Source organism: Psychrobacter sp. UBA3962, assembly GCF_002385225.1.
In the GTDB taxonomy this organism is placed as follows: Bacteria; Pseudomonadota; Gammaproteobacteria; order Pseudomonadales; family Moraxellaceae; genus Psychrobacter.
The window spans coordinates 57,672-107,895 of the sequence record NZ_DGDC01000022.1 but is presented as its reverse complement, the minus strand read 5'-3'; the positions used below and the strand labels follow the sequence as shown (position 1 = coordinate 107,895).

The 50,224-nt window shown below is 42.2% G+C and carries 36 protein-coding genes, 1 tRNA gene and 1 pseudogene (1 of these 38 running past the window's edge); 17 read left to right on the top strand and 21 right to left on the bottom strand.

Features of this window, described 5'->3' with window-relative positions; genetic code table 11:
- Positions 1 to 348: 348 nt before the first annotated feature.
- From B3S92_RS06095 to B3S92_RS06080, 4 genes and pseudogenes are all read right to left on the bottom strand, one after another.
- Complete coding sequence (locus B3S92_RS06095) at positions 349 to 1,248, bottom strand: SMP-30/gluconolactonase/LRE family protein (protein WP_296203850.1); 900 nt, start codon at positions 1,246 to 1,248, stop codon at positions 349 to 351.
- 72 nt (positions 1,249 to 1,320) lie between these two features.
- Positions 1,321 to 2,379 carry a TRAP transporter substrate-binding protein gene (locus B3S92_RS06090; RefSeq protein WP_296203848.1) on the bottom strand — a complete coding sequence of 353 codons (1,059 nt, stop codon included), beginning with the start codon at positions 2,377 to 2,379 and terminating at the stop codon, positions 1,321 to 1,323.
- 184 nt (positions 2,380 to 2,563) lie between these two features.
- Positions 2,564 to 3,739 carry an iron-containing alcohol dehydrogenase gene (locus B3S92_RS06085; RefSeq protein WP_296203846.1) on the bottom strand — a complete coding sequence of 392 codons (1,176 nt, stop codon included), beginning with the start codon at positions 3,737 to 3,739 and terminating at the stop codon, positions 2,564 to 2,566.
- A 557-nt stretch (positions 3,740 to 4,296) separates the two neighbouring features.
- A pseudogene (locus tag B3S92_RS06080) lies at positions 4,297 to 4,447 on the bottom strand (IS3 family transposase); the annotation flags it as partial.
- A 77-nt stretch (positions 4,448 to 4,524) separates the two neighbouring features.
- Here B3S92_RS06080 and B3S92_RS06075 point away from each other — a divergent pair.
- The gene (locus B3S92_RS06075) at positions 4,525 to 4,995 is read left to right on the top strand and encodes a hypothetical protein (RefSeq protein ID WP_296203844.1); all 471 of its coding nucleotides are present in this window, start codon (positions 4,525 to 4,527) and stop codon (positions 4,993 to 4,995) included.
- Positions 4,995 to 5,504, top strand: coding sequence for a hypothetical protein (locus B3S92_RS06070; protein ID WP_296203840.1), 510 nt, complete (start codon positions 4,995 to 4,997; stop codon positions 5,502 to 5,504). Before B3S92_RS06075 ends, B3S92_RS06070 begins: the two co-directional genes overlap by 1 nt.
- Positions 5,505 to 5,648: 144 nt before the next feature.
- Here B3S92_RS06070 and B3S92_RS12145 read toward each other — a convergent pair whose 3' ends face one another.
- From B3S92_RS12145 to B3S92_RS06060, 3 genes are all read right to left on the bottom strand, one after another.
- Complete coding sequence (locus B3S92_RS12145; RefSeq protein ID WP_414706998.1) at positions 5,649 to 5,846, bottom strand: hypothetical protein; 198 nt, start codon at positions 5,844 to 5,846, stop codon at positions 5,649 to 5,651.
- A gap of 12 nt (positions 5,847 to 5,858) precedes the next feature.
- Complete coding sequence (locus B3S92_RS06065; protein WP_296203838.1) at positions 5,859 to 5,990, bottom strand: hypothetical protein; 132 nt, start codon at positions 5,988 to 5,990, stop codon at positions 5,859 to 5,861.
- A 153-nt stretch (positions 5,991 to 6,143) separates the two neighbouring features.
- A tRNA-Arg gene (locus B3S92_RS06060) sits at positions 6,144 to 6,219 on the bottom strand.
- A 224-nt stretch (positions 6,220 to 6,443) separates the two neighbouring features.
- On the opposite strand from B3S92_RS06060, the gene truC reads away from it, so the two are divergent.
- The 4 genes from truC (at position 6,444) to recD (ending at position 19,059) form a co-directional block, all read left to right on the top strand.
- Complete coding sequence (truC, locus tag B3S92_RS06055; RefSeq protein ID WP_296203835.1) at positions 6,444 to 7,214, top strand: tRNA pseudouridine(65) synthase TruC; 771 nt, start codon at positions 6,444 to 6,446, stop codon at positions 7,212 to 7,214.
- A gap of 355 nt (positions 7,215 to 7,569) precedes the next feature.
- The gene (locus B3S92_RS06050; RefSeq protein WP_296203833.1) at positions 7,570 to 12,033 is read left to right on the top strand and encodes an exodeoxyribonuclease V subunit gamma; all 4,464 of its coding nucleotides are present in this window, start codon (positions 7,570 to 7,572) and stop codon (positions 12,031 to 12,033) included.
- A gap of 99 nt (positions 12,034 to 12,132) precedes the next feature.
- Positions 12,133 to 16,629: a UvrD-helicase domain-containing protein gene (locus tag B3S92_RS06045; protein WP_296203831.1), complete on the top strand. Its 4,497-nt coding sequence runs from the start codon at positions 12,133 to 12,135 to the stop codon at positions 16,627 to 16,629.
- A gap of 84 nt (positions 16,630 to 16,713) precedes the next feature.
- A complete protein-coding gene (gene recD / locus B3S92_RS06040; protein ID WP_296203828.1) occupies positions 16,714 to 19,059 on the top strand; it encodes an exodeoxyribonuclease V subunit alpha in 2,346 nt (781 codons plus the stop codon).
- A gap of 93 nt (positions 19,060 to 19,152) precedes the next feature.
- Here the strand turns inward: recD and B3S92_RS06035 are convergent, their stop codons facing one another.
- Both B3S92_RS06035 and B3S92_RS06030 read right to left on the bottom strand, forming a co-directional pair.
- Entirely contained in the window at positions 19,153 to 19,719 is a 567-nt protein-coding gene (locus B3S92_RS06035; protein WP_296203826.1) for a hypoxanthine-guanine phosphoribosyltransferase, read from the bottom strand.
- A 109-nt stretch (positions 19,720 to 19,828) separates the two neighbouring features.
- Complete coding sequence (locus B3S92_RS06030) at positions 19,829 to 20,491, bottom strand: hypothetical protein (RefSeq protein ID WP_296203824.1); 663 nt, start codon at positions 20,489 to 20,491, stop codon at positions 19,829 to 19,831.
- Positions 20,492 to 20,786: 295 nt separating this feature from the next.
- On the opposite strand from B3S92_RS06030, the gene B3S92_RS06025 reads away from it, so the two are divergent.
- From B3S92_RS06025 to B3S92_RS06005, 5 genes are all read left to right on the top strand, one after another.
- Positions 20,787 to 22,553 (top strand): hypothetical protein, encoded by a 1,767-nt coding sequence (locus B3S92_RS06025; protein WP_296203821.1) that lies wholly within the window; start codon positions 20,787 to 20,789, stop codon positions 22,551 to 22,553.
- A 52-nt stretch (positions 22,554 to 22,605) separates the two neighbouring features.
- A complete protein-coding gene (locus tag B3S92_RS06020; RefSeq protein WP_296203818.1) occupies positions 22,606 to 24,447 on the top strand; it encodes a hypothetical protein in 1,842 nt (613 codons plus the stop codon).
- Positions 24,448 to 24,703: 256 nt separating this feature from the next.
- A complete protein-coding gene (locus tag B3S92_RS06015) occupies positions 24,704 to 26,371 on the top strand; it encodes a carbon starvation CstA family protein (protein WP_296203814.1) in 1,668 nt (555 codons plus the stop codon).
- 149 nt (positions 26,372 to 26,520) lie between these two features.
- Entirely contained in the window at positions 26,521 to 26,787 is a 267-nt protein-coding gene (locus B3S92_RS06010; protein ID WP_077450315.1) for a cory-CC-star protein, read from the top strand.
- Positions 26,788 to 26,837: 50 nt separating this feature from the next.
- Complete coding sequence (locus B3S92_RS06005; RefSeq protein WP_296203808.1) at positions 26,838 to 27,848, top strand: ArsA family ATPase; 1,011 nt, start codon at positions 26,838 to 26,840, stop codon at positions 27,846 to 27,848.
- Here the strand turns inward: B3S92_RS06005 and B3S92_RS06000 are convergent.
- The 12 genes from B3S92_RS06000 to B3S92_RS05945 all read right to left on the bottom strand — a co-directional run bounded on the left by B3S92_RS06000 (position 27,845) and on the right by B3S92_RS05945 (position 45,147).
- Positions 27,845 to 29,290: a DUF3482 domain-containing protein gene (locus B3S92_RS06000; protein ID WP_414707000.1), complete on the bottom strand. Its 1,446-nt coding sequence runs from the start codon at positions 29,288 to 29,290 to the stop codon at positions 27,845 to 27,847. The two genes, B3S92_RS06005 and B3S92_RS06000, sit on opposite strands and share 4 nt — an antisense overlap.
- Before the next feature lie 265 nt (positions 29,291 to 29,555).
- Entirely contained in the window at positions 29,556 to 30,896 is a 1,341-nt protein-coding gene (locus tag B3S92_RS05995; RefSeq protein WP_296203804.1) for a DUF2868 domain-containing protein, read from the bottom strand.
- A gap of 247 nt (positions 30,897 to 31,143) precedes the next feature.
- Positions 31,144 to 31,728, bottom strand: coding sequence for a GNAT family N-acetyltransferase (locus tag B3S92_RS05990; protein ID WP_296203801.1), 585 nt, complete (start codon positions 31,726 to 31,728; stop codon positions 31,144 to 31,146).
- Between the two features lie 74 nt (positions 31,729 to 31,802).
- Positions 31,803 to 33,668, bottom strand: coding sequence for an ABC transporter ATP-binding protein (locus B3S92_RS05985; RefSeq protein WP_296203799.1), 1,866 nt, complete (start codon positions 33,666 to 33,668; stop codon positions 31,803 to 31,805).
- A gap of 181 nt (positions 33,669 to 33,849) precedes the next feature.
- Positions 33,850 to 35,082 (bottom strand): 2-methylaconitate cis-trans isomerase PrpF, encoded by a 1,233-nt coding sequence (gene prpF, locus B3S92_RS05980; RefSeq protein ID WP_296203796.1) that lies wholly within the window; start codon positions 35,080 to 35,082, stop codon positions 33,850 to 33,852.
- 150 nt (positions 35,083 to 35,232) lie between these two features.
- Complete coding sequence (acnD, locus tag B3S92_RS05975; protein WP_296203856.1) at positions 35,233 to 37,872, bottom strand: Fe/S-dependent 2-methylisocitrate dehydratase AcnD; 2,640 nt, start codon at positions 37,870 to 37,872, stop codon at positions 35,233 to 35,235.
- Positions 37,873 to 38,057: 185 nt separating this feature from the next.
- Positions 38,058 to 39,188 carry a bifunctional 2-methylcitrate synthase/citrate synthase gene (prpC, locus tag B3S92_RS05970; protein ID WP_296203794.1) on the bottom strand — a complete coding sequence of 377 codons (1,131 nt, stop codon included), beginning with the start codon at positions 39,186 to 39,188 and terminating at the stop codon, positions 38,058 to 38,060.
- A gap of 123 nt (positions 39,189 to 39,311) precedes the next feature.
- Positions 39,312 to 40,205 (bottom strand): methylisocitrate lyase, encoded by an 894-nt coding sequence (gene prpB / locus B3S92_RS05965; protein ID WP_296203790.1) that lies wholly within the window; start codon positions 40,203 to 40,205, stop codon positions 39,312 to 39,314.
- Between the two features lie 315 nt (positions 40,206 to 40,520).
- Complete coding sequence (locus B3S92_RS05960) at positions 40,521 to 41,483, bottom strand: LysR family transcriptional regulator (RefSeq protein ID WP_296203788.1); 963 nt, start codon at positions 41,481 to 41,483, stop codon at positions 40,521 to 40,523.
- Between the two features lie 20 nt (positions 41,484 to 41,503).
- Positions 41,504 to 42,256 (bottom strand): hypothetical protein, encoded by a 753-nt coding sequence (locus B3S92_RS05955; protein WP_296203785.1) that lies wholly within the window; start codon positions 42,254 to 42,256, stop codon positions 41,504 to 41,506.
- A gap of 290 nt (positions 42,257 to 42,546) precedes the next feature.
- Positions 42,547 to 43,809 carry an NRAMP family divalent metal transporter gene (locus tag B3S92_RS05950; protein WP_296203782.1) on the bottom strand — a complete coding sequence of 421 codons (1,263 nt, stop codon included), beginning with the start codon at positions 43,807 to 43,809 and terminating at the stop codon, positions 42,547 to 42,549.
- 78 nt (positions 43,810 to 43,887) lie between these two features.
- On the bottom strand, positions 43,888 to 45,147 hold the full coding sequence (locus B3S92_RS05945) for an NRAMP family divalent metal transporter (RefSeq protein WP_296203781.1): 1,260 nt from the start codon (positions 45,145 to 45,147) through the stop codon (positions 43,888 to 43,890).
- Positions 45,148 to 45,608: 461 nt separating this feature from the next.
- On the opposite strand from B3S92_RS05945, the gene adh reads away from it, so the two are divergent.
- The 6 genes from adh to B3S92_RS05915 all read left to right on the top strand — a co-directional run.
- The gene (gene adh, locus B3S92_RS05940; protein WP_296203779.1) at positions 45,609 to 47,135 is read left to right on the top strand and encodes an aldehyde dehydrogenase; all 1,527 of its coding nucleotides are present in this window, start codon (positions 45,609 to 45,611) and stop codon (positions 47,133 to 47,135) included.
- A gap of 45 nt (positions 47,136 to 47,180) precedes the next feature.
- Positions 47,181 to 48,209, top strand: coding sequence for an alcohol dehydrogenase AdhP (gene adhP / locus B3S92_RS05935; RefSeq protein WP_296203776.1), 1,029 nt, complete (start codon positions 47,181 to 47,183; stop codon positions 48,207 to 48,209).
- 225 nt (positions 48,210 to 48,434) lie between these two features.
- A complete protein-coding gene (locus tag B3S92_RS05930; RefSeq protein ID WP_296203775.1) occupies positions 48,435 to 48,761 on the top strand; it encodes a DUF779 domain-containing protein in 327 nt (108 codons plus the stop codon).
- Positions 48,762 to 48,935: 174 nt separating this feature from the next.
- The gene (locus B3S92_RS05925) at positions 48,936 to 49,337 is read left to right on the top strand and encodes a hypothetical protein (RefSeq protein ID WP_296203774.1); all 402 of its coding nucleotides are present in this window, start codon (positions 48,936 to 48,938) and stop codon (positions 49,335 to 49,337) included.
- A gap of 133 nt (positions 49,338 to 49,470) precedes the next feature.
- Positions 49,471 to 49,863 (top strand): DUF962 domain-containing protein, encoded by a 393-nt coding sequence (locus B3S92_RS05920; RefSeq protein WP_296203772.1) that lies wholly within the window; start codon positions 49,471 to 49,473, stop codon positions 49,861 to 49,863.
- A gap of 215 nt (positions 49,864 to 50,078) precedes the next feature.
- On the top strand, positions 50,079 to 50,224 hold the 5' end (the start) of the coding sequence (locus B3S92_RS05915; RefSeq protein WP_296203769.1) for a DarT1-associated NADAR antitoxin family protein. It continues 565 nt past the right edge of the window; 146 of the gene's 711 nt are visible here — the first part of the coding sequence; the start codon lies at positions 50,079 to 50,081; its stop codon lies beyond the right edge, outside the window.

The window sequence follows — 50,224 nt, the reverse complement described above, 5'->3', positions numbered from 1 at the left end:
TGGGATGGTCGGATGCTTACTTTCTTCAAGTCACCTAGATAAAATTACAACAGACATAAAAAAGCGTAACTCACTAATACTAATGTGTTACGCGTTTTTTTTGCATAATATAAAGCTGTGATTAACATAAGTATTATTTAAGCGTACAACTCTAGTAGCTGTAGAAATAGTGGTTTTGGACCTAGATATATTCTAACGCCGGTAAAAAAAGTCCTACCAATATTGAATTGCCCCCATAAATTAGATATATATTATGGAGGCATTTTCAATGCAGTATTTTACTAAACTCTATTTAAAAAATAGATGTTTAGCTACAAAACGGATGTTGTAGCTGAAAGTTAATACCAGTTATGGAGTTCCAGCATGCCCAACTTTGACTTGCGTTGATAACATTCGACCTTTAGTTTCAGCTTTACGCGAGGCTTCATCCCAATCAGGTGCAGCACACATAAATAATGTTTTACCGTCTTTACCACCTAGAGCAACAGCGAAAATACCATCAGGAGTAGTATCGATAGTCTCTAAAATTTCTCCACCTTCCGCGATTCGAACTGCACGATGATTTAATGTATCAGCAATCCAGACAGCACCTTCAGCGTCTAGTGCAAGTCCATCAGGTAAAATTGTTGCACTCTCTATCCGTTTAGTAAGGTCTGGCTCATCTCCTAACTCGCCAAAACTTGCAAAATCACGTCGTTCACCTAATGTACCATCTTCATTAATAGTAAACTGAGAGATTCTGTTGCCAAACAGTTCATTGACTATTAGTGTTCTTTCATCGGGAGATATGACCATTCCGTTTGGAAAGGATAGGCCTTCTGCCACTACTTGGGAGCTTCCATCTGGCTTAACCAAAACTAACCCTGCATTGCTGTGATCAGCACCACCCATCAAGTCAAAGCCAAAGTTACCAACATAAGCATTGCCATTTGGAGCAACCACCATATCATTAGCATGTCCTCCGCAGTGCTCCCAAATATCTGCATGTACTTTTAAATCACCATTTTCCTCTAACCTTAATACTTTACGGTCTTTCATAGATACTACTAGCATACGACCATCAGGTAGCCAACCTAAACCAGAAGGTTGTTGTTCGATATGAACAATTTTTTCAGCTACACCTTGTTCGTTAACTCGATAGACTCCCTGAGTATAAAAATCAACGAACCATAAAGATTGGTCATACCAACGAGGCCCTTCTAGGTAATGGAAATTATCTACTATTACATCTAATTTATTGTTTGACATTGTCTCTCTCCTTGAGTAGTCACTACTTTAGTTAATAAATATAATATTTATATTTACTTAACTTATTTTTAATTAGGTTCGACAAGCTATGCTAGCAGCCTTTGCTTTTTCGTATACACCATCAGCATCTAATCCGAGAGCTTTGACCTCATCAAGGTATTTTCTCGTTCCTTTTTCTAAGGCTCCTTTCCAATTCGGATCATTTAATGGATCTAAGATATCTATGACTACATCTCCATTATCTCTAGCCGCTTGTAGCCCTTCCTTATCAGTTTTATCCCACATCTCACCAACTTTTTTAGACCAGGCCATTCCTGAGTTATCGTCTATAACCTTTTGTAAGTCACTAGGTAAACTTTCATATTTTTCTTTATTCATAGTTACCATTAGAGCAGAACTATAAAATGGTACATTAGTATGGTATTTAGTTAACTCATCAAGCTTAAATGTTTGCATAGCCTCCCATGGGAAGCTTAAGCCGTCTACCACACCTCTTTGAAGAGATGTATATATATCGTTTGCCGGAAGGCCGACTGGTGATGCACCCATACTCTCAATTAAATCACCAGCAACGGTTGATGGGCGACGAATTCGTAAGCCTTTCATATCTTCAGGTGTTCTTATAGGCCTATCAGTAGTATGTAATGAGCCAGGACCAGTAGCAAACATAAACAGTAAGTGTGAATCTTCATATTCACTAGAGATAGCACCATTATCATAAAGGGTTTGCAGCATACAACCTGTTTGAGTAGATGAGTTAGACAACCCAGGTAGCTCAGCAATCTGTGTTAATGGAAAACGGCCACTTGTATAGCCTTGAACTTGAGAACCTATATCTATAGTTCCTTTTACAGCTGATTCATAGGCTGAGTCTGCTTTACTAAGAGTAGCAGATGGATAGACCTCAACTTTGAGACGACCCTTAGAATCAGCTTCTATTTTTTTAGCCCAAGGCTCGAAAATTTGTTGGTTAATATCAGAGGTAGAAGGGTAGAAATGAGAAAAACGTAGTACAGTAGTTTCTGAGTTAGAGTTTGTAGCATTACTACCTTGTTGAGAGGAGTTTGAACAGCCTAAAGATCCAAATAGAGTGAATGTACCTATTAGACATAGAGGGAGAAGTTTTTTCATTATCAAATCCTTTTGATATATATTGAAATATAAGGGTGTGAGTTATAAAAAAGTTAAAAGTGAATAATTTTTCATAAATAAAGTACGCATAAGAAAACTAACAATCAAAAGTAAAAGATTCAGAGTTAATTAAATTGGATCGACTTATTTATGGGCAGTACTAGATGCACTATCCGAATACACCTTAAAGAACACTACGATAAATTTGTTCTACATCCTTGGTAGTCATATCACGTGGGTTGGTATCTATAAGGCGTGATATTTTTTGTGTAACTTCAGTAGCCATTGGCAAGATATCTATATCGGTTACTCCTAGATCGCTAAGTCGCGTGGCTAGGCCGCTTTGATCCAAAAAGTTCTCTAAGGTATCAACAAAAGTATGTGCCGCAGAAAAATTATCAACAAATTCATCATTTGGTAAAATAGCTCTAGCTAGTTCGGCATAATAGTCACTAGCTGCTTCAATGTTAAATCGGAAGACAGGCCCCATTACTAGTGCATTAGAATGACCATGGGGAATATGAAATTTACTGCCTAAAGGATAAGAAAGAGCGTGAACTGCAGCTACTGATGCATTAACAAAAGCCATACCTGCCAAAGAAGATCCTAGTAGCATGTTTTCGCGAGCAGCTAGGTTAGAACCATCCTCTAATACAGTCATATAGTTCTGAGTTAGTAATTGCAGGCCTTTTATGGCTAGAGCATCAGATATAGGGTTTTTCTTAGTGCGGCTAGTATAGGCTTCAACACAATGTACCATTGCGTCCAATGCAGGGGCGGCTGTAACATGTCGAGGCATACCAAGTGTTAAAGAAGCGTCAAGAAGAGCAATATCCGGCATTAGTTTAGGCGAGTAAATTGCTTTTTTTTCACCAATCTCATTAGTTAATACTGATACAAGAGTAACCTCAGAGCCAGTTCCTGCGGTGGTAGGTATGGCGATCAAAGGTAGAGGCTGGCCAGTAGCTTGATTCATGCCGACCATTTCATCTAAGGATTGAGTAGAGTTAATAGCTAAAGAAACGACTTTGGCAGTATCAATTGAGCTACCACCTCCTAATCCAATAACAATATTTGCACTTATAGATCTGCCTAACTCTATAGCATCTTCAACTATGCTATAGGGAGGGTCAGCTTGTACTCTATCAAAAGTGGCAACAGTAAACCCTGAAGTTCTTAGAGAGTTAGCTGCTCTCTCAGTGTAACCACATTTAGTGATACCGGGATCCGTTATAATTAAAGCGACTGGCTTATCAATTGGTAATGGAAGTAAGCTCATAGCAAGCTTTCCAAGCTGGTTACGAAGCCCATCAGACTGGCATATAATTTTTGGTGCAGTCAAAAACTCTATGTTTAACATTGAACACTCCTTGTTCATTAAAACTAGTTATGGATTTAAAGTATTTAACCTCGTCTAAATGTTGATTGAAGTTAGCGCCTCGTATGGCAGTATTTTTTTCAAAGTCATTACGAATAAACTCTAATTGCTATTCCATGAAAAGAGGTAGTACTCTCAATATCAGTAAAATTTATGCTTATGACTATCTTGATTATCTAGAAGAACCCTAAACAAAGAAGTAGAAGCCGTACTAGATTAAATTAGATCGTTCAGTATACTGAATTTGTATTCAGTATATGCTGTGAAAATTATTATAGAGTGGCTTTCATAGTTATTGCAATAGAAATTTATAATCACGATTTAAGCTAATTATTCAAACGCAGAGTTTTATCATGATACCTAGATAAAATGGTAATAAATGTAAAAGCGCGTACTCATTGAAATAAATGGGCTACGCGTTTTTTTTGCATGCTATAAATTTGAGAGATACATAAATAGTTTTTAATTGTGCAAGTCTAGCAACTACAAAAATAGTGGTATGAACCGCCCTGACTATACCGGAAAGTGGATTACTCGAGTCAGGCAGCTTTGTCTGGCTCAGTAAGACTATCATAGTATCGCCTCTCAAACTCAAAAGGCGATACATAACCAGTCGTACTATGAATGCGATTTTTTAAAACAATCGACCCATTCTAGGGTTTTTAATTCAACGTCACTCACACCTAGCCATTACTTCTCGGGAACAATTAGCCGCCATTTAAAGAATTCCTGATAATATTGCAGCTGTACATACTTACTATAATGATATGACAATCATTAGTTTTAGTGCTGGTATGGCTGGTTATACATTCGTAATTAATAACAAAAATGGCAACATGTGGGCTACAGGTGTAGAGATAAAAAGTAAAGACGGTTCACCTAAATACTCGCTTATTCCAGAAGTTGGTATAAACTTAAATTTAAAATCATTAGCAAACGCTGTAACTTTAACAAATGGAAAGATAATGAAGCCTGTAGGTGTATCTACTTCTATAAACTTCGGTAGTATTGTTGGAGGAGAAATGAATGCAGATGAAATTGACCGTATTATTGGAGGTGGTTCTGTAGGTATCCAGGCTTGCCATTATGGATGTATCGGAGGTATATATACTAAATCGAAAGATAAAGTAGTTACCTATGGCTTAGGAACAAGTCAAATTGGCATGAGTGGTGGTAATATGGTTAAAGTTTCCGAAGAAAATAAGCAAAAGGTATTGAGCCTACTAGGAACTAAATAATGAACAATATTGTTTCTATTATAAGATCTGTCTTTATTACAATGGTTGTATCATTATTTATATTCATTTGGTGGGATGTTTATAAAGAAGGCTCATTAGGGTTCGGAGGCACAACACCACCAAGAGAAGATAGACCATCAATGGAGGAGGTCACGTCATTATTAAATGATGTGACTAAAGGACTTCCTGCTGTTGAACGCAATACTGAAAGATCAAAACCAGAGGTTCGATCCGCTGTAAAAGTATATAGAAACCCAACACAAGAAATGGTTGATCAATTAATTAAAAATATTAACAACCAGCAAATTTGGCAAAAGGTAGATTTTGAAGACTATAGAGAATATGAATATTGCTATAATCAATATCACCTTATTATTAATCAAGAAAACAATGATTATACTGCAATAGGTAAAGGTATAAGTAACTTAATGTTCGTGAGCGTTTCTTGGACAGATTATAGTCCTTGCCGTAAAGTTTATCTTAAACGTTCAAACTCCAAAATGTCTTGAGCGTTTATTATAAACCTGAAGGTTATGAATAGACAGATGGGGTCATAACAGGGTAAGAAATTAATCAGAATTTAATAAATTTATATTGTAATTTTAATATTTTTTAAAGCTACAACATAAAACGTGTCGTAGCTTTTTTTATTTTTAGAACCGAATAAAAGATAGTAGCAAACAAAAGAACAATAGTTGTTTGGCTTTGTCGCGTTCAATCCTAGCTTGCTTCAGAGATATTTCAGGTGTGAATTTACTATCAAGAGTCTGATTGGCGGTTTTATATGAGCCAATGTGTAATGTCTTTTGTTTAGATTTTATATCTTTATCAGATTGATAGCGATAGGCCATAACCCAGTATAGTTATCCCTTAGGGTCATGAATTAGATACAGAGTATCACCATCTGAGTGCCTCATACGTTTGGCCGGTGGTGACTGCTTAGCGAGTGATTTAATGCCATTGTCTGATAACAGATAATTTTGTCGCTTGTTCATTACTACACCAATTAAAAATATAGTTTGCGGTCGTGTACAACATTTTATAGGTGTTACTAGGTAATAACAAGTTATGATAAAAGACAAAGGTCTTTGGTATCAGAGGGATTGTAGGGGTTTAGGTAATTAATAGTAATAGAGAGTTATAAAGGTTGGTGCGCTCACAGGGACTCGAACCCCGATCGGTCGCTTAGGAGGCAACTGCTCTGTCCTGTTGAGCTATAAGCGCTTAAAAACAAGAGTTATTTTATCATAACAAATCAGCCTTTTACCCAATTTTTCGGCATTGTTAGGTAAAAACTGACAGCAATTATCAATCTTTTTTGCCAGTTTAAAAATCTCACATAGTCTTGTAAATAAGATAACAACAGCCTAGCAGTGAGGTTAGCAGCCATAGTCACTAGTGCTATAATGCCGCGATAATCGACATATACTGAGGGTTTACATAAAAAGATGGATATAGAAAGTGGCACTAATAATCAAACTGACAAACAGATAGATATTATCTATGAAGATGAGCATCTAGTAGCAATTAATAAAGAAGCAGGTCTATTGGTGCATCGCAGTTGGCTTGATAAAGGTGAAACACGATTTGCAATGCAACTAACCCGTGATGCCGTAGGTTGTCATGTGTTTCCAGTACATCGATTAGACAGGCCAACATCAGGTGTATTGTTGTTTGCTAAGAGCTCTGCTGTGGCACGTAGCCTTACTGAAGCTTTCACTGAACGCAAGGTTGCTAAGCAGTATTTAGCTGTGGTGCGTGGTTTTATGTCAGAAGAAGGCACTGTTGATTATGCCTTAAGCTTTAAGCCTGATGCCATCGCTGATAAGTTTGCTAACTTAGACAAACCCGCTCAAGAAGCTGTCACTCACTGGCAGAGCTTAGCCCAAATTGAGCTGCCATTTGCAGTATCAAAAAAACATGATACGAGCCGTTATAGTCTCATGCGCTTAATACCTGAGACTGGGCGAAAACATCAGCTACGCCGTCACATGAGACATCTGTTTCATCATATAATAGGTGATACCAGCTATGGTGATGGACGGCACAATAAATTCTTTCGTACTCAATATGATTGTACGCGCATGCTGCTACATGCTCAGACTTTAGCGCTCAGTCATCCTGTTACTGGCGAACCATTGATGCTAGAAGCGGGTTTTGATGACCAATGGACTCGCATTTTGGAAGAGTTTTCTTGGACAGATAGTGTTAAGTCTTAGCCAGTATTAGGTTTGGTCTTTATTTGAGATTTAGCCTGTATTTAAAACAACAATATCATTTGAGAATTCAGTTACTCAAACCTCTCTTTTACCGACACATCGTCAGAATTAGCATTATATTTATAGCAAACCGCTCATCTACGCTGTTTTGATAGGTTTCAATGGATTCTAACTCTGACCAAATTCAAAACGAAACTCATAACCACTATAACGTCAACTCTTTGCGACAGTAGTTGACGTTATAGTGCTGTTTGATGGTTTTCTTTTTACCATAATGAGTTATGCTTATATAACCGTCGTGTCTTTGCTATGACCTTATTTATTTGAATTTCATTTAATAAAAGATTGCCTCTCTATGTTTAAGATTATCCAATCGCATCGCACCGAAAACTTAGTCGATGAACTGTTGGTCGAATATCAATCTGTGCAACAGTCTATTTTTGATCCCTTTGTGGTTATCGTACCGTCAATGGTATTAGGCGATTGGCTCGATAAAACTATTGCCAGTCGTGCGGGTATCAGTACGCTTGTAATGACTAAGTTCTGGGGTCAATATCAGTGGACACTGATGCAAGATGTACTCAGTCAGCATAATGCTTATCTATTGAAAAATGATCCTGATGCAACGGTGCTTAACGTGCCTGAGGTGGCAGTGCTGTCGCCGACTGTGATGCAATGGCGTCTGTTTGGCTATCTGACCTATTATCAGCAAACTATTGTCGAGGACGATAAGCATCCGGTATATCCGCTGCTGTCGTCATTGATTGATGAGCCTCAACAAGGCGTTGAGCCAGACAAGGCGCAGCAAGATGCGCGTATTTGGCAGCTGGCAAGTGATTTAGCGCGAGTATTTAACCGATATTTAACCCACCGTGAGGATTGGCTAAGTCTATGGTCGGATAATAAATCGCTTGATGTGAATGAGTTAATTGCAGAAAAAGATGCGTTGTCTTTGCGCTTTGATCAGTATGCGCGTGGCACACCAGAATGGTTGGTAGAGCACTATGTAGAATTGGAAGCCGCTCAGCGTTATCTGTGGTCGCATTTGTTCGCTGATGTGCATCAATATCGTGCTCAGTTAGAAAAAACCTTTTGGAAAGCATTAGAGAGCAACAAGGCGGGCGAGCAAGATCAGTTGCCTAAAGTACTGCGTATTTTTACCATTCAGCAGCTACCGCAGACTGAGCTTGATTTTTTACAGCGTCTGTCGCGTTACATGGATATTACCTTGCTGCACTATAACCCCTCCAAGTTATTCTGGGCGGATATCGTAGATAAGTCTTGGCTACAGCGCCAGCAGATTATTAACCCCGAAAGTGTGTTTTTGCGTGATTATGGGCATAGTCTATTGTCACGTCTGGGTAAGCAGTCTCGTGATACTTTCGCCATGCTTGCTAATTTATCGGGTAACGAGTTGTATGAAGATGCCGTTGTGGATTGGCAGGATAATTTCGAGGATGATTTGTCTGAGGAGTTGGATGATGAATTTGGTTTTGAGGCAAATATTGATAGCGACTATAATCAACAAGATACCGCTTCTTATCACACCCACAATAGCCCTAGCTTATTAAGACGCCTGCAAAATGACGTGTTAATGCTTGATGAGCGTTCAACTCAGCAAGCCACAGCAGTTAAAGTGTCACAGGCCATTAGCGAGCAAATTGAGCTAAGCTTTGATGAAGCTGATGAGGCCAATGCCGCTGCTTGGTATGAGGATGAGGTACTTGAGAACAAGCGCTTTGAAAAAGAGCGCCTGTGGTCAATGTCCTCACAAGACAATAGCCTAAGCATTCATTCATGCCACAGTTTGCAGCGTCAACTTGAGGTGCTGCGCATTATGATTGGACGCTGGCTGAATGAGCCGTTACCGCCTGGCACAAAAAAGCGTCATATCTCTGACATAGTGGTGCTGCTGCCCGATGTGGAGCGACATCATGCCTTAATTAGCTCAATTTTTGTCAATGGAAAAGGTCAAGATGGACTGACTCTGCCGGCTAAAGTCACCGGTGTGGTCGATGCCTCCATTCGTCAGTTATGGGAAGCAATTATTGGGTTTTATAAACTGCTAGGCAGTGACAGTGCCCGCTTTGAAGCCGCTGAGGTGTTAGATTGGCTAATGCTGCCGCCGCTATATGAAAGCTTTGGCTTGACCCATGATCAGATGAGCCGTGGCTGTGACTTATTGGTCGAGGCGGGTTTCATCCGCGGTTTTGATGAATTACATCTTAAGCAGACCTTAGATGGCAATGATTTTGATTACCGCTTTAGCTTTGCCCAAGCGTTAGATAGATTAACGTTGGGACTGATTATGCCAGAAGCTGAAATGAGCGACTGCTTATATCCGCTTGAAGCGCATCAATGGCCAAGCACTGCGATTGCTGAAATGAGCTTGCCACTGCCAGAGGTGAGTCTCAATGATGCGCCTATTATTGAAGCCTTGTGCCGCATTTATAGCGGGCTGTTGGCTAGACGTGATGATCACAAACAAAAGCTGAAAGCGGAGGATTGGCTCGATCAAATTGAGCGCCAAGTGATTCACCGTTATTTTGGTGATGTGGATCAAACCCGCAGTATGCGTGCCATTTATAATGCGATGAACGGCTTTAAATCGAGCCTGCGCGCTAATCGTCATTATCGACAATATGCCAGTAGTGATAATACGGATAACCGAGAGGTTGAGCAAAGGCTGGCAAGGGTTGAGCAGTTACCGTTGAAGCTGAGCTTCATGCTTGATAGTATCGAGGCGGAGCTTGAGAGTCAGCAGGTGAGTGCGGAGCCGACAGGGGTAATTACCTTCGGCCGTTTCGGGGCATTAAGAAACGTGCCCTTTGATTTAGTGGTCATGCTCAATATGAACTTATCTGAGTTCCCTGCACGAGACCGTGACAATCGTTATGACTTGATGAAGGCGACCCTGTCACGCCGCGGCGATAGAGTGAGTGAAGATGATGATAATGGGGCCTTTTTAGATGCTTTGTTATGTGCACGCAGTGCTTGCTGGATATTTTATAATGGTCAAAGTTTAACCGATACCCATGAGCATTTACCGGCGAACCCTGTCAGCGAACTGTTGCAATTCTTACAAGGTGAGGTGCAGTGGCAGGTCAATTCACTAGACAGCTTACCAGAAGAGGTAGATCCGACTACCGAAAGCCTAAAGCGTCATTTACCAAAGCTAGTCAAACAGTGGTTAGTAACTGAGCACCCAGCATTGCCGTTTGATAAGAGCTTATTTGAGCAAGCTGTAGAACAGGAAAGACACGAGTCTCATTTTGAGGCTGAAAACAATGAATCTGAGCCTAGTGCAATTGATTCAAGTGCTTTAAATGATCCTAAAGATAAGTCTTCTGAGTTTGACGCTTTAGAGGGCATGCTAGATAAAGCGATGCAAAAAACCAAACTGGCGCAGCAACGTCAGTTCCCGCCAGCGCCGTTATGGCAAGCGGTATTTAATACCTTGAAATCTCGTGATTCTAGTGAACATCCGCAGCTGGTCAGCTTACCCAGCAAAGCACACTATGAGGCAATCGCTCAGTTATTGGGCGCTGGCTTGGGTCAATTGGGGCATATCGACAGTCAAAACTTACCTGCTTTAAATGATTTGTTGTCGATAGATGCTAAGCTGGATTGTAATGAACAGAATAAAGCCTTGGCTCAAGTGCTGTTTGATATTAGTGAAATTGACGTTGAAGGGGTGCTTGCCTATCAAGTGCGTCATCCTGCTAAGGCCTTTTTGCGGGCTCAGGAAGTGCATATCGTACAGGGTGAGGAGGCGATGGCACACCAAGAGCCACTGTTTTTGGATAGCTTGACTACTTACCAGATCAAAGACTATTTGATTCATGAGTTGGCCAATCCTGTGCCAACGACAGGTTTAGACAAAGAAGAGAGTCTAGAGGAATCAGCGTCTCAAAGCACACCAATTTTAATGTACCAAAAAATTATGCCAGCAGGGGTAGCACGCCATACCACTTTGCCCAATCAACAACAAAAGCTGCAGCAGCAATGTCAAACCTTTCGAGAACAGTTAATTGCTAACGGCATTGAGGTGCAAGAAGCGGATGCAAGTCTGCCGATTATCACGCCCACCACGGAACATCCAATACAAGTGGACTTGGCCAGTGTGTTTCAACAAAAAGACCAAGCATCCTTGTTAGCTTTTTTACCCAAAGCGATTAAGATAAAAGGCGTTGTACCGATAGAGGTTAATGGCGATAGTGCGCATTTGAAGGCAGGCGTGTCGTATGCGGAGCAGTCGCCTAAACACTGGTTTAATATCTTGCCCAATTCTGCCAGTCCCAGACATTTGCTTAAGTTTTGGTTATCGCATCTGTATTGGCAAGTTGCCAGACGCACTACAGCTAAGCAGGTGGTATTAAATGATGGTATGAGCATTTGGCGCTTTAATAAGTCAGGCACTAAGGCCAAAAAGCTTGAGAAAGCCACGGCATTTAAACTGAGCCCCATCACCTATGAAGATGCTGTCATTGAACTGGTTAAATGGGCTATTTTTGCCAATCTGTCTGGTCAAATACCGCTAACCTTATTACCAGAGTATGCGCTTGGCTATTTGGATAACTGTTTAAAAGCGCAAGAGGATGAGGGCGCTGAGTATTGGCCAAAACGAGGTGATTTCTCAGAGTGGCTGTTCCCTAACTACACGTCAGATGCGGTTTATGACACTTGTTCGCAGCATGCTATTTGGCAATATATTTTGCGGGATCAAGACGCCTTTAAAGCATTAGCTACTTCTTTGACAGCTTTGGCGCAGCCCTTGTATGCACCTATGTTTGACGCGCTTGACGGGCTAGAAGGCTAAGGATTAGCCAGTTAGACAAGCACGTTACAGCAATTAAGCTAAACTCTAGCTAAGCTAAGATCGTGATTCTATAGATAATAATTAAAAGTATATCTTCCTATGACAGACATGACTGATAACAATAACTTAGAGCCGCAAGCAGAAGAGATGCTGGATGATTCGTACTTAACCTCGCATGCACATGATGACAGCGATATACCCAAAGAGGCGCATCAGGAGCATAATAAAGATGTGATACCGGCTGTCGATGTGGCGTTAAGCGGTCGCCATCTTATCGAAGCGTCAGCGGGCACAGGTAAGACTTGGACTTTAACCGGTATTGTATTGCGCCTACTTATTGAGGCGCGGCGTGCCCCTGAGCAAATTATTGCCACTACCTTTACTCGGGCGGCAGCGGCGGAAATGCGTCAGCGTATTCATGATCGCTTGGTCGATTTTTATCAACTGTTGCAATGGGTCAATAACCTAAGTGCGGATTTGGCCAATAAAGAACACTTATATCCAGATGTCCTGCAGGTAATTCCAGAAAGTAGTAAGGACCATCGACAGGCGGATAAAAAGGCAGGCTCAAAGGACGATACTAAAAGTGCTGACAGTGTTGGTGCCGATGAGCTTAACCAAGACTTAGCGCATGACAAACAGCGAGAAGCAGAGCAAAAAGCCACTGCCAAAGAAACTCGTGCAGACTGGTTAGTAGAGCAGGCAAAGAATGCCCGTCTAGATGACATCATGCAAGACCCGATTAATCTACATTTAGTAGGTTACCTGCTTGATCATGTATATAGTTATCCGATGACAGATGCCATTCGCCGCACCGCCTTGGTATTAACCACACTCGATAAACTGTTTGTGGGTACGCTAGATAGTTTGGCACAAAAATGGCTAGCAGAATATAGCAGTGAGACAGGTCATCAGCAAGGCATGGCGATTATTGAAGATAGTAGTATTGAGCAGGTAACCGATAGCATTATTCATGATGAGCTGCGTCAGTTTCAAAGCCGTTTGTATTACGAGCAGCCTAAGCTATATGCACTAATGGAGCAGCAAGGCAAACTAACAGCTGTTGGTGATCATAAATCGTATGTGAACCGCTCACTGAACTTTATTTCTGCGCCTATTAATGAGATACAGTTGAATGAAGCTTTCGATTTCGCTAGTTTTGAGCGGTTGCTAGAGGATTTTGCTAAGCTTGATTTGATAGATGTTCAGCCGTACTTAAATCCTGATTATAGAAAATCACAAGGATTTAATGGTCGATCAAGTTTGTTCACTCGGTTTGAGCATATTACTGAGATTCATCAAGTGATCGCTGAAAGAGGTTTGAATTTTGAGAGCTACCTAAGTGAAGATGCGAAAAAACTACTAGGGTCATTGAGAGATGCTCAGTTCCCCGATGATGACGGAAAAATAAAGAACTTTAATAAGAATAAAGAAAAACAGCATCAAGCCTTGTTTGAGCTAGAAACCATAAGCCAGTTAATGGCCATTATGGATAAGATGCACGGTTTGAATCAGCATGTTTTATTGTTATTGGCCAACCTAAACCGTCATATTGTACTGGCAGTCCGCGAGAGATTACCGGTAATTTTAGAAGAGCGAGGTGAGACTACTTTTAGCTTGCAAATGGTACGTCTTAATCAGGCATTGACCGGCCGTCAGGGAGAGAAGCTAGCACGTTATATCCGCCACCACTATCCAGTAGCCCTTATTGATGAGTCACAAGATATCAATGGCGAGCAAGCCATCATGATTGAAAGTATTTATCTGCCAAAGAATAAACGCCAGCAGTTAAGTAGTCAGGTAGGTAATGAGGATAACCAGTCGACTAATACCAAGTCCAATCAAGAGTTTTTATTATTAGTTGGGGACCCGAAGCAGGCTATTTATGGTTTCCGAGGTGGGGATGTTGCTAACTATAACTATATGAAAGCTCAGTTTGATAAAAACAATCTATGGACACTTGATATTAACCGCCGTTCTAACAAAGGGGTTATTGAAGCACTAAACTGCTGGTTTGGTATGCCGACGCCCACTACAGGCGAGAACAAATTTGCTGAGCTAGGCAGTCAAATTTATTATCAACACATTACTGCGGCCAAGCTTGAGAAACAGCTATCTTGGTTTAATGACTTAGATAATAATCAATCTGTTGCCCAAAACAGTCTATTAGAAACTACCCTAGATTTAGTTACTGACGTACTCTCTACCCAGCCTGTCAGTGTATTGCATCTGCCTTATGACAAAGAACTTGAATACGATGAGCATGAAGTCACTGCCCGCCATATTGCCGCTTTATTAAACAGCGGTCAGACCTTAAAGGGTAAGCCTATTCAGCCCAGTGACATCGGAGTGCTGGCACGTGCCAAAAAAGACTTAAAACGAGTAGAAGATGAACTGGTTAAGTTAAATATCCCCACTTTGACTACCAGTGACGTTAGTATCTTTGAGACCATCATGGCTGAAGACGTAGCTGCTCTGCTCAGTGCTATGCTCTATCCATACCGTCACGACATGATTAATCGCGTATTGACTAGCCATCTGTATGGCCTGACTATCAAAGAAGTCAAAGCGATGATGACCGACCATGAGTCAGGCATTGCCCAAAGCGATGAGACGCCAGCAAAAGTAGCCGTTAAGACGAATATTGCTGCTGACAGCACTCAAGGTGATACTAGCAAAAAAAGCTATCAAGATTTTATTAGCTATCTTAAAGAAGGGGCTCAGCGCTGGCAGAATTTTGGCATCTTATCAGCCATGCATTATTTGCTAGATAAAAGCCCGGTACAGCCACAAGGCGTATGGCAGGCTTTAGCAGCACACCCTGAAGGTGATCGACATATTATGGATTTGCGTCATGTGATGGATATCTTGGCGCAGTATGGTATAGGCATGGGCGAGCATGAGCTGCTGGCGTGGTTTAGGGAAAACATTGATGCTGCACCTAACAGTGATTGGGCCAAGCAATACCCACTGCCTACAGAGTCTGGCGTGCAGTTAATGACCATTCACAAGTCAAAGGGACTTGAGTTCCCCATTGTCTATGTGCTGGGCATGGGCAGTGCTAGTCGAAAGTCGGGCAATAAGGAAGACTATGGCTTGTATTTATATAATGCTCAACAAGCACCTAATGCTCTAGTTCAAAAGTCTTCTGGTAATCAGCGCCGTTTTTCACCGGTAAAGGACTCAGCTACCACACCGGGCTATTACACAGATATCGAGACTGAAGAAGATTTTGAGGAGTTTCGTCGTCTAGGGTACGTGGCTTTCACCCGTGCCAGTGAGCTACTTTATGTGGTACTGCGAGACCCCAAAGATAAGACTGGGTTTGATTTAAAACCAGTGTTTTATTGGTTTGATTCATCAGAGGCAAAGTTTGAATTACCTGATAGACTCAAAAATACGATAGGTATGGTACGCGGCCAAAAAGTACATGAGTTTTATGAAGACAGTTATGCTAACAGCAAAACGCATAACTTAACTGACAGTACTGAGGCTACTCTTCCTAAACCGAACCTAGAGCCTATCAAATACGATAAATTTTCCGATGTGATGCGAGTCGACTACTTTTATGGTTGGGCCAAGACCAGCTTTACTGCGCTCGCCCGTCAATTAGATGACTCCACACAAGCCATGGCTGTGGTCGATGAGCGTATCGATGATGCCACTTATATCGATATTAGCGAGGCAGATGGCTCTCTAAATGCGCAGATAGAGGATCAAGGATTACCCGTTAAAGCAGTAGATGACATTCGCTTTAGTTTTGTCAAAGGTGCCAATGCCGGTACGTTTTTGCACGAGATATTTGAGAAGATACATTTTACTGATCCTGAGCAATGGCCTGCGGTGATAGACAGAGCTGTCAGTGGCTATCAGTTACCCTTAGCGTATGCCAGTGTTGCGCATCAGAAGCGTATTTTAGAAGGCGGCAGACAAGGGGTTAACAACAAAACTTATCATATCGATGAGCGAGGACTTCAGCATCAGGCATTAATGACATGGATTGATGAGGTTTTACACACCCCATTATTGGCTTCAGGGCAGAAGCTGGTAGATATCTCACCTAAGCAGCGTTTTGCAGAGATGGGCTTTAATATGGGATTGTCTGAAACCTTTAAAGCGCAGCAGATTAATACCCTGTTTGAGAAGCATTTGCCCCATGAGACTGACAAACACATCCGTTTAACTGCCCAAAGTAGCAGCCAATTATACCGTTATTTGCGTGGTGAGATTGACTTGGTATATGAGCATGCTGGCAAGTTTTATGTGGTCGATTATAAGAGTAACTTTTTAGGAAATAGCCTAAGCAATTATGATGAAGCTACTCTTAAAGTAGCCATGAGCAAGGCAGGCTATTGGCTACAAGCAGCGATTTACCAAGTAGCACTACACCGCTTCTTATCAATGCGTATCGCTGATTATAAAGGCAATGAAGCCAAATACTTAGGCCCGGTTGAATATGTATTTTTACGAGGTACTTATCAGCATTTAGCAGAAACTCAAAGCAAGAATAATCATATTCGCTATGGGCTGGTCACTTGGGATATTCCCATAGAATTTGTGAAAGCATTGGATAAGCTTTTTGGTAAGCCGCAGTAGCTTGACTGGCTGTTAGCTCACTAACTTACTAAATCCAAGCGGTTACTATTTAACTTTTTACTTGTTTATAGGTCTGATAACTTAATGAAAACCAATAATAATACTGCAAATGCGCGCGTTGAAGAGAGCTGGGCGAGCACAATTAGTGACTATATTTTGCAGCGCCGAGCTCAGACTTATTCAGCCTATGTACAGCCGAATGACACTAACGCCTCAACAAACTTGGTAGAGGCTGATAGTTATCTATTTAAATCACTGTTTATGGTGCTTGCTAAGCAATTGGAAGAGGGGCATACCGTGCTAACTCTGCGTCAAAACAGTAAGGAACTGGCTTTACAGGGCAGGGTAGAGGGAAAGGTTGCTACGCTTTATGCTTGGCAACGAGATATTTTACAAAGCTTGGCAGCGCCTTTGTTTGATTTGATTGATAGCGATACGACTCTGGCGGCTGTGACACAGGTAGAGGGCAATCATCAAGATGAGCTTACACAGCTTGAAAATAATGACTCTATCTTTAACTTGCTTAATATTTTGATTACCCGTGGTACGCAACTGTGGTTACAGTTAAACCTATCAAATAGCAATAAAGCGCAGTTGGTTGAGCGTTTTAAATTGGTTCAGCAGCTATATGACTTAATGCAAAATGATAATGAGACATGTGGATTGAATCAACAAGGCACAATAAATAGCCTAAGCAAATTTATGCGGCACGTTGATCAGCAGCCTTTATTTGCTCAGTTATCATTAGCATCTCAAGCAAAAGAAAATAGCCTAAGCAAAAAAAATCCAATTCCAAAACAAAGCCCCATTATCTATCAAAATAACATATATCAAGACAATCACTCAGGGCAAAAAACCGAAGTAACTTTTTGGCTACACCGCACCTGGCAAGCTGAGTTTAACCTCGCTAAAACCATACAAAACATCCTAAATCAGCCGATTAAACCGTTAGCTATCAATATTCCTGATAATCTCAATGCTCAGCAGGCTCAGGCGGTTAAAGTCGCTAATGAGAATGCCTTTAGCATTATCACTGGCGGACCAGGTACAGGTAAAACTTATACTGTGGCACAGTTGGTTATTGCGTTACAGCAGGCTCAAGCAGATAGCGATGCACAACAAGCATTGGGGGAGGGCGCTACGATTCGATTTAGCACAGACAGCGCAGGACTTGCTCTATCGGCGCCAACGGGAAAAGCAGCTCAGCGTATGCAAGAGTCATTGCAGGCGGCTCTAGACAGTGCTCAAGTGGATGTCCAGTTGCAAGAAGCCAAGACTATTCACCGCTTGTTAGGCATTGGCAGAGATGGTAGACCGCGCTATCACGCTGACAACCCTTTGGGTGAAGATATCATTATTGTCGATGAAGCCTCAATGCTGGGGGTAGAGTTGGCCAACTATCTGGTTAGTGCTATTAAGCCTGGCGCTCGGCTAATCTTGTTAGGAGATGCCAATCAGCTGGCCGCAGTAGATGCTGGGGCAGTGCTTGCTGACTTGTGTCGTATTGATGTATTACAACCTATTCATGCGCAGCTGACGGAGAGTCGCCGCTTCCATGCCGACTCGGGTATTGGCAAGCTAGCTACGGAGATTAACAAGAGCCCAGCAGACATGCAGGAGGTCTGGCAATTACTAAACCATGACGAGGCATTACAGTTCCAAAGCGTTAATATTCAAGGTATCAATGCTGACGCTAGCGATATTTATGCCGAAGATTTAGACACATTAGTATCTAATATTCAATTAGAAAATAGCCTAAGCAATAAAAGAATACTTTCAAAAATTACCCAAAATTACACCCCATACTTAAGCAAAATTAATTTACTAATAAAAAATCCAATCGCAAAATCCATACCAGAAACAGTAAACCTCACTATTTCAGAGCTTATGAGTGAGTTTAATCGTTTTCGTATCTTAACTGCAGGACATAACGGCGAGTGGGGCGATCATAACATCAACGACTATCTGACCCGTTGGCATATGTCTAAGTTAAAGTTGCCTTTGGGTAAAAGTCCTTGGTTTCATGGCAGACCAGTCATGGTGCTACAAAACAACTACGAGTTAGGCCTATTTAACGGAGATATCGGTATTTGTTTGCAGACGCAACAAAAAGGTGAGGGTAGTCGCTTAGAAGTATTCTTTGAAAATAAAACCCAAGGTATTGCGGTCAATTTACTTAACGATGAGTTGATTGCCACCGCTTATGCGATGACCATTCATAAATCGCAGGGTTCGGAATTTGATCATGTCGCTATCACCTTTGATAACAGTAACAGTCGATTGCTTAGCAAGGAACTGATTTATACAGCGGTGACTCGTGCTAAGCAAAAGGTCAGTATTTATAGTACCAAACGTGCCCTACAAAAAGCAGTGCAGACTCCAACGCAACGCTATACAGGGCTGGCCTTACAATTTCAGCGAAAGGGGTAGATTGGCTCGAGCGACTAAGTTTGGACACAAAAAAAGCACCTAGCGATTAGGTGCTTTTCTCGTTAGAAAAAACTAATTAATTAATCTGTTTAATTAAGGCAGTTTGTCTTCTTTGATAGCATAGATACCTGGAAGATGACGTAAGTAACCATGGAAATCCATACCACAGCCGTAAACGTAACGATCATCAACATCTAGACCAACGAAGTCTACTTTGAAATCCTCTACTTTACGGTCATGTACTTTATTTAATAATACACAGCAATCAACAGACTTTGGATTCTCTTTTTTCAACTCTTCTACAATAGCTTTTAGAGTGATGCCTTCATCAAAGATATCATCAACTAAAAGCACGTGCTCTCCAGTAATATCTACATCTGGTTTAAACTTCCACGATAGCTCATTCGTGCCCTCATTGTCACGATAACGAGAGGCGTGGATGTAATGCATACGATGGTAGAAAGTAAGATGAGTTAACAGTTGACCTGCTGGAATCAAGCCACCATTCATCACAACCATAACGATAGGGTTTAGGCCAGCATAATGTAAGTTTAACTGAGCAGCCAAACGCTCATATGCTGCGGCAACTTCAATGCTGCTAATTAAACATTCTGAATTACGGAGGGTTTGTTCAATTTCTTTATTGCTAATTTGGCTCATAGTCGGTGTACACGCAGTAGTAAAAGGATCTATTTTAACAGGATTGACCAATTTCAGCCAACCCTGTTATCTATTTTTTATTAACCTTTACCAATACGCAATAAATGGCTTATTTTTCAATAATGAAAGGACGATAAAAACCTACCAAACGATTTAACGACTCTATTGGTAACTGAGGAAGCAGTTTATTAATGGCCATTTCAAGAGCTTTGTTAATTCCTGCTTTGGCCACGGGTACAGATTTACGTTTAATTAGACCCAAAGGTAGCGTTTCTGAAAAACGAGTAATAAAGTGATCCACAACCGCATGGTTCATAGCAAACAATCCTTTGACCAGTTTCTCCTTATCGACAGATTCTGGCGTAACTGCATCAAAACCTTCTAGAATAGTTTTGGCAGAGGCATCATCCATCTTAAAACCAACACGAGTATTGCCTGAATTATCCTCAAATACAGTTTCGTTTTTCATATATTCAAAGTTAGGGATAACTTCTTTGTTAGAATCTTTACCCAACAGAATATTCAGCATAGTTTCGGTTGCGCCTTCAATTTTATTGACGATACCGCGCATTTTTTCTTGACGCTCTGGATCTGGAATGACACTAATCAAATTAACCAACATATTGTCTAACAGCTCACGTCCAATTTGTTGTGCAATATCATTACGTAAAGGGTAGTAGGATACATCTTTGCCAGAGTCAATAATGTGCTCGGCTTCAACGATCATATCTGCTAGCTTGTCTGTAGGTTCAAATCCAAAATAGTAAGTCATCGTAAGTCCTTTTATGAGTAATTAATGCAGTTTTTAAATATATTCCAAAAAGTATTGTTTAGCAAGACGTTCATCAACTAAATGTATTTAGTTAATTGTGCTAATATAACTTAATTGTTATAGAGCCACGTAATTCGTTTGAAGACTATCTAGTCATGACAGCATAGGCACCTGAAAATATTTATTCAATCTTTAGTTAAATGTTTGTAATTAAATACTATAATTTGACAGGTTGAGCAGCCAGACCTTTGCTAGTGCAACTCTAAAACTCACCCCTCAGGAACAGTTACGTATCATGAAAATAAAGTTTGCCTCCTCTGAAGTATCGCAGAGCTCTCCTAAGATTGCCTTGATAATGGTATCAAGTAGCGTTCTGGCACTCACGGGCTGTCAATCATCGCCAACTCAGTTTGCCCCAAATACTGCCCTACAAGCTGGCTCATTAATTTCCTCAGTTGATTACCAAAAAAGTACTCAACGTGACCAGCAAGCCTATCAAAATCTATTTAGCACCGAGTCAGGTATTAACACTGACGAAGAAGCCAAATCGAGACTTTTAACGGCAATAACCACTCATCTAGTAACGCCTCACGTGGCGGTTAGTCAAACCCTAAAACATGACTCACCTTTTATTAAAAAGGGCAGTATTGATGAGGGCTCACAAAGTGCCTATAAGACCGTTTTGGATATAGCGATACAAGAAGCCTCTGATGAAGAGAATTGGGTAGAGTCTGATGCTTATAGGCAAGAAGAGGGTAATTCTGAAGAGGCTGTTTTTATTGAGTCAGATTATGATGAAGGTCATGATGAAAATTATGACTATAAAAATTATGATGCCGATGAGTATGAGGGTTCTAATGTCTATGAAAGTGATAATCCGTATGACGAGTACGAAGAGGATACGAGTTATCAGCAGCTAATAGACACCTTATACGAGTGGTATAACCGCACGCCAGCACAGATTGAAGCTACCAATTATTATTTCAATCAAAATATGAGTTTAAATAAAATTAGTGAGTTTGACCCAACTAATAAGAAACTTAGTATGGTTTATAGCTATGACTTTGCTTCGCCCACAACTTACTATTCGATACAGTTGCCTTTAGCGCTGGACTTCAACCGCTCTGAGCTGACTTTAGACCCTAGTGCTTTGTTACCATTAGTGGCAATAATATCTCCCGAGCATGCTCCTTTGCCTGAAGAGCTTGAAGCTACCACCGTGGCTTTTAAACTGCCACAGGACATCATTGATCAAGTTCCTCCCTCAGTGATATACGATGCTTTTATTTCAGCCATTGGTTATAGCCTGAGTGAGCTTGAAACGGCAAACTTTACCGCTTTAGACATCTCTAAAGACGCTTATGCCAAAAAAGTTGGAGCCCATTCAGCAGTAAAGCTCAACTTAGACAGCAAACAGACCGGTAAGTTGTTAGGCGTAACCCTAAAACATATGTCTGACACACTGCAAGACTATGTGGATTTACGACCTGATTTATACCCAAACTCAAACTTCATTAAAGTAGCTTTGGAGAACTGGCAACAAACCAATAAAAAATTCCAAAGCGGTGACCTAGGGTCTTTATTTCAGCTAATCGAAGCAGTAGCTCCTGTGTCCTTTAACCAAAGTAATTATTATTATTTTGATAGCCGTGGAAAGTTAATAGCCTCTCAATCAAGCTTATTGACTGGAGGTGATTTTATGGGGGCGACAACCACGTTATTAAGTCAGACTCGATACGATGAGCGTGGCTTTAAATCTCATCCTTTAAGTGAGCTATATCAACAGTCATTTGGGCAACCTTTTTCAAAACAGTCGCCTGCCAGCGTAGATGGCAATGCGTGGATTAAAAAAATCCAAGACCGAAAAGATAAATTGAATCAAGCCTATGCCGCACGTAGTGATTACGACACTGAGGATGCGTTGTTGGGTAATGAGTCACTAGACAGTGTTAAGGACGAAACATATCAACCTTCTATTAGAGTCATTGATTATGGCAATGTGAATGACTATGAGAAGGAAGACGATTATGAGCAAAAACATGAGTATAAATATGAGCAATAAGCCGCGAAATAACTCAACTCATAATTTACAATTGATAGCCTTAAGGACTTCCATGAAAACCCCAATTAAACCTGACTTATATACAAGACACCACAAACTGGCTGCATTATCTTTAGCAGTCCCTTTAGTGCTTAGTGCCTGTCAGGTAGCGCCCAGCAGTGATCAAAATGCTTTTATCTCTAAAATAAGTCAATTACCTAGCGAGCAACAGTCGCAAATGGCAAAAGATACCTTATTGCAGGCATTGCAAAATCAAAGTCGTAGTGATTATACCTACCAAGTAAATGTGTTAGGTTCTAATGAGCAAAGAAGAGAGCGTCTTGCCAATGCCACACCGCAACAGTTAGCGATGAGTGATGTGCCCATCAATCACTGTGAGCATGTTCATGATGAAGCTTATGTTGAGTTATTGCAGCAAGTAGAGAAAGCTGGCCTTGAAATATACGATGCCAAATATTCAACAGAAAGAGAAGCCATCAAACATGCTTATCAAAAGTGTGTTGCTGCTTTAGAACAACCTTATTCGCAAGTGTCTTATGATCAGTGGCTACAAGAGGCGGTACAACAAGCAAAAGCTGATTTGGCCAATGCCGAAGCAGGTGTTGAGCCAGGTAGAGCTGAAGCCGATAGAGTAGAAGCAAGTTTAGCTGTTGAAGAGGATGATTTCGACAGCTTTGATGAGCCGACTAATGATTCACTATCATTTAGTAGCCCCTTTGGAGACATTAGGGCTGATGCCTTGCCAGGATATGATGACTCCCATACCAAGCTAGATGCCCGCAAGGCGAAACTATTAAATGCCTATTTATTAAATCCTACGAGTATTACTGGCTTTGGAGTATATCGAGCCTCAACGGGCAAAGTAAGCATTCTGCCGACTTTCGCTTATCAAAGTCGCAACCTGCAAATGTTGAACAGCCACTTTATTTATATCGATGCTAGACAAGGGGCGGTATATTTATGGGCCGAGACCTTTGCCTATATTTTATCCTCTTCTATAGATCCAAACTTAGGTTTGGATATGAAAGACAAGTGGATCAAGATTAACCTAAATGATGGAAGTTTGCCCAAAAGCTTTTTGCCAGACTTGCTTAAGGCCCATCTATTGGCTAAAGACAAAATGAATGCCAATGCTTCGGCAGAGCAGTATCGCTTTATATCTTCCTCGCAGCTACAAAGCCAATCTCCAAAGCCAGATGAAAAGCATCAGGCTTATTTAAATGAGGCGTCGCTTTTGATTGAACGAAATCTGACTCAACAACAATACAATGAGGGTATGCAGCTGTATTTAACCACTGTATTTGATCAGATGACAAAGAAGTATCCTCAACTGCTTCAGTCAGAGAATAACATTGAGCAAGGGAATAATCGCAAATACTTCAGTAGTGAGCATATTTTCACCAAGATTTTTAATGCTATTGAAAAAGCAAAACAAGAGAAGTTTATCACAAAGACAGACGACCTAAGCTCTGTTAAAACCATAGAGAGTGATAGTGATGAAAAGGCCAGTGAAAAAAAGCCGGCTATTGATTATGCAACCAAAGATGAGTCATTAGCAGAGAATAAATGGTTATGGCGCAATGTTTATGGTCTGGACAATAAGCAGCGCATTGTTTGGCAATTGGCACAGCGCCAAGTAGATAACAGTACCAGTCTGCCTTATGGGTCAAGTGATCTTTTGTCTGGGGTGCGTCTAGAGGCATTGATCCGATACAACAAAGTATCGAGTTCTGCGCCTATGTTTGCAGCATTACCAGCAGGCGCTTCTATGCCTTCTAATTCAAATAGCGTGGACTTACAGAGTTATTTTGAAAACTTAAAGTCAAGTTATGACAAAGGTGAGGGGAGCGAGCAAGGCAAAATCTTGTTTGAAAGCTTGCAACAAATCAGATAATTCAATAAAAGTCGCCAAAAGCCAGTTAAATATATATTTAACTGGCTTTTTTATTAGCTATAATAAGATGCGTTAATTTACACAAAAGCAAGAGTTCAGTAATAAAGTCCGTTTAGACAAGTGACTTAAAATAATACCATTACTGACTCTTTAACCTAAGATTCCTTTAAGTGACTAAGCTTTTATAGTTATAAACTAAGTTGTTTTACTAGCCTTAGCTGGCCATAAACAATATAGGCTTTTCAAGGAGTGAAGTATGAACAGTGCAATCGTATTGCTGTTGGGCATTTTAGCCATGCTCGCTGGCTATTTCTTTTATTCTAAATTTTTCGCTAAACATATTTTAGGGTTGGATAACTCTATACCCACGCCTGCCCATAGTATGAAGGATGGTGTTGATTATGTACCAACCAATAAATATGTGCTTTGGGGGCATCACTTTACCTCAGTTGCAGGAGCGGCGCCAATTATTGGGCCAGCTATTGCTGTAATTTGGGGCTGGGTACCTGCAGTACTATGGGTCGTGCTCGGTACTATCTTTATGGCAGGCATCCATGACATGTCCGCTGTATGGGCCAGTATGCGCAATAAGGGTCAGTCTATTGGCTCCATTGCAGGTTCGGTTATGGGCGGCAGAGTGCGTACCTTAATGATGGTGGTTATCTTCTTGCTGCTATTAATGGTCAACGCGGTATTCGGGGTGGTCATTGCCAATATGATGATCAAAACGCCGACGGCAGTTATCCCGGTTTGGGGTGCTTTAGTCGTCGCCTTCATCATCGGTCAGTGTATTTATCGCTTTAAGATGAATCTGGTTTTGGTGTCTACTGTTGGGGTAATTGCCTTATACGCTCTAATTTATATAGGCACTCTAGTACCAGTGGTATTGCCTGAAACTATGTTTGGGTTACCAGATAATGCCGTATGGATTATCTTCTTATTTATATATGCTGCGGTTGCCTCACTATTACCCGTTTGGATGCTTCTACAGCCTCGAGACTACATTAACGGCCTTCAGTTATTCGTGGGACTAATCTTATTGTTTGGTGCCATACTACTAGCGACACCAGATATCGTTGCGCCTGCCCTTAACCATAACTTGCCTGTAGACACACCATCAATTATGCCCTTGTTATTCGTAACGATTGCTTGTGGTGCTATCTCTGGCTTCCATGGTTTGGTCTCTACTGGTACAACTTCTAAGCAGATTGATAAAGAAGAAGATGTACGTTTTGTAGGATACTTTGGTGCAGTAGGGGAAGGTTTACTAGCACTGGGTGCGGTATTGGCGACTACAGCAGGCTTTGCAACCCTAGCAGAGTGGGAAGGTATCTATCAAAAATTCGGTGATGGCTCAATTGGTGCCTTCATTGATGGTGGTGCTACTATTTTAAATAATGGTATGGGAATTGAGATTGTCCTATCACAGACTATTTTAACGGTAATGGCTGCCTTATTTGCGGGCACCACTATGGATACTGGGGTACGTTTACAGCGTTATATTTTCCAAGAGTTTGGTGAAGTTTATAACTTGCCTGCCTTGAAAAAAGGTGTGGTCGCAACCTTACTGGCAGTAGGTACCTGTCTATTAATCGCCTTTGGTGCCGGTGGTATCGATGGTTCGGGTGGTATGATTATCTGGCCGTTATTCGGTACAACGAACCAGTTAATGGCTGCCTTAACCTTGATGATTGTTACAGTGATTTTATTACGCAAAGGCAAGACCGTATGGTATACCTTAGCGCCATTGACTTTCTTATTATTAATGGCGGTATTTGCCTTAATTCTTCAGCTAAAGAGTTTCTACTTAGAGGGCAACTGGCTATTGATCGTGATGGACATCATCATTTTAATCGCCACTATTATGGTTACCTTTGAGAGCTTCTCTGTGTTACGCCGTGAATGGAAGCAACATAGAGGTTAAACTGATCTAGAATTAAGACAATAGCAGTATTATAGGATTTAGGATGTGAAGAAACGCTGACTTAGGTTGGCGTTTTTTTATGACGACTTACCGATAGGATGTGGTATTTTATTAACTATCATTGAAATTTATATCAGATGGAGAAGATCATGAGTGAGCAGCGGTCACTATTTAGTAGATTTGTAGAGGGGTTAAATGAGTTTTACCATGCGCCTTACCGTCAGACCTTAGCTAGAGCGGCTCGTGATGAAGAAGATCTATTTATGCTGTTACTTTTTTCAGAAAGCTTAGGTATTGATAATCCTGCCAGCTTTTATACTTTAGAATTACAGCCTATATTTTTAGAAAAATTCCACGAATGGCATCTACGTATGGGCATGCCGCGCTGTCCACTACAACACGGTGGGTGTTGCTAGCAGAGGCTCTCAAACACAAACAAGTTAAAAATAATTAAAGAAGAATAATTATGGAAAAACTATCTAGCTTAGTTCAGCAGCTGTCACACACACCCATAATATTTGTTGGCGGTAAGGGCGGGGTAGGTAAAACCACCACGGCCGCTGCTCTGGCCTCAAAATTTGCTGAGCAACAGCAAAAGACCTTAATTGTCTCAACCGATCCAGCGCATAGCTTAGGCGATGTGTTTGCTATGAGTCTAAGTAGCAGTTCTGCTAAGAATAAGCCCAAGGCGTTAACTGAATATTTAGATGCGCTCGAGCTTGACCCTGACCTTATCATCGATGAGCACTTTGCTAGGGTCGAGAAGACTATCAGCAGTTATGCCAACCCCGATATGATGCCGAAGATTAGAGAGCATCTGCAGCTGTCAAAAAGTGCTCCAGGGGCGCAAGAAGCGGCCATGCTAGAGGCCATTTGCCGCTATTTGGTAGACAGCGTAGAGCAAGGGGTTTATCAGCATATAATTTTTGATACTGCGCCCACAGGACACACTTTAAGATTATTGATGTTGCCAGAGATGATGGAGGCATGGACCGATGGGCTACTTACTCAGCAGCGACGGCAAGCCAAGTTAAAAGGCGCAGCAGACAATCTTGCAACCAAAAAGACGAAATCTGCACTAAGTAATCCGTTTGAAGACGCAAAACCGGTGGATAAATGGCAACAAGCGGTTGATGTGTTGAATGCTCGAAAGAATTTGTTTAAAAAAGCAGGTGAGCTGCTACATGATAGACAAAAAACGGCGGTGGTATTGGTGCTAACCGCAGATAATCTGCCCATTGAGGAGACACGCCGCGCTGTGAATCAGCTAAAGGAGGCCAAGTTGGCTCCTGCCGCCCTAGTGGTCAACCAGCTAATTGAGGCTGAACAAAATGATGAGTTTTGGCAAAATAGGGCAATACGCCAGCAAAGCTTGTTAAAAGATATCCAGAGCCACTTTGTTGATTACCCTATCTATGGTGTTTACTTACAGCCTTCAGATGTGCGGGGGAGAGAGGCGCTCACTAAACTGAATTAGTCTTTTTCCTCATGTCTTGAGCGTTTTAATTTATCCGATAAAGACCAAGCAGCATCGGCTCTCAACTCTTCTGCTAGGCTACTTTTACCGCTAGTCAAACTACTCCACTGAGGCTTGCCACGGGCTTTTTTTAGCTCGCTAGGCAATTTATTTGAGTTCCAAGGTGGGGTAGAGGTTTCCTGCAACTCAGCAATAGGGGTATCGGCGTTGGCGGCATGACCCCGATGGCGCAAGGAGGCCAGTAAATCTAAAGAGCGGGTAGCAAGCAGCGTCAAGGTAGCCGGATCGATAAACAATCGTTTAACACCTGCCAGCTTATCGGCAATGGTACCAGTATTAGATAAAATACCCCCTGCCAGACCACCGATAGCCGCGCCAAGCCCTAATGTAGTGCCTAAGGCGGCAGCATCAATACCTAAACCCAGTAGCGCCCCTGCGGCAGCCCCAGAAGTAGTGCGTATCCCATAGCTCTTAAGCAATTCTGGGTCAAAAGGATCTTGCTGATATTCGCTTAGCTCAAGCGGAGTAACCACTGCCGTGTTATCGTAAAACTTATATAGGTTTAATAACTTCTCTTGCATGGCGCGCTCGCTTTGACGAACCGCTTCTTGCATTTCTTTTAGTACCGGCATGGGATCATCATCTTCATCGATTTCTCGCACATAGGCGGCGACATCAATTAAGAAATGAGCAATGATAATACTGGCTTGTTCATATAATTGAATCCAGTCTTCACGGCGGCGTAAAATAAGCTGATTTAAAGTTTCAGGATGAGTCAGCATCGTTGCCAGGTTTTGCCAAAGCGTCATCTCATCTTCAAACTCAAAGGCCACAGAGTCAAATCGAGTTGAAATATGCAAATTGCGACGCGCCAGCATGGTTTGCCAGTCACTAATATTGGCATCTTGGCTATCCGTGAAGTTAAATACCGGCATGACTGGAATCGCTGACCAAGATAAAATGGCCAACTCATCTTTATATTTGCCCAAGACCGGCTCTCTAGCATCAATAACGTAGATGGCCATGTCGCTTGAGAGTAGCTGACGAATGACTTTCGCTTCTTGAGAGTAATCATCCAAATCACTACTTAGCTCACCGCCTTGAGCAATGTCGCTGGCTAAAAACTGCTGTAAACGTTCGATACCGTCTCGGCGACTTGCGGTATTGTCCTCAAGCCAGTCCATCAATCCTGAGGCATCTTCTAATCCTGGGGTATCAAATAAAGCTACTAAGTTTTCACCGGTCTGACTGTCCTTAATCAACGCCCGTTCTACGTGCCTTGTGGTAGCTGCTTCGTTTTTCACCTCCCCAAAATACATATCGCGCAGTAAGGTACGCAGTAGGGAGGTTTTACCGGTATTGGTATGACCCACAACGGCCAATTTTAAGGGCTCACCCTCAGAGACTGTGGTTTTTCTAGCCTCTTGCAGGTAGTCGGACATACTTTTATCAGCCACATCGTTTTGACTGGTTTTCGATTCAGGGGAAGTTGTAGACTGTTGCTGGGAAGAGCCACCATTGCTTATGGCTTCGATATCAGTTTGTGGGACAGCAGCAACGGGTCTGTCATTAGGACCCTCATTAAAGGCCTTATCACTAAATAAACCGCCCGAGTTAGAAGTTGTATTGTTATTGTCTTGAGTGCTCATAAGTTGCTCAAATTATAATTATTAAGGTAATAAGTTTTTGGCTATAAACTAGCAGCTGTTAAGAAACCAAGCCGATATTTCGCTCAGCCAAGGCCGTTTGCCATTGTTGTCTACGTGCCGAATTATCTTCCTCTAATGCATCATTATCTTGTAATAGCTGGACGATAACCCCTTGTTTGGCATGAGTAGCCAGCTTGTCTAACTTACGCATAGTTCCGCGATCGGGAAGCGCTTTGGCATGAATCCCTACTAACACCTGTACATTATGGCTTTCCAAATACTGAAGCATTCGGTCCATATCTTCTCTATCATCTAATATACCAAAATCTTCAGGCACCTTGCTGATAAAGGGTTCTCCAGCTGCATGATACCAAGTAGGATCATGGTGCTTGTACTCTAATAGAGCCACTAACTTGTCCCCTTGAGTGACTTTAGCTTTGGGGGCAACCGGCTGAACTTTTTCTACAAAATCATCTTTATCAACCACTTTACGTTGCCAAAAATTAATGATCTTTTGGTAGTAAGGCAGGTTTAAATCCAACTTCATTTTTTTACGTTTGAACATCACGGCACAAAAAGCCCAAGCAATGGCGCGAGGTACAATGCCGTACATCAGCAAGCTGCCTACCAACAGGCTTGCCCATTGTCTAGCGATAGACAGGGGCATAACATCGGTAACCAGTCGACTTTGAACCACAGCTTCAGCATCAGGAACATTAAACCCGACCAAGCTAGGTAACCAGCCAAGCCAATGGGTTAACGTCATTAATGCCTGGTCTGAAAGTAAAGTAGACTCCCAGCTAAAGCTATATTGACGCACAATCAATAGGAAAATAATCGCGAACAGCATGCCGGTTAAGGTTGCCAGCCACAGCTGATGACTAAAGCGACTCAAATACCAGCGCATTCCTGTGTGCTGTAGCTGCTCATCGTACAATTCAACTGCAGCTTGAGTGACATCGTCTTTGCCTCTAATCAGCGTTTTTGGACTAATAAAGCTGGTGATAATACTGGGCGATTGGCTGCCTCTATTAATAATGGTAAAAATCAACCAGCCAGCCAGCATAAGCGTATGAAAGCCTAACAGACAGACCAAGACATAGAAAAAGTTCACCACGTTAGACTGTAATAGAGCAAATAAGCCTAAGAAGCCCGAGACACACCAAGCAATACTCATAATAAGGATAATGCCTTTAATGCGGCCATCAATCTTATTTAAGGTGCCCGCTAAATTGCCATTGCTATCAATCCGTTCAGCCCGGCGATGTATTTTTTGGAGGGGAGTGGCTTGCTCGTCCTGAAGGCGCTCAGTAATTAATAAAGGATCTGTGGCAAACACATGGTTTTTGGTCTCAAGTTTGCGTACCAATTCGGTGAGTTGATCTTGTTTGGATAGCATGGCATTCCTATTGGGCTATTTTTTCCGTCATATGCTAAAAGATAGCGCTAAATTTAGGCTATCTGTATTTTGTAATGATACTACTAAATGCGGTGAAAGACTAAACCCATGTGATCGCAATATCCTAATAAAAAAGGGCACGGCTTTTCCAAGCTGTGCCCTTACGTAAACGCCAGTTAGAATAACGTCCTTACTTTTTATCTTGGCTAACGACTAGTAGCCCTGTGCCCGTATTAAATTAAATCAATTAAATCAGCAAATAGAGTAAGCCGATAATGCCAATGGCCACCAAAAACAATAATAAATTAGACAAAACACCCTTAACAGTCACTTCTTTGGCTAGAGCAGGCACGGGCACTTTTTTTCGTTTAGCGACATTTAAGATCATATCAATGTGTTCAAGCCCATCCTCATCATAAGGCTGACCTAGAGGCTCGAATCCTAGAGATTGATAGAAGTGTATCAAATAAGTCTGTGCCGCAATCTGAATCGGCTTTTTGCCATATTTAGAATGACAGTATTTGATGGCTCTAACCATCATCTCTCGAGCAACCCCTTGATGCCTGTTATCTGGCAACACCAATACTCGGCCAATACGCGGGTTAGGATTGGTTCCATTGCCACCCACTGCGGGCGGTATGATACGACAGTAGCCAACAAGGGTTTGATCCATATGAGCGACCAGATGCATGCAATCAAAATCCAGCTCATCAATATCTTGATAAAGACACTGCTGTTCAATCACAAACACCTGAGAACGGGCACGAAGAATATGGTAAATATCAACGGCGCTTAGCTCATCAAAGCCTTTAATAGTATATTTAACGGTCATCTAAAAACATCTTATCGGTTGTTTGTCAGTAGTTATTTGTCAGTAAAAGTACAGCGGTTTAACTTTCGTTTTTGCTAACTTTCGCTGTTAGTCTCACTGTTTAGGGTTTGGCTAATTTTGTCCAAATTCAAGCTGTCTGACATGGCATTAAAAATATCATAATACGCGCCATGCTTAGTATACAGCTCATCATGGGTACCGGTTTCGACCACACGGCCATTTTCAATCACGATCAAATCATCGGCATCAATAATTTGCGAGATATTGTGGGAAACAATGATCACAGTGCGGTCTTTTTTGATTAAGTCTAAGCTTTGCTTGATCTGCTGAGTAGCAATAGCATCAAGACTGGCGGTAGGCTCATCCAAGAACACAATCGGTGGGTCTTTCAGGAACATACGGGCCAGCGCAATACGCTGCTGCTGACCGCCTGAAAGTAGTTTTGCCTCACTTTCATAGCCCTCCGGCATTCCAACAATTTGTTCATGAATAGAAGCCTGCTTGGCCGCCTCAATAATCTCTGCATCGGTGGCGTGCATATTACCATAACGAATATTATCGGCAATGGTTCCAGAAAAAATATGATTTTTTTGTAGCACCAAGCCAATTTGTTCGCGTAGATTATGAGTGTTGTAGTCCTTGAGATTATGACCATCTAAGCAGATGGTACCGCTGCTGGGGTCATAAAACTTCACCAGCAGGCTAATAATGGTACTTTTACCAGCGCCACTTAAGCCCACAAGCGCCGTAATACGATTGGGGTGAATCTCAAAGCTCACATCTTGCAGTGCTTGCTTGCCATTGGGGTAGGAGAAGTTGACATTTTTTAGCTCGATATGACCTTTTAAATCAGTACACTCCACTTTTCCAGCACTTTCAATGGCCTCATCATCATCTAAAATATCAAAGAAGCCTTCAGCGTAAGTGAGTGCATTATTAATTTGATCATAAATACGGTGTAGCTCGCGAATGGGAGCAGCAACGTTTTGGAACAGTAGGATATGGAACATAATGGCGCCAATGGTCATCTGGCCATTGAGTACAAAATAAGAGGTTAAGACGATAATAACCACCACCCCGATTTGCTCAATAAAGCTCTTGCCAGCATTATACATAAACGCAATACTGCGAATACGTAGCTGGTTGGTGGTCATGTCTTTTTGGATTTCCCAGTGCTTCTCAGACTCAATAGGCTCCCGCACAAAGGATTTGATTACGGTAATCGAGTCAATAATCGAGATGACCAGGCCGCTTTTGGTTTCGCGGTATTGGCGCATTTGCTTACGAAAACCTTGCAAGCGGTTGGCCTGTCTTTGACTGACAAAAAAGTAAATCGGCACAATAATTAAGCCGACCATGCCCACCCAAAAGTTGGCGTTAAACATAATGATCAGCGACACAATCGCACTGGCAAACAGTGGCAGCATGTCGATAAAGAAGTTTTGTACCAACTGAGTCAGGCTACTGACGCCTAAATCAATGCGGGTTTGCAGTTTACCACTGGCGTTTTCCTCACTGGTATAAAACGACATTTTGTAGGACAAAATGCGATCGACCACTTTTTGCGATAAATCCCGTGATAAATTAATACGGATGCGCTCACCAAAATAGCGCTGACCAAAAGTGATAACGACGTTAAGTACCTCTTTCACTAACAAGATGGTGCTAATCAAGGTTAAAAGCTTAAGCCCTTCAACCCAGGGATCGGGCAAGCCGACAATACCAGTTAAAGTATCAATGGTGTACTGCAGCACAAAGGCGTTGACCTGCGCAGTAAACGAGCCCAATACGGTCAATATCAAGGTTAAAATAAATAGACCTCGATAAGGCCGCGCAAACTCACCTAAGCGCTTTAATATCGACCACAGTAGGGCCCCACGTTCAGATTTTTTAGTAGGTGGTTTATTATCTAAGGGAACTCTACGCGGGGAAGTGCTCATAATTTCACAGTTTCATTAACAATTAATAAGATTAAATAGGCCTATTAAAGCAGTTAGTCATCTAAGCTTACATTATATCTGGCTATTTTATAACTGCCTTATAAATGATTGCTGTATTAATAAAAAGGCAGGCAACTCATCTCGTTACCCGCCTATTGAAGCTTATTTCAATAAATCTAGACTAAAAACTATCGCCGGGGACAAACACTTGACCCACCATAATACGGCGAGCAGAGCGGCTCATTGATACTTTTTTGGCTTGCCAGCGGCCATCCACCTGCTCAGTCTTACCACCTACCAGTAAAGTTCCCGAGGGGTGGCCAAAGCGCACTTCTGATAATTCTTTTGAGCTCCCATCACCAGCCGCTTCGTTGACCAGTGTGCCTTGGGTGGTCGCGGCAGCGGCAATGGCCACCGCTGCTGTACCCATCATTGCATGGTGTAGCTGACCCATACTCATGGCACGCACCACTAAGTCGATGTCATCCGCTTTCACCTCTTTACCACTTGAAGCGGTGTAAGTTTGAGCCGGAGCGACCCAAGCGATCTTTGGAATATGCTGGCTCTTTTCAGCCTCGCTCACCTCTTTAAATAGACCCATAGCGACGCCGCCTTTGGCGCGAATGGTTTCAAGTTTATCCAATAGCGCTTTATTGCCATTGATATCTGTTTGAAGCTCAGTACCTGTAAAACCTAAGTCTGCTGCCTGCATAAAGATAGTAGGGATGCCAGCGCTGATAAAAGTAGCTTTAACGCTGTCTTTTTCAAGCCCGCAACCAGAAATATCAAAGTCATCAACCAGATTACCCGTAGGGAACATGGCACTTGAGGCATCTACTGGGTCAATAAATTCAATTTTGACCTCAGCGGCTGGGAAGGTAACACCATCTAACTCAAAATCACCAGTTTCTTGGACTTGTACTTGCCCTTGCTCATCAACGTAGACCGGCACATGGGCAATAATCGTTTTGCTAATATTTTGTTGCCAAATATGGACTTCACAAATACCCGTTTCAGCACTGGCGGCTACTTTATCGGCATCAACCAGTCCCATATTGATGGCACAAGCACCTACAGCAGCTGTTAAGTTGCCACAGTTGCCGGCCCAATCAATCATAGGCTTGGCAATGTTTACTTGGCCAAACAGATAGTTAACATCATGATCGTCTTTATCGGATTTAGATAAAATAACGGTTTTTGAGGTGCTCGATGAACCATTACCTAAGCCATCGATTTGTTTGCCATAAGGGTCTGGGCTACCAATAACACGAAGCAGGAAATTATCTCTGGCTTGACCAGGCTGTTGGCAGCGCTCAGGCAGATCATTTAGATTGAAAAATATACCTTTTGAGGTGCCGCCACGCATATAGGTGGCTGACACAGCAACTTGTGGGGCGAATTTTGGTTGTGACATAGGGATTATTTCCTTAATTAGGGTTTTATTATCAGATATAAGATTACTAATCTGTTTTATTAGACGAATATTTCCATCAAAAAAGCGCACAAACACAGGTGGCTTGTGCGCTTTATTTAAACGCGATCTATCAATGGTTTATTACAAAACCTAAGCCACATTGCCTTCTAAGAACTCTTTAGCAAAGCGCTGCAACATACCACCAGAGTTATACATCTTAACTTCATCAGCAGTGTCTAAGCGGCACTTAACAGGCGCTCTATCTACGCTACCATCTTTGCGATGAATAACTAAAGTCATTGTACCGCCGGCAGACACCTCACCTTCGATATCAAAAATTTCTGTACCATCGATATTCAAAGTTTTGCGGGTAGTACCCGGCTCAAACTGTAAAGGCAAGGCACCCATACCGACTAGGTTTTGACGGTGAATACGCTCAAAGTCTTCGGCAACGACCACTTCTACACCCGCCAAACGAACCCCTTTTGCTGCCCAGTCACGGCTAGAGCCTTGGCCATAGCCATCACCAGCGATGATGATTAGGGGCTGTTTGCGGTTCATGTAGGTTTCAATCGCTTCCCACATGCGCATTACTTCGCCTTCAGGTTCAACACGGGCTAATGAGCCTTGAATAACCTCACCGTTTTCATCACGCACCATCTCGTTAAGCAGTTTTGGGTTAGCAAAAGTAGCTCGTTGAGCAGTTAGGTGATCGCCGCGGTGAGTGGCATAAGAGTTATAGTCTTCTTCTGGCAGACCCATTTTATCTAGGTACTCGCCAGCGGCACTGTCGGCCATAATTGCGTTAGAGGGAGATAAATGGTCGGTGGTGATGTTGTCACCCAGTACCGCCAATGGGCGCATACCTTTTAGCTTGTTAGCTTCTGCCATGGTGCCTTCCCAGTAAGGAGGACGGCGGATATAAGTACTCATTTCGCGCCAGTCATACTGAGGATTAACAACCAGTGAATCATTGCGAGACGCATCAGCTTTAGCTTCATCAAACATAGGGATATAGACCTGATTGAACTGCTCAGGCTTCACCGCAGACTTCACAATAGCGTCCACTTCGGCATCATCAAACCAAATATCTTTTAGGTAGACGTCATTGCCGTCTTTGTCTTTACCCAGTGAATCGTTTTCGATATCAAAGCGGATATTACCAGCGATGGCGTAGGCCACAACCAATGGGGGAGAAGCTAAGAAAGCTTGCTTCGCATAAGGGTGAATACGACCATCAAAGTTACGGTTACCCGATAGGACAGCTGTACTAAACAAGTCGCGATCAATAATCTCTTGCTGAATCTTAGGATCTAAAGCACCACTCATACCATTACACGTGGTACAGGCGAAGGCCACCACATCAAAGCCAAGCTTTTGTAGTTCTGGCAATAGACCCGCTTCTTCAAGGTATAACTTAACGGTTTTTGACCCTGGCGCTAGTGAAGACTTCACCCAAGGTTTGCGCACTAAACCTTTCTCAACCGCATTACGGGCTACGATACCCGCAGCGACCATGTTACGTGGGTTTGAAGTGTTGGTACAACTGGTAATGGCCGCAATAATAACTGCGCCATCAGGCATTTGACTGTCATCTTGTTCTGATAATGGCTGATTGTTAGCGTGAGCAATACCTGCTTCAACCAAATCAGTAGTTGACACGCGAGCGTGTGGACGTGATGGACCAGCAATATTGCGCACCACTTTAGATAGGTCGAATTTTAAGACGCGATCATATTCAGCATCAACCATGCCATCGGCCCAAAGACCAGTTTGTTTGGCGTAGGCTTCAACAGTTTTGATTTGCTGTTCACTACGGCCAGTTAGACGCAGATAATCGATGGTCTGCTCATCGATAGAGAACATAGCAGCAGTCGCGCCGTATTCTGGAGTCATGTTTGAGATAGACGCTCTATCACCCACAGTTAAATTGCGAGCCCCGTCTCCGAAGAATTCAAGATAAGAGGACACCACACCTTCTTCACGTAGGAACTCAGTCATTGCTAGCACTAAGTCAGTTCCAGTAATTCCTTCTTGTAGTTCACCGGTAAGCTCAACCCCAATAATATCTGGTAGGCGCATGTAAGACGGGTTGCCTAGCATCACACTTTCAGCTTCTAGGCCGCCCACACCAATTGAGATTACCCCAATAGCATCTACCATCGGCGTGTGACTGTCTGTACCCACTAATGTGTCTGGGAAAGTGACAGGATCACCATTTTGATCGGCAACTACCTGCACCACAGGAGACATTTTCTCCAAGTTAATTTGGTGCATAATACCGTTACCAGGCGGTACTACGTTAACGTTATCAAAGGCATACTGACACCAGTTAATAAAATGGAAACGGTCAGCGTTACGGCGCTCTTCAATTTCGCGGTTTTTCTCAAAAGCGTTTTTTTCAAAACCAGCATGTTCAACCGCGAGTGAGTGGTCCACAATAAGCTGTGTTGGAACAATAGGGTTTACTTTTGAAGGATCACCGCCTTCAGCAGCAATCGCATCACGTAAGCCGGCTAAGTCAACAAAAGCAGTTTGACCCAAGATGTCGTGACATACAACACGGGCAGGGTACCACGGGAAATCTACCTCTTGCTTGCGGTAAATATGTTGCGATAACGCTTCTTTTAAGTCCTCTGGTGGGCAGCGACGCACTAAGTTTTCACACAGTACTTTTGAGCTAAAGGGCAGTTTGGCATAAGCACCTGGCTCAATCTCATTTACCGCTTGTTCAACGTCAAAATAAAATAGATCCGTACCAGGTAATGGCTTTTTGTACTGCTCATTCATGGTTTGTGGATTTGCCTGTGTTAAGGGCTGCTTGTTGCTATCAACATTTGGCATAACGGGCCATCCTTGATAATTAAATGATTAAATTGAACAAAGGGGTGTCTAGCATTTATTTTTTGCTGGACACGCCCTTGTATAAGTTTAAATATTTTTTAAATTAATCACGCTTAAACCAATCATGTAAATTAACCACGCTCGCTGATTTCGGGTACTGATCTTGGCTCTTCACCGATATACTCAGCACTTGGGCGGATGATACGGTTATCTGCACGTTGCTCAAATACGTGAGCGGCCCAGCCCGTTAGACGCGAGCATACGAAGATTGGGGTAAATAGTTTGGTTGGAATACCCATAAAGTTATAAGTTGATGCGTGGAAGAAGTCGGCGTTACAGAACAGTTTTTTCTCACGCCACATTACTTCCTCACAGCGTACAGACACTGGGTATAGCACCTCATCACCCACATCAGCGGCTAATTTTTCAGCCCACTGTTTGATAATTACGTTACGCGGATCTGATTCACTATAGATAGCATGACCAAAGCCCATGATTTTCTCTTTACGCTCAAGCATGCCCATTAAGCCTTCTTCCGCCTCATCAGGGCTTTGGAACTTCTCAATTAGTTCCATTGCTGCCTCGTTAGCGCCGCCATGTAGTGGGCCACGTAATGAGCCGATAGCGCCAGTGATACAAGAGAATAGATCTGATAGGGTAGACGCACAAACACGGGCAGTAAACGTAGAAGCGTTAAACTCATGCTCAGCATACAGGATCAAAGAGACGTTCATTACACGTTCGTGTAGCTCGCTTGGCTTCTCACCTTTTAGCAGGTGTAAGAAGTGACCACCGATGGTGTCTGAATCGGTAACACAGTCAATTTTTACGCCTTCATGGCTATAGCGGTACCAGTAGTTAATGATGGCTGGGAAAGCAGATAGCATACGGTTGGTCTTCTCTAACTGCTGCTCAAAGCTATCTTCTGGCTCTAGGTTACCTAGCATTGAACACCCAGTACGTAGGACGTCCATTGGGTGCGCATCTTGTGGAATACGCTCTAGCACATCTTTTAGAGGCTGTGGTAAATCACGCAGCTGTTTCAAAGTAGCTTGGTAGTCATCCAGCTGAGCTTGGGTTGGTAGCTCGCCGTATAACAATAGATAAGCCACTTCCTCGAAGATACAGTTCTCAGCCAGATCTTTGACATCATAACCGCGGTAAGTCAGACCTGAGCCTGATTTACCTACTGTTGATAATGCTGTCTTGCCTGCAACTTGTCCGCGTAAGCCTGCGCCTGATAATTTTTTACCTGCTGCCATAATAAAAATCCTTTTTTTAGGTGACTTGATAAGTTAAATAGTTATAAATTAAAACTAGTGGTGAATTAAAGATATAAGTTAAAGCATAAATAAGTTTACTGCGCTATTTTAGCGACTTATGTTTTACTTTTTCTGAGCAAAAAGCTGATCTAACTTTTGTTCAAAATCATGGTAATTTAAGAAGTCATACAGCTCCATACGAGTCTGCATGGTGTCAACCACCGCTTCTTGAGTACCATCATTTAACAGATGCTGATATACATTTAAGGCCGCTTTATTCATCGCACGGAACGCAGATAGCGGGTATAGCACCATATCCACACCCACATTGAATAGCTGCTCTGTAGTATACAAATCAGTTTGACCAAATTCAGTCATGTTCGCTAGTACTGGGATGTCTAGTACGTCAGTAAATTTACGATACATTTCGATATCGGTTAGCGCTTCGGCAAAAATCATATCGGCGCCCGCTTCTTGGAAAGCCACGGCACGTTCTACTGCTGCTTCTAAACCCTCAACAGATAGCGCATCGGTACGAGCCATCACCACAAAGTCAGAATCTACTTTGGCATCAAGAGCAGCTTTTAGACGGTCTACCATTTCACTGGTCGAAACAATTTCTTTATTAGGACGGTGGCCACAACGTTTTTGTGCCACTTGGTCTTCGATATGTACCGCTGCAACACCAGCTTTTTCCATCTTTTTGATGGTTTGTGCGATGTTAAACGCGCCGCCCCAACCGGTATCAATATCTACTAATAAGGGAGTATCCACCGCATTGGTAATACGGCTAGCATCTTCCAAAACGTTGTCTAAGCTGGTCATTCCTAAGTCTGGAAGACCGTATGAGGCATTCGCCACGCCAGCACCAGACAAGTAAATAGCCTTATGGCCTACTTGTTTGGCCATCATCGCAGTGTAGGCATTGATGGTGCCGACGATTTGTAAAGGCTGGTTATTGGCTTTTTGTTCAGAGATGGCATCGCGGAAACGCTTGCCGGCAGAGATAGAGGTCATAATCTTTCCTTAGATTTAAGAAGGCGCCAGTACAATGACTAGCCATAATTATTAAATGAAGATAGTTTTTATATAGGGATAAGATTTAGCAATAGATTACCCCTTATATTAGCAATAAGGAAGAGGGTGAAATAACATATTAATTATTTAAAAAGCATTATATTTTTAGTTTTACTAATTTTATTCAATTTATGAATAAATGTATTTATAAATGCACAGTTTATAGGCTATGGTATTTATAAACTGTAAGTTGAGCCTAATAAATAAAGATTAAAATACATATTTTGTTACAATTATACTAATAAAGTATCGCTGCTAGGCTTTAGTTGCACGACGATAGGTGATGCCTCGCTGTTCGTAAATCTCGTAAATGACTTCAAGTAACGTCTCGAATGCTGGGTGAGTAGGGTTCTGTAGGGCGCAAAGATAAATAGGCGAGGTCGCATCCTCGTGAACCAGCTTGCGGTAACTGATTTGCTCAGTACGTACAGATTTCAAGCTGTCAGGCACTAAAGTTATGCCTTCACCGGCAGCCACTAGGCCAAGCGCTATCTGAATATCGCTAACGGAGGTGGTTTGATGGGGCAAAGCAGATTGTTTGGCAAATAAATGTAATAACGGCTCGCCAATAAGTGCAGGACTGTCGTAATCTGAGCGCTGTGCAGCTGGGATATTAGCGGCGGGTAAGTGAGTTTGGTGGTAGAGAATAATACGACTGTCTTGAAGCTGCGACAGATGAAGCTCTTGTTGAGCGGTTAAAGGGTGGGTGTTAGGTAAAGCTGCGACATAGCGTTCATGGCGCAATAGCAGCTGCTTGATACTGGCATCCTCATGGCTGAAGCGGCCAAAACCCACATCAATCTCGCCCGCCTTAAGGGCATTAACCTGCTTAAAGGAGCTAATATCTTTCAGATGGACTTCAAGATTGGGAAGACGCTGCTTGATACGAGAGATAATGGTAGGTAGCAGCCCGTACAATACCGAAGGCACAAAGCCGATATTTAGGGTGTCAGGTGGATGAGCTATTTTTTGGGTCAAGCTAATGCTGCTATCAAGCTCCTTTAATATCGAATCTACTTTCTCATAAAAAAATAGCCCTGCAGGGGTCAACTGCAACGGGCGATGATAGCGATCAATAAGCTCGACTCCAATGTCGTCTTCTAACTGTTTGATTAAACGGCTTAACGTAGGCTGTGATAATTCAGTAGCAGAGGCCGCTTCACTAAAGCTTTTTAATTCGGCGACTGTGTGAAAAGCGGTGAGTCTTTTTAGTTGCATTTATTCCTCATTAGAACTCTTTACTCAAATTCAATAACACGACCGTCGGCTAATACCATTTCACCGTTTGTGACTACAATTTCAATATTTTGCGGGCTTTGAATAGCTTTCATCACATTGGTATCTGAGATACTCACATCCGCCCTTATTTTATTGGCATTATTGGGCGCAATTGGAGGCTCAAACTTAGTCAGCGGAATCACCACAGACTTCGGCTTTTTGAAAGCAGGATAGCGTAAAAGCAGCGTCCCTTTAAAGCTATTAATAGCGACATTACTTCTGTTTGTTAACACAAAAGACAGCTCAACATTGTTCAGGCTATCCGTTGTACTGGTATGCGCGGGTAGCAAGGTAAGGCTGAACTCGCTTTGTTGAGCATCCTGAGTGACTGGGCTTTTACGACCTGTGGGGTTATTTGGGTGCAGCACTTCATATTGACGTTGTTGTTCTAATGCTTTGCCAATAGTTATCCGCGGCATAGCGCCTTTTTCATAAGCTTCACTCAAACGCATACGTATCATATAACGGCTCAACAGCTGTCTATCTTCCTCCGATAGTTGCTCTAAAGTGTCCCCCAGTTTATCCTGCCATTTTTCAGCATCGGTGGGGATGGTTTGCAACATAGGGTTTGGAGGTGGGGGTTTGCAACCTATCAGAGCTAATGGGGCCGTGCTTAGTAATAATGACAGCATTACCCCATAATGATTGCGAGCTTTATCACCTTGGGCTGATAAGCTGTTATCTGTCTTTTGGAAAAACCTAAAACCTATCATATAAGCCTCCAAATTGCTTTATAGGCTCTAAAGCGAAGGAATAAGGGAATATTAAACTATATAACGTAACTGCTGACCGATACAACAGCAAATTGATAAAGCTACTCCAGTAGTTTTTGTTAGTTTATAACCGATATGCCACAGCTAAAAACTTAAAAGCCAAAAAAAGAGCTGCCTGGTAATCAAAGCAGCTCTAAATAAAGACAATCATTGTCAGTTAATTAGTGTCAGTGGATTATTGCCGTATATATTGGCAGATAACCGTTAACAGCCAGTTAATCAACAGCCAGTTAATCAATTAGGCCTAGTAGCTGAGCCATAAATAATAGCGCGATGCCGCCTAAGAAAATCAACCCTGCAATACTATAAAGCTTCATGCCTGGCGATAACTGCTGATGATTTTTGGCAAGAGAGTAATTTAACCAACCAAAGATAGGGGCAGAAACAAAGGCAGTAATCATAGCGAATTTCAGCATCGCTCCTAGCTGACCTGTGAAGAAAGTGATAATAATAAATCCTCCCCAAACACAGTAGGTGGTCCATACTAGGATTTGTTTTTGCGAAGCAGCCATATCGCCTTTGATTAAGCGCCAGCTTTCGGCATTGACTCGGCCATAGCCATCGGCACAGGTAATGGTGGTACCAAACATCACCATAAAGGCAATAAAGGCGACCAGTAATCTTGACCACTCACCAATAGTGGCCGTGTACATGTTAATCAACTGGTCGACATACGCGCCGCCTTGAGTCTGAATCTCTACCCCAGAGCCGTACTGCACATACACGCCTAATGCTAAGAACAATAAAGCCAGAATAGAAGTAGCAATAAAACCAACGTTGAAATCGATTAGGCCTTGACGGTGGGTGGTATGATCGTTTTTGATCTTAGCAGAAATCCACATGGAGTTAATGGCAGAGAACTCAAGCGGTGCTGGCATCCAGCCCATTAGCGCCACGATAAAGGCTAGAGTAGCCATATTCCAAGGGGAAGTAGCCACAAAGTCAGGAGCAATGGCAGTGGGCTTGCCAGCAGCAATGATAACTGCTGCTAAGGTTGCCAAGGTCAATGCCACCATAATCCACTTAGTCACTTTATCGAGCATTTTATAGTGGCCAAGGATTAAGAATAGCCACGACACACTCATGACTATTAACGACAAGGTTGTGGTTGATAAGCCCCAACTTTCCGGCAACATAAAGCCCAGAATAACAGCAGTTAATAAGGCAACAGCGCCAGTACTAATGACCGAAGCTGCCAGCGATAATATAAAAAATGCCCAAAGATATAGCTTTGACTTTTTGGCATAGCCGGCTACCAAAGAATCTCCGGTCTCATAGACATAGTCCGTACCAAATTTAAAGAACGGATATTTAAAGAAGTTGGCCAAAATGATCATGATTGCCAATTGCCAACCGTATAACGCACCGGCTTGGGTCGACGAAATCAAATGCGAGCCACCAATGGCTGCGGTGGCTAACAAAATACCAGGGCCGAAATTTTTCCAATTGAATCCAGCGTTGCTTTGGGCTGAATGAGTAGAAGAAGTGCTCATTAGTTAATTACCTTAAATGCGTTTGTGTCTTATAAAGGAGCTCTGCTAAGCAGAGTAAGTTAAATTATTTATTGCAATTTAAGCGATTAAGCCGGTTAGCTGGGCCATAAATAACAGAGCCACAGCCGCTAGAAATATAAGTCCAGAAATACTATAAATAGTCATGCCCGTTGACAGCTGTTTTTGGCTTTTAATTAATGAGTAGTTAAGCCAACCAAATACCGGAGCCAGCACAAAAGCTGAAATCATGGCAAACTTCAACATGCTTCCTAGCTGACCTTGGAAGAAAGTGATTAAAATAAAGCCACCCAATACAGTGTAAGTAGTCCAAAATAAGGTTTGCTTATTACTCGCTTCAGCATCGCCTTTGATAAGACGCGTACTTTCTGCCAATGAGCGGCCATAACCATCGGCACAGGCCACAGTCGTACCAAACATCACCATAAAGGCCACAAATGCCACTAATAACTTAGACCAGTCGCCAATGGTAGCGGTATACATATTAATCAGCTGACCAATATAAGCCCCGCCCTGCATCTCAATTTCGGCACCAGAGCCGTACTGCACAAATACCCCTAACGCCAAGAAGAACAATGCCAAAATAGCACTTGAGATGTACCCCGCATTGAAATCAATTAAGCCTTGTTTATACGTGGTATGGTCGGTTTTCACTTTTTCTTTGGTCCACATTGAGGTCATGGCCGCAAATTCGAGCGGTGCAGGCATCCAGCCCATTAGCGCCACAATAAAGCCTAACGAGGCCATATTCCAAGGTGACATTTCTACGAAGTCAGGCACCCTAGCAATTGGCTTGCCAGCAGCAATAAACACCGCCAAGATTGTGGTGATGATGAGCGCAGCCATAATCCATTTATTAAATCGGTCTAACAGTTTGTAATGGCCCAGTACTAAGAACAACCAAGACACCCCCATTACTAATAGCGAGACTAAAGTGATGGACATTAATCCTTCAGGTAGCATGAACTGTAGAATAACCGAGGTTAAGAGTGCCACTGCGCCAACGCTAATCACCGCTGAGGCCAACAATAGTATGCTATATACCCATAAATAAACAGCAGACTTCTTGGCGTAGCCCGCAATGAGCGACTCACCTGTGTCGTACACATAGTCTGTGCTGAATTTAAAAAACGGATATTTAAAGAAGTTGGCCAAAATAATCATAATCGCCAACTGCCAGCCGTATAACGCGCCGGCTTGAGTCGATGAAATAAGATGCGAGCCGCCGACTGCGCCTGTTGCTAATAAAATACCTGGCCCAAAAATACGCCAGCTAAATTTATCGTTATTTTTGTCAGTTCCTGGGGATACTTTGCTCATAAATACCTCAAATAAGTAAAGAAAGTTTGGATCGGGCGCAACTGACAGTGGCGACAGCGACACTAGGCTTAGAGCCTTACTTTCAAAAAACTCAATATACTATCACGTGTAGGAGGGCAAATAATTGAATATGGTTATGTCTAACCACTCTTTTGGTTATAAGAGTTATTTAGTTCTAAGACTCCTAGCGCCTATTAAGTGGCTAACACCTTAACTAGTAATTTAACTGGACTAGTAATTCAACGGGGCTAATCGTAAGTTTCATAGTAAATGGAGTTATAACTATCTTTTATAACTCAAACCCGCATTGCATACAATAAGCACCTTTTTCTATTTAGGATTAAGCATTACTATATTTAAGCAGCCAAAGGAATACTGCAGTTTATAAACCTTAGCCTTAACGATTATTTCTTCAGAAATAACAAAAGGTTATGACATCATAAAATCACAAGGAGTGTCACATGTTGTATCAAACCCCTAATACTGAAAATAGTTTAGTTAAATTCCGCGAAAAATATGACAACTTTATTGGCGGAGAGTGGGTTGCCCCTGTTGATGGTGAGTATTTTGAAAACACCAGTCCTATCGATGGTAAAGTTATTTGCCAAGTCGCCCGTTCAAAAGCTGCTGACATTGAAAAAGCCCTAGATGCTGCCCATGCTGCTAAAGAGGCTTGGGGTAAAACCAGTGTAACTGAGCGCTCCAATATCCTGCTAAAAATCGCTGATAAGATAGAAGAGAATCTTGAAAAAATTGCAGTGGCTGAGTGTTACGACAACGGCAAGCCTGTCAGAGAAACCCTAGCAGCCGATATTCCGTTGGCTGTCGACCATTTTCGTTACTTCGCCGGAGCAATCCGCGCCCAAGAAGGTGGCATCAGTCAAATTGATGAAGACACGGTCGCCTATCACTTCCATGAGCCCCTAGGTGTTGTCGGTCAGATTATCCCTTGGAACTTCCCACTGTTAATGGCGGTTTGGAAAATTGCACCCGCATTGGCTGCAGGGAACTGTATCGTACTTAAACCCGCTGAGCAGACTCCAGCCTCCATTATGTATCTTATCGAGACCATAGGATTGGCGGATATCTTGCCAAAAGGGGTGTTAAACGTAGTCAATGGTTTTGGGGTAGAGGCCGGCAAACCTTTAGCATCTAACCCTCGCATTAGCAAAATTGCCTTCACAGGGGAGACCACTACAGGTCGCCTAATCATGCAATATGCCAGTGAAAACATCATTCCTGTAACGCTTGAGTTGGGCGGTAAGAGCCCGAACATCTTCTTTGCTGATATTATGGACGAGGATGATGATTTCTTAGATAAAGCAGTGGAAGGTCTGGTGATGTTTGCGCTGAATCAGGGTGAAATCTGTACTTGTCCCTCGCGCGCACTGGTACATGAAAGTATCTATGATGAGTTTATAAAACGCTGTATTGAGCGCGTTAAGGCCATTAAGCTTGGTAATCCACTGGATACTGAGACCATGGTAGGCGCGCAAGCCAGCTCAGATCAGCTAGAAAAAATCTTGTCTTATCTAGATATTGGTAAAAAAGAGGGTGCCAAAGTATTAGTCGGTGGTGAGCAGGCTAAATATGAAGGCGATATGGGCAATGGCTATTATGTGCAGCCCACCATCTTTGAGGGCACCAATGACATGCGTATTTTCCAAGAAGAAATCTTTGGTCCAGTACTTGCTGTCACTACCTTTAAGGATGATGAGGAAGCACTACGTTTAGCTAATGACACTCTATATGGCTTAGGTTCAGGTATTTGGACCCGTAGTGTGCACAAAGCTTACCGTTTTGGCCGTAGTATCCAAGCAGGTCGGGTGTGGACCAACTGCTACCATATATATCCGGCACACTCAGCCTTTGGTGGCTACAAGCAGTCGGGTATTGGCCGTGAGAACCATCTGATAATGTTGGATCATTATCAGCAAACCAAGAATATGTTGGTGTCTTATAGCCCTAAGGCCATGGGCTTTTTCTAAGATAAGCACCGATAAGTTGCAACAATGGATTAAAAGGAATTAAAAATGTCTAATAAAATGAAAGCAGCTGTACTTCATGAGTTTAATCAGCCTCTAAAGATTGAAGAAGTGGATATACCAACGGCAGGTCCAGGGCAGATCGTAGTAAAAATGGAAGCGTCTGGGGTTTGTCATACGGATCTTCATGCAGTAGAAGGGGATTGGCCCGTCAAACCAAATCCACCCTTTATTCCAGGTCACGAAGGGGTAGGGATTATTACTGAGGTTGGTGACAACGTACACCATGTCAAAAAGGGTGATCGCGTTGGAGTGCCTTGGTTGTACTCAGCTTGTGGACACTGTACTCACTGCTTGGGCGGTTGGGAAACTTTATGTGAAAAACAGGAAAACTCTGGTTACTCGGTAAATGGTAGCTTCTCGGAATATGTACTGGCAGATGCCAACTATGTCGGCATTATCCCTGAAGGCGTAGACTCTATTGAAATTGCTCCAGTACTGTGTGCCGGTGTCACTGTCTATAAAGGCCTAAAAATGACCGATACCAAACCAGGCGACTGGGTGGTTATTTCAGGTATCGGCGGGCTGGGTCATATGGCCGTGCAATATGCCATTGCTATGGGGCTTAACGTCGCTGCGGTAGATATTGATGATGAGAAGCTAGACTTTGCCAAAAGACTGGGCGCTAAAGTTGTGGTGAACGCCAAGAATACCGATCCGGGTGAGTATCTGCAACAAGAGATTGGCGGCGCTCACGGTGCTTTAGTCACTGCAGTTTCAGCAAAAGCGTTCGATCAAGCCTTAGCCATGCTACGCCGCGGTGGTACATTGGTTTGTAATGGCTTACCAACAGGTGAGTTTCCAGTTTCCATCTTTGATACCGTACTAAATGGTATTACCATCCGAGGCTCTATTGTAGGTACTCGTCTTGACTTACAAGAGTCGCTAGATATGGCGGCAGAAGGCAAGGTTAAGGCTACGGTCTCTGCAGAGCCTCTAGAAAATATCAATGATATTTTTGAGCGTATGCGACAAGGAAAAATCGAGGGCCGCATTGTCATCGATTATTCTAAGTAGTTAGTGTGTTTATGCAATTAGTTTGATAGATATCATGAAAGCATTGATACTTATCTAACTAACCAAGCATATACTGCTGTTAAAAACGGGGCACATCGATTTTAGTCTCATCACTTACGATGTAGATTAAGAGCGATGCGCCCTTTTTTATATCTGTATAACCAACCTATGCTTTTACTTGCATAGTCCTCATTTACCAAGCTTTTAATAGCTAGGAGCACCTTTATGAAAGTCGAAGCCACGCCAGCATGCATTGAGCTGATTGAATTGCTCAAATCAAAACACGGCGATTTAATGTTTCACCAATCAGGGGGCTGTTGTGATGGTAGCTCGCCCATGTGTTACCCCCTAGGTGAGTTTAAAGTGGGCGGGCAAGATGTATTAGTTGGGGAGATAGGCGGCTGTCCTTTTTATATGGGCAAGGCGCAGTTTGGACTATGGAAACATACCGACCTGACTATAGATGTGGTATCAGGGCGCGGTGCCAGCTTCTCTTTAGAGATACCAGAGGGCAAGAGATTTATAGTACGCTCCGAAATTTGTGAACGATAAACTTTGATTTAACTTGCTTTACTGATTTAGCCTAGGAATAGTTACAACTGATAACGCTTAAGATACTAAGCCTATATATAAGTGGGCTACTATAGTCACATACTTGTAATAAAATATTTCAAACTATTGTTTCAATATTTATTATGTCACTTAACTAAATATGGAAGTATCACCATGACTAAATCTAAAGTACTGGCCACAGGCATTACCGCTCTATTGCTCGGAGTTACAGGATGTACCTCTACTCCGCTAATCTTAGATGGTCCTATTTATCATCCTAATGGAGGGGTTTATTATCCGAATGGCAAGGGTGATTATAAAAAACATGATAGCCATAAAAACAAAGATAAGAAAAAGAAGCAAAAAAGCAAAGATTATAATAAGAGTGACTATAATAGAGTTAATGCTGAAAGACTGGCCACTCGTAAGCTTAATAGTATGGGCTACCGAGTTGAGAAAGTGGACTATAAACACAGCCAAGGTATTGTAAAAACCAAGGCATCTCGTGGTGGTCAAAAGTATAAAATCGATTTGGCTTATCCAAGCATGAATGTCGTAAAAATGAAAAAAGACTAGTAAGATTAAAGTATGGCAGACACGCATTAAAGACTGCGTATTCAATGTCTTATATTTGACAAGGAGTCAGGTTTAAAGGATATTGGATTGGGTAAGACTCGAGAAGTCATAAATATTAAGCAAGGATGCTGACATGAAAACCTCATTAGATACCAAGTCTATAATTACGGAAGAAAACACCCCAACTCATCAAATAGTTACTACCAAGCCCGTCAATAAAAGCTTTTATAGTTTTTACCTCGAAGAACATCAAAATGTTATATCTCGCAGATTACATTTCGCTGGCAGTAGTTTCGGCTTGATTGGATTTGCGACCGCATTAAAAACAGGTAGGCTGAGTCCTGTATTAAAAGGTATTGCTGCCGGTTATGCCTGCGCTTGGGTCGGCCACTTCTTTTTTGAGAAGAACAAGCCCGCCACTTTTAAATATCCGGTGCAAAGCTTTATCAGTGACTTTCGGATGTATTCAGACATCCTTCGAGGCAATGTCAGTTTGAAAGATCCAAAATTCGATAAAGTCAGTTAATATTAATAGCAGCCAGTCGCTGTTAGATTTAGAAATAGCCGTCTTGATATTAGATAAATATCAAGACGGTTTTTTTATACTTAGTATATTTTTAATGGTTTGTATTAAACTAAAAAATAGCACAAGATAAATCGTCAACAATCGGCTAAACTGCCTCGCTAAGACTGAATAATATTTATTGATAGCACGTACATTAAAGAAAAAGGCACCTCGTTATGGAACAAGCAACAACTCCCATGGAATATAAACCGGTATTTATGCCAAGAGTGGGCAGTGATAATCTGGTAAAAACTGATATGGTTCGAATTGAGCGGCATGTGGGATTTGCTACTAGACAGAAGAAAAAGACCCTTAACGATCT

Bases quoted from the DNA above. Each gene is read 5' to 3' on its own strand.
- B3S92_RS05955 (WP_296203785.1), bottom strand. From the start codon at position 42,256: ATGATAGGTTTTAGGTTTTTCCAAAAGACAGATAACAGCTTATCAGCC.
- truC (WP_296203835.1), top strand. From the start codon at position 6,444: ATGGATATAGAAAGTGGCACTAATAATCAAACTGACAAACAGATAGAT.
- B3S92_RS06000 (WP_414707000.1), bottom strand. From the start codon at position 29,290: ATGTCCGACTACCTGCAAGAGGCTAGAAAAACCACAGTCTCTGAGGGT.
- B3S92_RS06045 (WP_296203831.1), top strand. From the start codon at position 12,133: ATGACAGACATGACTGATAACAATAACTTAGAGCCGCAAGCAGAAGAG.
- B3S92_RS06035 (WP_296203826.1), bottom strand. From the start codon at position 19,719: ATGAGCCAAATTAGCAATAAAGAAATTGAACAAACCCTCCGTAATTCA.
- B3S92_RS05950 (WP_296203782.1), bottom strand. From the start codon at position 43,809: ATGAGCACTTCTTCTACTCATTCAGCCCAAAGCAACGCTGGATTCAAT.
- adhP (WP_296203776.1), top strand. From the start codon at position 47,181: ATGTCTAATAAAATGAAAGCAGCTGTACTTCATGAGTTTAATCAGCCT.
- B3S92_RS06030 (WP_296203824.1), bottom strand. From the start codon at position 20,491: ATGACTTACTATTTTGGATTTGAACCTACAGACAAGCTAGCAGATATG.
- acnD (WP_296203856.1), bottom strand. From the start codon at position 37,872: ATGAATGAGCAGTACAAAAAGCCATTACCTGGTACGGATCTATTTTAT.
- B3S92_RS05920 (WP_296203772.1), top strand. From the start codon at position 49,471: ATGAAAACCTCATTAGATACCAAGTCTATAATTACGGAAGAAAACACC.
- B3S92_RS06025 (WP_296203821.1), top strand. From the start codon at position 20,787: ATGAAAATAAAGTTTGCCTCCTCTGAAGTATCGCAGAGCTCTCCTAAG.
- B3S92_RS06015 (WP_296203814.1), top strand. From the start codon at position 24,704: ATGAACAGTGCAATCGTATTGCTGTTGGGCATTTTAGCCATGCTCGCT.
- adh (WP_296203779.1), top strand. From the start codon at position 45,609: ATGTTGTATCAAACCCCTAATACTGAAAATAGTTTAGTTAAATTCCGC.
- B3S92_RS06095 (WP_296203850.1), bottom strand. From the start codon at position 1,248: ATGTCAAACAATAAATTAGATGTAATAGTAGATAATTTCCATTACCTA.
- prpC (WP_296203794.1), bottom strand. From the start codon at position 39,188: ATGGCAGCAGGTAAAAAATTATCAGGCGCAGGCTTACGCGGACAAGTT.
- B3S92_RS06085 (WP_296203846.1), bottom strand. From the start codon at position 3,739: ATGTTAAACATAGAGTTTTTGACTGCACCAAAAATTATATGCCAGTCT.
- B3S92_RS06065 (WP_296203838.1), bottom strand. From the start codon at position 5,990: ATGAACAAGCGACAAAATTATCTGTTATCAGACAATGGCATTAAATCA.
- B3S92_RS06070 (WP_296203840.1), top strand. From the start codon at position 4,995: ATGAACAATATTGTTTCTATTATAAGATCTGTCTTTATTACAATGGTT.
- B3S92_RS06090 (WP_296203848.1), bottom strand. From the start codon at position 2,379: ATGAAAAAACTTCTCCCTCTATGTCTAATAGGTACATTCACTCTATTT.
- B3S92_RS06050 (WP_296203833.1), top strand. From the start codon at position 7,570: ATGTTTAAGATTATCCAATCGCATCGCACCGAAAACTTAGTCGATGAA.
- B3S92_RS05945 (WP_296203781.1), bottom strand. From the start codon at position 45,147: ATGAGCAAAGTATCCCCAGGAACTGACAAAAATAACGATAAATTTAGC.
- B3S92_RS05930 (WP_296203775.1), top strand. From the start codon at position 48,435: ATGAAAGTCGAAGCCACGCCAGCATGCATTGAGCTGATTGAATTGCTC.
- B3S92_RS05985 (WP_296203799.1), bottom strand. From the start codon at position 33,668: ATGAGCACTTCCCCGCGTAGAGTTCCCTTAGATAATAAACCACCTACT.
- prpF (WP_296203796.1), bottom strand. From the start codon at position 35,082: ATGTCACAACCAAAATTCGCCCCACAAGTTGCTGTGTCAGCCACCTAT.
- B3S92_RS05925 (WP_296203774.1), top strand. From the start codon at position 48,936: ATGACTAAATCTAAAGTACTGGCCACAGGCATTACCGCTCTATTGCTC.
- B3S92_RS06005 (WP_296203808.1), top strand. From the start codon at position 26,838: ATGGAAAAACTATCTAGCTTAGTTCAGCAGCTGTCACACACACCCATA.
- B3S92_RS06075 (WP_296203844.1), top strand. From the start codon at position 4,525: ATGACAATCATTAGTTTTAGTGCTGGTATGGCTGGTTATACATTCGTA.
- B3S92_RS06020 (WP_296203818.1), top strand. From the start codon at position 22,606: ATGAAAACCCCAATTAAACCTGACTTATATACAAGACACCACAAACTG.
- B3S92_RS05990 (WP_296203801.1), bottom strand. From the start codon at position 31,728: ATGACCGTTAAATATACTATTAAAGGCTTTGATGAGCTAAGCGCCGTT.
- B3S92_RS05995 (WP_296203804.1), bottom strand. From the start codon at position 30,896: ATGCTATCCAAACAAGATCAACTCACCGAATTGGTACGCAAACTTGAG.
- B3S92_RS05960 (WP_296203788.1), bottom strand. From the start codon at position 41,483: ATGCAACTAAAAAGACTCACCGCTTTTCACACAGTCGCCGAATTAAAA.
- B3S92_RS06010 (WP_077450315.1), top strand. From the start codon at position 26,521: ATGAGTGAGCAGCGGTCACTATTTAGTAGATTTGTAGAGGGGTTAAAT.
- B3S92_RS12145 (WP_414706998.1), bottom strand. From the start codon at position 5,846: ATGGCCTATCGCTATCAATCTGATAAAGATATAAAATCTAAACAAAAG.
- recD (WP_296203828.1), top strand. From the start codon at position 16,714: ATGAAAACCAATAATAATACTGCAAATGCGCGCGTTGAAGAGAGCTGG.
- prpB (WP_296203790.1), bottom strand. From the start codon at position 40,205: ATGACCTCTATCTCTGCCGGCAAGCGTTTCCGCGATGCCATCTCTGAA.